Origin of the sequence: Agrobacterium sp. lyk4-40-TYG-31, from assembly GCF_030209855.1 — a bacterium.
In the GTDB taxonomy this organism is placed as follows: domain Bacteria; phylum Pseudomonadota; class Alphaproteobacteria; order Rhizobiales; family Rhizobiaceae; genus Agrobacterium; species Agrobacterium vaccinii.
Genome location: NZ_JARVRE010000008.1, coordinates 1 through 56511 on the forward strand (window position 1 = coordinate 1; position 56511 = coordinate 56511).

Here is a 56511-nt window from a genome sequence, read left to right on the forward strand (position 1 = left end):
CACCACCTCCGTGGCTACCACCACCTCCGTGGCTACCACCACCTCCGTGGCTACCGCCTCCGCCGTGGCTACCGCCTCCGCCGTGGTTGCCGCCGCCGCCGTGGTTGCCACCACCGCCATGGTGACCGCCGCCGCCATGATGACCGCCACCACCGGGATTGCCGCCGCCTGGGTTGCCACCACCGGGATTACCGCCGCCGGGGTTGCCACCACCAGGGTTGTTCGTGCCGGGATTTCCGTTGTTTCTGTCGTTGTCGCCCTGACTGTCTATAGAAGTTGGTATTGTGGCTGTGGGTCTGCAGAGCGCTGCCTCCAGAGTTCCTGGCGTTACTCGATCGCATCGTTGTGGACGCGTTTGAGCCGAGACCAGTGACGTACTGGACAGCAAGATTGCAATACACGAGAACACAGTTGTTATCTTACTGCTCATGGGATTCCTCCATTGATTGGCAGTTTTAGGACCGCACTGTGGAGGCTATATTAACGAAATATTATGCACAATATGACGGTATAGTGTGATTATTTCGTGCTAATGTCTTGACACTAACCATATTAAGCTATTGTAGGGCTATATTTAATCAAAGTAGTTATATGTTTCTGAGAATTGTATTCTCATTTTGGCACTTTTTTGCTGTGGCAGAGAACGGCGCTGTGGCTGTCAGAACATCTGTTCCGAAGGCCGACTTTCCCGAAATCGCACACATCAAAAAGTGGTACGTTAATATTTTTTTGATCTTTTAGGCTAATCATGCCATGAGGTGGCCTTAGGCGCGTTTTAAAGGTGTTTTGGTTAGAGTACGACGTCGTGTCGGTCACCTACAGTGTGCATGCCTACGTGTTGTTGCGTGAGTCGGGCAGCGGTCTTCCGAGCCCTTGGATCACCAGGCTACCTCAAAGGAACGGGCATATCATGAAATTTTCTGTTTTGAGCTACGCTCTTTTGGGCGCGGCCATGCTTTGCACACCCGTATGTGCCGGCCAGTTGCAGGCGACGCGCGCCATTGCCGCCCCGGAGGGCTTTTCATCCGCCTGTCAGCGTTACAGCTGGCTCTGCACCACAAAGGCTGGTGTGAAGATGAGCGACGCCGAGGCGCTGGAGCTTTTGACCAAGGTCAACCGACAGGTGAATGCGGCTATCCGCCCCGCCGAAGATAGTGTTGTCTATGGGCGTAGCAATTACTGGACATTGCCGAAAGACGGGCGTGGCGACTGCGAAGATTATGCCATGGCGAAGACTAAGGCGCTTCTGGATGCAGGTTTTCCCGCCAGCAAGATGGCCGTTTCGGTTGTGCTGGATCGCAGCGGCAACAATCACGCGGTACTGATGGTCCGTATCGCCGATGGAGACTACGTGCTGGACAATATGACCAGTTCGATCAAATCCTGGGATCGCACCGGCTACACCTTCCTTGCGCGCCAGAAATACGACCACAAAGCGGCCTGGGAAGTCATTCTGTCCGGTCCACGCGCGAAGCAGTTCAGCCAGATTTAATCGCTAGCAGACGCTAGCGGTCGCGCAGCTTCAACTCGTCCGTCTGCATTTGCAACGAGCCGAGGGTGGAGAGAAACGTCATGCCCAGCAGGCTCTGGTCAAGTTGCCCATCCTGCGCCACAAGGGCAGAGATATTGCGCCGGACAATCGGTCCTATCGCGACTTCCGACAGGCGTACCGGCGCCGCCGATGTGCGCCCGTTGGCCGTCATGACGGTCACCGTATAGGAGAGGTTATCGACATTGATCCCAACCGCCTCAGCATCGCTTCTCGACAGAACGACGGAACTGGCACCGGTGTCGACCAGCATGTGCACGGTGCCACCGTTGACCTCGGCATTCGTTTCGAAATGCCCGCTCATGGATTTGTTGAGGATGACTTCCTGATCGCCGTTCTGCGTGGTCATCACCACGGCGCGGCCCGGCATCAGGCCTGCCAGCAGCCTGTCTCCGAAACGCTGGAAGTCGTAGCGATAGAGATAAGCGGCGACGAGAGTGAGTATGATGACGAGCCAGATGGCAAGCTGTCGCACCGCAGTGGAAAACCCACCCCGATTGCCTGCCAGTATCCCTGCGGAGAGCAGTCCCGCGATGGGCACGAGGTAGACCAACTGCCCGAATTGCTCGTTGCTGATGCCGAATGTCTGGCCGCTATCGTGATTGATGACCAGCAATGCAAGGCCGATGCCCAGTACGAGGAGAACGAAGGTCAGCCTGTTCATGCGGTCGCTGTCTCCTGAAGGGTTTCATGGCGCTGTGCGGCGCGCTGCGGTAGTTCGGCCATGATGGCGAGGCGCTCTGCAGATGTGTAGCCCGCCCAGCCCATGATTTCCTCGATGCTGCGGTGGCAACCGGCACACAGCTCATCCACGGGGTCTAGCGAACAGATGTCGATACAAGGTGATTCCATCACTTCATATCCGCAATCTAGGCGATCAGGGCAAGGGCAACGAGCATCACGATCTCTGTGATCTGCTGGGTTGCGCCGATGGTGTCTCCCGTGTGGCCGCCTAACTTGCGGTCGCAGAGGCGGTTGAACAGATGGGTGAAACCAAAGACGGCGGCGACGGCGAAGACGAGGAGGTACGGTGAGAAAAAGGGCAGGCATATGAAAATCGCGATGCACGTGCCGTAGATGATCGCGCCCTTGCGCTCTCGCTCTCCCGGCTGGCCCGCCGTTGCTGCCACGCCGCCATCTCTGGCTGGGGCAAGCGTCTGCCAGTGCCAAACCATCAGCCCACGGCTGATTGTTGCGGCGGCAATGATGCTGGCGGCGATGGCTAGAGGTGAAAACTCGCGAAACAGGGCGGCAATGGCCGATGCTCTCAGCACAAAAGACACGATGAGCGCAATGGCTCCATAGGTGCCGATGCGGCTGTCCTTCATGATAAGCAGCGTCCGCTCTGGGCTACTGCCACCGCCGAAACCGTCGGCGGTATCGGCAAGGCCGTCTTCGTGCAACGCACCGGTGATGACTGTCGTAACGGTGAGAACCAGTGCTGCCGCCATCAGCGGATCGGCGTCCACATTTGCAAGAATCGCCGCAAGGCAGGCGGCGGGCAGGGCGATCAGCACGCCTGCAACCGGGAATGCGCGCACCATCTGCCCCAGCGGGCGCTGGTCGTCTTCAAAGAAGATGTCGTTTACGGGAATGCGGCTTAGAAAGCTCAGCGACTGCATCATATCCGTCATGAAATTCCCAGCCCGCAACCATCTCTCCTGTTGTTCAACAGCGGCATATCGCATTTGAGGTTGTTCCTCTGCGCATCCCCGATTATGAGAAGCGCAGCAAAGACCGATTTGCCGGAAAAGACAAGCGTCCGGCGTGAGCAGAAAGACCGATATCATGAGCATGAGCGGATTGCCCTTTGATGATTTTCGCACGTTGCTGCGCGACCTGCCGGGTCCCGATACCAATGCGCTGGTGGCCGCCAAGGAGCGTAATGCGCAACTGACCAAGCCAGCCGGTTCGCTCGGCCGTCTGGAGGAGATCGCCATGTGGCTGGCGGCATGGTCCGGACGCGCGCCTGCGGTCAACCGTCCACTGGTGGCGATTTTCGCTGGCAATCACGGCGTTACCCGTCATGGTGTCACCCCCTATCCATCGTCCGTTACGCAGCAGATGGTCGAAAACTTTGCCGCCGGTGGTGCTGCCATCAACCAGATTTGTGTCACGAATGATCTGGGTCTGAAGATATTCGATCTCGCGTTGGACTACCCGACCGGCGACATCACCACCGAACCGGCCCTTTCCGAGCGCGACTGTGCAGCCACCATGGCCTTCGGCATGGAAGCGATTGCTGGTGGCACGGATCTTCTGTGCATCGGCGAAATGGGCATCGGCAACACCACGATTGCCGCTGCGATCAATCTGGCGCTCTATGGCGGCACGGCAGAAGAGTGGACCGGTCCCGGCACCGGTTCGGAAGGCGACGTGATGGCGCGCAAGATCGCTGCCGTCAAAGCCGCTGTCGAATTTCATAGGGATCACCTGTCCGACCCGCTGGAAATCATGCGCCGTCTTGGTGGTCGTGAAATCGCTGCGATGGCCGGTGCCATTCTGGCTGCCCGTGTCGAGAAAATTCCGGTGCTGATCGATGGTTATGTGGCGACGGCTGCTGCGGCGCTTCTCAAGGCGGCCAACCCTGCCGCACTCGACCACTGCCTGATCGGCCATGTGTCCGGCGAGCCGGGTCATCTGGCTGCGGTCGAAAGGCTGGGCAAGACGCCGCTTCTGGCGCTGGGTATGCGGTTGGGCGAGGGAACCGGGGCAGCACTTGCTGCCGGTATCGTCAAATCCGCAGCGGCGTGCCATTCTGGTATGGCGACCTTTGCCGCAGCGGGTGTCGATACCCGTACCGACCACTGAGATCACCATGGACAACCCCAACGTCATGCCGCCACCAGAGCCGGTTTTCCGCAAGGAGACCGGGCTGAAGCACCTTTTCGCCGCTGCGCGCTACTCCGCGCAGGGACTGTCGCGGCTGTGGAAAGAGGCGGCGTTTCGCCATGAAGTTCTGGCGCTGGGCGCAGGACTTGCGGTGATGGGCGTCATCGGTGCGCCGCTGGCGCATTACCTGATCTTCGTGGTGCTGATGCTGCTGTTATTTTCTATCGAGGCGCTCAATACGGCCATCGAGGAAATCGTAGACCGGGTATCGCCGGAGTTCTCTTCCGCTGCCCGCAACGCCAAGGATCTCGGTTCTTTCGCGGTGTTCTGTCTACTAATGGCGAATGGTGGTTTTGTGCTCTACTCGCTGGTCAGCACGATCTTTTTTCCGGTCGCTGCGCTTTAAGCGAAAGACCGCTTGCGTGGCTGCACCACCTGCACGTCTTCGACGGCTGGAATGCTTTGCAGAACGCGCTTGGCGGGCAAAATGGCGATGACTTCGGTGCCTTCGCGCAAGCGTGATTTCAGCACGAACTGACCGTCATGCTTGGCAAGAATGGCCTGCACGATGGGCAGGCCAAGGCCCGTTCCCTGTTCGGCACTCTTGATAGCAATCGAGCCCTGGCCAAAGGCCGAGAGAACGACGGGAATTTCCTCTTCGGGAATACCCGGGCCGTTATCGCGAATGGCGACATATTGCCCGCCGCCTGCCGTCCAGCCCGCCTTGATGGTGATTTCGCCGCCCTGTGGGGTGAATTTCACGGCATTGGACAGAAGATTGAGAATGACCTGCCGGATCGATTTTTCATCCGCCCAGACATGGGGCAGGGTTGTTTCGAACTGCTGCGAAATACGGATGTTCTTTGCGCGCGCCCGGAGCTGGATCATGCCCACGCAATCATCGGCGATTTCCAGAAGCGCGATGGCTTCTTCATGCAGGTCGTATCGGCCCGCCTCGATGCGTGACAGATCGAGAATTTCGTTGATGAGGTCGAGAAGGTGCTGGCCCGAGCGGTGAATATCGCCGGAATACTCTTTATATAAGGGATTGTTCAGCGGCCCGAGAACTTCAGACGCCATGACCTCGGAGAAGCCCAGGATGGCGTTGAGCGGGGTGCGCAATTCGTGTGACATGGAGGCGAGGAAGCGCGACTTCGCCATGTTGGCCTCTTCAGCCCTCCGGCGCGCCTCGTCGGACATGGATTTTGCCACTTCCAGTTCTGCGATCAGATCGTCCTTTTCCGACTGGAAGGACAGGAGCTTGATGCTGGATTGGTAAAGACGTTTGGTGACGTGGTGGCAAAACAGCATGGCGAGTGCGAACATCAGCGCCAGACCGATCTCCATCGGGCTTCGCGACAGGGCCGCCGTCACACTCAGCGCGACGAGCACGGGCAGGAACGTCATCAACATGGCCCGCCGCAGCAACACGTTGGAAGTCGCCGTGATCGACAGGGCAATCAGCAGCGTGCCGCCCTTGTAGAACATGATCAGCGCCGGGTCGCCCGCCTCTATCTTCTGGATGGCAAACAGCACCCAGACAAGGCCGATGACGATCTGTGCAGCAAGGAATATGGTCTGCCACGTGGACAGATTGGCGGGTGTCAGTTCCTGACGCGATGCGCGACGGGCAAACAAAAGCGCAATGGCATGCGCGGTCAGTGCCAGCACCGCCCATGCGACGATTTGCGGATCGCGGCTGATATAGATGCCGACGCCGGTTGCCAGTATCGTGAACAGTGGCATGATCGTTGCGCTCTGCAACGTCTCGGCAATATGCATCTGCAGCATGTCACGCTCGAAAGCATTGCCGCTGACCGGGCCGTATTGCAAGCGTTCGCGCGTCGCCTTGACCGTATCGAACACCGCCTTGTTACGGCGGGTTTTGGAACGGTCGACGATGTTTTTGTCAGCGATGGTGCTGGCGCTTTTACTCATTGATACAACGCGAATGATCTAAAGACTTGCAGCCTAGTCGCAAAATCTTAAGAAGATGCTGCCGCTAAAGGATTTGTTTGCCATTTCTGAAAAGGGTTTGTTCTTACATGAGACGAAAGTCGGGCGGGCCATTCCGGCTGGTGAAGGACGGCATCATCGCCGTTCTGTTGCTGGTGATGGGCACGCTGATTGCAGCGCGGGTGGATGGTATCAATCAGGAGCGGTTTTCGGGCCGGTTCACGGCGGTGGATGGTGACACCATTGCCCGTGACGGCGAACGCTTCCGGCTGCTCGGCATCGATGCGCCGGAGCTTGGTCAGAGCTGCCAGCGCAGCGCAGATGAATGGCCCTGCGGCGGGCAGGCGAAAACCTATGTCCAGACGCTGCTGCAAAGCGGAGCCGTGGACTGTTCCGGCAACGAACGCGACCGCTACAAAAGGCTGCTCGTTCGTTGCACGATCGGAGATCACGATCTGGCAGGGTTGATCGTCGCAGCCGGTTATGCGGTGACCACGGAGTATTTCCTGTTCTCCCGCGAACAGGCGCAGGCACAGGACCGGCGCGCGGGCATATGGTCCGGCACCTTCGAGCAGCCACGGGATTGGCGACGGGAAAACAAGGCCGCCGACATGGATGTGCCGCTGGCCGGTATGCTCAGCTTGATCAGGCAAATCGTGGGATTGTAGGGACACGCATGGTGCCGGATCATCCAGACATCGCCGCGCTTCGGCTGCACATTGCGCAATGCAGGCTCTGTCGTGACGCGCCACTGAAAGGCGCCGAAGATCGCCTGCCGCACGAGCCGCGCCCGGTGGCGGTCATTTCCACCACAGCAAGGCTGCTGATCGCCGGACAGGCGCCGGGCCTGAAAGTGCATGAGAGCGGATTGCCGTTCAACGACGCCTCGGGCAACCGGCTAAGGGAGTGGCTCGGCGTTGACCGGGAGACGTTCTACGATCCAGACCGGTTTGCGATCGTGCCGATGGGTTTCTGTTTTCCCGGGTATGATGCCAAGGGCAGCGACCTGCCGCCGCGCCGGGAATGTGCGCCCCGCTGGCGCGAGACGGTGATACAGGCGATGCCGCAGATCGAGTTGGTGCTGGCAATCGGGCAATATGCGCAAGCCTGGCATCTGGGCCCGCGACGCATGAAAACAATGACGGAAACGGTGCAGAACTGGCGCAGCTATTTCCACACCAATGAGGGCATTCCGGTGCTGCCACTGCCGCATCCCAGTTGGCGCAATACGGCGTGGCTGCGGAAAAACCCTTGGTTCGAGAAAGAGTTGTTGCCCATACTTCGCCAGTCTGTGGAAAGGCTTATCGCCTGAAACAAAATTCTTTTTTTCTCTTTTTTTTAGTGTAAACAGAGGAAAATAATTCTGGAGGAGAGTAGATTGGACCGCCTCGACCGAAAAATACTACGAATTTTGCAGGAAGATTCCACACTTGCCGTCGCCGATCTTGCCAAAAAGGTCGGTCTTTCCACGACTCCATGCTGGCGCCGTATCCAGAAAATGGAAGAAGACGGCGTCATCCGTCGCCGCGTCGCCATTCTCGACGCTGGCAAGGTCAATACCAAGGTCACGGTCTTCGTTTCCATCCGCACGGCATCTCACTCCATCGAGTGGCTGAAGCGCTTCTCCGAAGTGGTTTCCGAATTCCCAGAAGTGGTGGAGTTTTACCGCATGAGCGGTGACGTGGATTACCTTCTGCGCGTCGTCGTACCCGATATTGCCGCTTACGACGCCTTCTACAAGCGCATGATCGCCAAGATCGAAATCCGGGACGTCTCCTCTGCCTTCGCCATGGAGCAGATCAAATACACGACCGAACTTCCGCTTGACTACATGCTGCTGGACAATCCGAAGTCCGGCGAGGAGTGAGGCGCTGAATATCTCGACCTGAGCCACCGCTGTTCGGGTCAACTTTCATGACTTTGGTTCTGTAAACCAAACAAAAGGCCCGGAAGCAGTTAGCTTCCGGGCCTTTCTCATTTCAAACATCAAGCCTTAGTTCTGGGCGACCGGGCGGACCAGTGGGGTGATGCGGCGGATGGTGACGCGGCGGTTTTCCTGGCTTGGGCCGAGAGTCTGGACCTTCAGGTAGCGCTCGCCATAGCCCTGTGTGGTCAGGTTTTCCGGCGGGATGCCGTAGACATCTGAGAGAACATTGGCGACGGAAGCGGCGCGCTGGTCTGACAGCACAAGGTTGCTTTCATCGTTACCAACCGCATCCGTGTGGCCTTCGATGAGGAAGGTTTCTGCCGGGTTGTTCTTCAGGACCTTGTTCATCGCGTCCGCAACCTTACGCAGCGACTGTGCCTGGCTCATCGGAATTTCCGCACTGCCTGTCGCGAAGGTGATGGTATCGAGGTCGATACGGCGCACCATGTCGCGGACGCGGGCAGAGTAGCGGACTTCATCCAGCGAGTAGACGCGCTGAACTGGTTCGACCGGCGGCTGTTCGAGGAAGCGGTAGTAGTCGCGATCCTCATCCGACGAGGTGTCGATGATGTACTCGTTGACGGGAATACGAAGACGCAGTGGCGGCAGGTCGAGACCCGGATCGCGATAGACGTATTCGCGGTCAGGCTGATCGACCAGCTCAGGTGCGTAGAACAGCACGTACTCACGGCCCCGTGCATCGATGCGCGAGCGCTGGACGACGTCACCATAACGGTTGCGGATCGTTACGACCTGAGTGCGGTCTGGACGCTCGATGGTTTCACGGTAACGGTCACCGGGCAGGCGCTCGTAGTAAGGTTTCGCGCCATCGCTGATGAAGCGGTCGTCGTCGTTGCCACGCACGACGACGCGGTCGCCGAATTGCAGGAAGACGCGGTCGCCCATGTCGCGATCACGCGGCATGTCACGGGGACGCCATTCCCGCACACCGTCTGGACGGTCGAAATCTGGACGGCGGTCGATACGCTCACCCTGGACGTTGGTGATGTTCTGGATGACGATTTTTGGAGCGGGTGCACCGTCACGGCGGGAAGAAGACTGTGCTTCGGCGTCGGATGTCGGGACCTTGAAGTCGCGACCCTGCTCACGTTCGAGACGACGTTGTTCACGCGTCTGCTCGTTGCCGCTGCGATAGGCTTCCTTGTCGCTGTCGAGAACGGCTGCACCCTTATCCACCGGCAGAAGCACGGTGTCCGAGGACTTGGATGGGTCCTTTGCAACGGCACGGGCTTTGTCGAGCTCTTCCTTCGTGGATGGAGGAGCTTCCTGCTGTGGCGTTGCGACCTGCGTAGGCGCTGGCTCGTTTGCCGGTGCCTGTCCGGTGGTTGCGCCATTTGGAACCGCTGGTTCCGTTGGAACAGGGGCTGGCTCACCGTTCTGGCCGCGCGGCGGGCGTGGCTGCTCGGATGGCTGCTGGCCGGGGGCAGGGTTCGGCTGATCGGTCGGGGCAGGGGCTTTGCCGGGTGTCGGTGGCTCTGCGGGGACGGGGGCCTTGCCAGCTTCAGGTTCTGGGGCAGGCTTTCTGCCGGGAACGGCTGGCTTTTCAGGCTTGGCTTCTTCAGCGCCTGCAGGTGCGGTGTCGGGAGCCGGGCGAGCGCGCTCACCCTGTGCCTTTGGCGGTTGCGTGCCTTCGGCTGCCGGCTGCTGCTCGCGCTGTGGACGGCGAGGAGTTTCCGATGGCTGCTCTGCCCTTGGCTCTGCGGGGGCGGCGTCTGGCTGCGCATTACGACGCGGACGCTCTGGTGTCTGCTCACCGTCGGCTGCTGGCTGCTGGTCGCGCTGAGGGCGGCGACGCTCCTGCTGCTGCTCTGGCTGAGCCTGTGCAGGAGCCGCATCCGGCTGGGCTTCGCGACGCGGACGCTGCTGTGGTTCCTTCTGCGGCTCGGCGGCACCTTCCGGTGCGGCTTCGCGGCGAGGGCGCTCCTGCTGCTTTTCCTGACGCTGCGGTTCGGGTGCCGCCTCAGGTGCGGCTTCACGACGTGGGCGCGCTGGTGCCTCTTCTTTTGGCTGCTCAGCGCGCGGCGCTTCGGCCTTAGGTTCAGGCGCCCGGGGCTTTTCTGCCTTGGGCTCTTCCTGCTGCTCTTGCTGCTGGCGCTTCTTGGGAAGCTCCTCGGCAGGCGGTTCGGCCTGCGCCATCAGCATCTCGCCGCTGGCAGGCGTCGAATGGCTGGCAGTATAGTATGGTACGCCGTTGCCCGTCGCTGCAAGCGCAGGCTCGGCGACCATGGCAATCGACATCAGGGGGAAGACCACCCCGGTCAGCAGCTTGTTTTTCTTCAGCATCAAAGTTCCTCACCTAGAAATCGTTTGTACCGCTTGTTTACGGATTTAGAAAAACGCGTCTGCACATGCGGGCGGTGAACAACGTCCGAATTGCAGTCTGGTTCCCATGATGACGGAGCGGGTCTGTACCGGAAATGAACAGATCAAGGCCATTTCATGGGCTGTTTGTGGCGTTCGTTGCGGTGCGAAACGATTAGGGTTGCATTTTCAAGACAAGGATAAGACTATCCGGCAAGCGCGGCGCTCACCCATAGGGATGAGTGCGCCACGCGAAACATTTACCGCCCGGAAAACACAAACAAGCCGGGGCGGATCTGCCGAAAGAGAGGATCGAAATGCGTATCTCCACCCGTCTGCTTGTTGCTGCATCGATTGCCGCGATGTCGCTATTCTCCGGTGCCGCCATGGCGCAGGACAAGCTGGTTATTGGCACGGAAGGCGCCTACCCACCCTTCAACGTTCTTGAAGCAGACGGCACCCTGACCGGCTTCGACATCGACATTGCCAAGGCGCTTTGCGTGGAGATGAAGACAGAGTGCACCTTCGTCACCAACGATTGGGACGGCATCATTCCGGCCCTTCAGGCCAAGAAGTTCGACGCCATCGTAGCGTCCATGTCGATCACACCAGAGCGTCTGGAAAAAGTCGATTTCTCGAAGAAATACTACAATACACCTCCAGCAATCGCCGTGCCGAAGGACAGCCCGGTTAAGACGGTCGAAGACCTGAAGGGCAAGACCATCGGCGCGCAGGGGTCCACCACCCACGCAAACTACGCCGAAAAGCACCTGGCTGATTCCGAGCTGAAGCTTTACCCGACAGCTGACGAGTACAAGCTCGACATCACCAATGGCCGTATCGATGGCGTGATCGACGATATCGTCGTTCTCTCGGAATGGGTCAAATCCGACGCAGGCGCTTGCTGCAAAATCCTTGCCCCAATGCCCGTCGATGAAGCCATCAATGGCCAGGGCGCCGGTATCGCAGTGCGCAAGGGCGACACGGCACTTGCCGACAAGCTGACTGCTGCCATCGCCGCCATCCGCGCCAACGGCGAATACAAGAAGATCAACGACAAGTACTTCGATTTCGATGTTTACGGCAAATAAGCTGCTTGCCTGTTGAATAGTGTGGCGGAAGGCTTGCCCTTCCGCCATTTTTGTTTGAGAACAGAAGACTAAAATAATACGAAACGCGCGGCAAAGTCCGCAGGGGAAATTGGCATGAGCGGAGCATTTTCCGCCATAGGTTCGTTCTGGACCTATCTGACGTATCTCTTCGATCCCTTTTGTGGACCGGTTGGCATCTTCTCTCTTTTCGGCAATGGAACCCTGCTGGCCTGCGGCGATGGCTGGGGCGACGAAATTGCCTTTGGCGTCAAGATCACCATTTCCGTGGCGCTGGCCACCTTGCCGATCGGTCTCACCGTCGGCTTTCTCATTGCGCTGGCGGCGCAATCGCAGGAAAAGTCGCTGCGACTGGCGGCGGGTATCTACACGACCATCTTTCGTGGCCTGCCGGAGTTGCTGACGCTGTTCATCGTCTATTACGGCATTCAGATGCTGCTGCAATCGGCGGGCAGCTATATCGGCATTTCCGGCCCCATCGAGATCAACGCCTTCGTTGCCGGCATGGTGGCGCTGTCCGTGGTGTTCTCGTCCTATGCGTCGGAAGTGCTGCTATCGGCCTTTCGCGCCATTCCCAAGGGACAGTTCGAAGCGGGTGACGCGCTGGGCCTTTCGCGCAACCGCACCATGGTACTGATCATCATTCCGCAACTGGTGCGTATCGCGCTTCCGGGCATGACGAACCTGTGGATGATTCTGCTGAAAGACACGTCCTACGTTTCGATCATCGGCCTCTCCGACATCCTGCGGCAGACCGGCATTGCCGCGCGCGTCAGCAAGGAAGCCTTCTTTTTCTACGGTATCGCTTGCCTTCTTTATCTCTTCCTCGCGCTCATCTCATCCTTTGGGCTCGGCTTCATTGACCGTTGGGCCCGCCGCTCGGAGGCAAGCCGATGAGCCATGTGGATCAGTTGATACCGGCACGCCCGGCACCGCCGGCCATCGCAAGGCCTCTGTCGACCGCCAAAATCGTCGGCGTTACGGTGACAGGTCTGTGGCTGCTTCTGGCACTGGGCCTGCTTTACAGCGTCGTCTCGGATTGGGACCCGGACAAGTTCATCCGCTACGGGCCGCGCTATCTCGACGGTCTGTTGACGACGATCACGCTTGTCGGCACCTCGATCATTCTCGGCGCGTTGCTATCCCTGCCGCTGGCCTTCGCCCGCATGTCGCGCAACCGCATCATCGGGTCGCTGGCCTTTGTCTACGTTTATGTCTTCCGCAGCACGCCGCTTCTGGCGCAGCTCTTCCTGATCTACTATGGCCTTGGCAGTTTTCGCCCGGAACTGGAATCCGTCCATCTCTGGTGGTTCTTCCGCGAGGCCTGGTATTGCGGACTGCTTTCGCTGACGCTCAACACCGCAGCCTATCAGGCGGAAATCCTGCGCGGTGCGATCCAGAGCGTGCCGAAGGGGCAGCATGAGGGCGCCAAGTCGCTGGGCATTTCCAAGCTCGTGACCTTCTGGAAGATCGTGCTTCCGCAAGCGTTGATCGTGGCGCTACGTCCATACGGCAACGAGATCATCCTGATGATCAAGGGATCGGCAGTCGTCTCCATCGTCACGGTCTTCGATCTGATGGGGCAGACGCGCTATGCCTTCTCCCGCACGTTCGATTACCAGACCTATCTCTGGGCGGCGATTTTCTACCTCTCCATGGTCGAGATACTGCGCCACACCTGGGCACGGATCGAGGCGCGGCTGACCCGCCATCTGACGCGATGAGCTCGCTGGCAGCACTCACTGCGAGTGAATGCTAACGATCTGAAATATATAACTATTTTGTGACAGATCGGCCAATTGGCAAGGTTCGGTTAACCATGTCATGTTCCCATGGTCATCGATACTAGATGGTATCGGCGACCAACAAAAACGGGAGCAGCCACCATGAACACAGACATGGAAATGATGCTGAAAGGCTACGGCCTGACCACTGCCGAAATTCTCTACCGAATGCCGGATCATCCGGTCGTCCTGCAAACCTATCTCTGGCAGAACTACGATCTCGCACCCGATTTTCCCGAAATGCACGGTTTTCTGAAATTCTGGCAAGAAAAGCTGGATGGTCCGCTGCACTCCGTGCGCTACATTCATCGTCAGCTGATTTCCGCGCAGGAATGGCGTTCGCTGAAGGGCGAGTTCATTCTTCACTGACGAAACACATATTGCACCATCGGGCTTTGGAGACTAAGCAGGCGTCAAAACCTGACATCAAGCCGGGATGCGCACTGTGACGAACAACCAGAAGATCGATGAAGAAGCTCTTGCCGAGGCCTATAACCGCGCCCTTGCGCTGGAAAAGGCTGGCGATATCGACGCCGCCGTGAAGGCGTACGAAGATGTCCTCGCCATCGACCCGGAAGATCACGGTGGTGCCTCCGTGCGCATCGCGTCCATGGGCCGCGGTGAGACACCGCCAAAGGCGCCGGACGCCTATGTCGAGACGCTGTTCGACCAGCAGGCCGAAGCCTTCGAGGATATTCTCGTCGAGCAACTCGGCTATGCCGTGCCGATGATCGTGCGCCAGCGCCTGCAAGCACTCGATCTCGGGCCCTTCAAGCGCATGCTGGATCTGGGCTGCGGCACCGGTCTGACGGGTGAAGCCTTGCGTGACATGGTCGATGACATCACCGGCATGGACCTGTCCGAAAACATGGTCGAGATCGCCCATGAGAAGGACATCTACGAGACGCTCTATGTCGCCGAAGTTGAGGACTTCCTGGAAGACAATGACGACGACGCCTTTGACCTGATCACCGCCACCGACGTGCTGCCCTATCTGGGTGCGCTGGAACCGATTTTCTTTGGTGCTGCGGAAAACATGGTCGAGGGTGGCCTGCTCATCTTCTCATCGGAAACCCTGGGCGACGACGTTCTGGCTGGTCGCCCCTTCATGGTCGGCCCGCACCAGCGCTTCGCCCACTCGGAAACCTACGTCCGCGAACGCCTCGCGGCGACAGGGTTCGAGGTCATCGAGGTGACCGATATCAACGTGCGCATGCAGGATGGCCACCCGACGCCGGGCCATCTGGTGATTGCGAAGTTCAAGGGATAAGAAAAAAGGCGCACCTGACGGGTGCGCCGTTACACATGTCCATGAGACGGGCGATGCCTTAAACCAGCGCCACCGCGATCTCAGCCGCAAGGCGTGCATTGTTGCGCACCAAGGCAATATTCGTATCGAGGCTGCGCCCCTCGGTGATCTCGAAAATCTTCGACAGTAGATATGGCGTGACCGCCTTGCCGGCGATCTCGTCTTCCTCGGCATGGGACAATGCGCGGGTGATGTAGACTTCCATCTCCTCGCGGGAGATTTCGTCCTCTTCCGGCACTGGGTTGGCGATCAGCATGCCGCCATCGATACCCAGCTGTTCGCGCGTAAACTGGAAATTGGCAATCGCCGCCGGGCTGTTGAGCGACAGCGGGCTCTGGATGCCCGACGCGCGGGACCAGAATGCCGGAAATTCCGTCGATCCGAAGGTCACGACAGGCACGCCGTTGGTTTCGAGCACTTCGAGTGTCTTGGGAATATCGAGAATGGCTTTTGCGCCTGCGCAAACCACGATCACGGCAGTTCTGGCCAGTTCGGTCAGGTCTGCAGAAATATCGAAGCTTTCCTCGGCACCGCGATGCACGCCGCCAATGCCGCCCGTCGCGAACACCTTGATGCCTGCGTGTTCTGCGGCAATCATGGTGGCGGCAACGGTGGTGGCGCCCGTGCGGCGCTCGGCAATCGCAAAGGCGATATCGGCGCGCGAAACCTTCATCGCGTCCTTGGTCTGGGCCAAGGCTTCCAGTTCATGCTTCTCCAGACCGATATGCAACGTACCATGAATGACGGCTATGGTTGCTGGCACGGCGCCCAGATCGCGGATGATCTGCTCGACGCTCTCCGCCATCTGGATGTTGCCCGGATAAGGCATGCCGTGGGTGATGATGGTTGATTCAAGCGCGACGATGGGCGCCCCGCGCTGCTTGGCGGCGGCGACTTCTTGCGAATAAGCGATAGGCAGCAGTGGGGGCAGGGGCTTTGTCATCATAGGTTTCCGGGTTTATTTCAGTGCTCTGTTCACACCATTTCGGCAGATGGCACAAGGGCCAGCATAGTGTCCAGCGTTTGCGGGTTCAATTCATGCGCCGTGGCGCTGGGTGACTGTACGGTGATGGCGGCAGCCGCCGCACCCCAGCGAAGCGCCTGCGATGGAGGCTCTTTGCGCAGTGTCGCGGCCAGATAGCCGGATGCCATGGCGTCGCCTGCGCCGGTCACGTCCCGTACGGCCTCGATCAATGGCGGGCGCAGAACAGCGGTTTCCCGCTCGGAAAATGCGACGACCTGCCGCGCACCGCTGGTGATAACGCCGCCGCGAAGGCCAAGCGCAGCCAGATGGCGCGGCCAATCGCTGGCATCCTCGACCGTCTGGCCGGTTAGTGCCCGCGCCTCGGCCTCGTTCATGAACAGCATGTCGATATCCGGCAAGGCCGCCTTCAGCCTCACGACCTTTGCCGGAGAGATGGCGATGGCCGCCAAAGGCTTGCCGCAGACCCGCGCCGCCACGCCAATGGCGCTCAGCGTGTCCTCTGGCAGATTGGCGTCGCACAGGATGACATCACAGCCCATGATCGCTTCGCGAACGGCGCGCACCCGCAGGCGGCGTGGGGTGAACAGGCGGTAGAGGTCCATATCGGCAATGGCGATGACGAGGTTGCCGTCACGCTCCATAATGGCGGTGTAGCTCGGCGTGCGCCGGTCGAGAAAGGTAAACGGTGTGTCCTCGACGCCTGCATCGTGGGCCGCCGCCGCCACGGCCGCGCCATTGGCATCGCCCCCGCGTGGCGCGATCAGCCTGACCTGAAAGCCGAGGCGCGAGAGATTGCGCGCCGCGTTGAACCCGCCGCCGCCTGCCTCTTCCATCCATGCGCCGGGATTGCTGGCACCCATGGCCGTTTCGGTCTCGATCATGCCTCGCCGGTCTATGTGCGCACCGCCCAGAACGAGTATTTTTTTCACTGCCAAATTTCCTGTTTCGATCGGTCAGACATGTGTCGATTCGTGCTGGATAGGTCATTTCGACCCTACCTCAAGTGCCTCTTTTTCCACAGCATGAAAACAAAAACAAAAGTAGAACAAAGGACTTATCCATATTTGTTTTCAATATGATGATCGCTCCTTGCGAAATGAGAACAAATAAAGTACAAACGGGAGATCGAGAGCTTCATTGCCTGTGCGGCTTCAATAACCTAAAGGTGGTTTCCAGATGGCACAAAATTCTTTGCGTCTTGTAGAGGACAAAGCAGTGGATAAAAGCAAGGCACTGGAAGCGGCGCTTTCCCAGATCGAACGTTCGTTCGGCAAGGGATCGATCATGAAGCTCGGTTCCAATGAAAGTATCGTCGAGGTCGAGACCATTTCTACGGGGTCGCTCAGCCTTGACGTCGCACTTGGTATTGGCGGTCTGCCCAAGGGCCGTATCATTGAAATTTACGGACCGGAAAGCTCGGGCAAGACAACGCTTGCCTTGCAGACGATTGCGGAAGCCCAGAAGAAGGGCGGCATTTGCGCCTTCGTGGATGCTGAACATGCGCTCGATCCGGTCTATGCCCGCAAGCTCGGCGTCGATCTCCATAATCTGCTGATCTCGCAGCCGGACACAGGCGAACAGGCGCTTGAAATCACTGACACGTTGGTGCGCTCCGGTGCCGTTGATGTTCTCGTCATCGACTCCGTTGCGGCTCTGACTCCGCGTGCGGAAATCGAAGGCGAAATGGGTGATAGTCTTCCGGGTCTTCAGGCCCGTCTGATGAGCCAGGCGCTGCGCAAGCTGACGGCTTCGATCTCCAAGTCGAAGACCATGGTGATCTTCATCAACCAGATCCGTATGAAGATCGGCATTTCCTACGGTTCGCCGGAAGTGACGACAGGCGGCAACGCGCTGAAGTTCTACGCTTCCGTTCGCCTCGACATCCGCCGTATCGGCGCCGTCAAGGATCGCGAAGAGGTCGTTGGAAACCAGACACGCGTCAAGGTCGTCAAGAACAAGATGGCACCTCCTTTCAAGCAGGTCGAATTCGACATCATGTATGGCGAAGGCGTTTCCAAGACCGGCGAATTGGTGGATCTGGGCGTGAAGGCCGGTCTGGTCGAAAAGGCCGGTGCATGGTTCTCCTACAAGAGCCAGCGTCTGGGGCAGGGCCGAGAGAACGCCAAAACGTTCCTCAAGGAAAACCCGGCTGTAGCCGAAGAGATCGAACTGGCGCTGCGCCAGAACGCCGGATTGATTGCCGAGAAGTTCCTCCAGAATGGTGGACCTGAAGCGGATGCGGATGGGGTCGATCCCGACGCATGATCAGACCTCACGAGGTTGAGGTCTTGATATATTCGAGCGTTTGAAGATCAAAGGTCGTGCGATTGTGTCGCGCGGCCTTTATTTGTGCTGTAACCCCGCCCTCTTTGGCTGGACAGGCAGGGTGGCGGACGATAAAAGCCAGTGTTTTTTATGCTATGGCCGCGGGATCGCGTGGAAATGAAGGACTTCTGATGAGCGGTGTAAATGAAATCCGGTCGACTTTCCTCGACTACTTCAAGAAGAACGGCCACGAGATCGTGCCCTCCAGCCCGCTCGTGCCGCGCAACGACCCGACATTGATGTTCACCAATGCGGGCATGGTGCAGTTCAAGAATGTCTTCACCGGACTGGAAAGCCGCCCTTATTCCACGGCAGCGTCGTCGCAGAAATGCGTACGCGCCGGTGGCAAGCATAACGACCTCGACAATGTCGGCTACACCGCTCGTCACCACACCTTCTTCGAAATGCTCGGCAACTTTTCCTTCGGCGATTACTTCAAGGAAGAGGCAATCAACCATGCCTGGAACCTGATCACCGGCGAATTCGGTATCGACAAGAACCGCCTGCTGGTGACGGTCTACCACACCGACGATGAAGCCTTTAACCTGTGGAAGAAGATCGCGGGTTTCTCCGACGACCGCATCATTCGCATTCCGACCAGCGACAATTTCTGGGCCATGGGCGATACCGGTCCTTGCGGCCCTTGCTCCGAAATCTTCTATGACCACGGCGATCACATCTGGGGCGGCCCTCCGGGTTCTGCCGATGAGGATGGTGACCGGTTCATCGAAATCTGGAACCTCGTCTTCATGCAGTATGAGCAGGTGACGAAGGAACAGCGCATCGATCTTCCGCGCCCTTCCATCGATACCGGCATGGGCCTTGAGCGTATTTCCGCTCTGCTTCAGGGCAAGCATGACAATTACGACACCGACCTGTTCCGTGCGCTGATTTCCGCTTCCGTAGAAGCCACCGGTGTTCCGGCGGAAGGTGAAAACCGCGCAAGTCACCGCATCATCGCCGACCACCTGCGCTCCACCGCGTTCCTCATTGCCGATGGCGTTCTGCCATCCAACGAAGGTCGCGGCTATGTTCTTCGCCGTATCATGCGCCGCGCCATGCGCCATGCCGAGTTGCTGGGTTCGCGCGAGCCGCTGATCTGGAAGCTGTTGCCAGCACTCATCCAGCAGATGGGCCGCGCCTATCCGGAACTGGTGCGTGCCGAAGCGCTGATTTCCGAAACGTTGAAGCTGGAAGAAACCCGTTTCCGCAAGACGCTGGCCCGTGGCCTGACGCTGCTGTCGGATGCGACATCCACGCTCCACAAGGGCGATATGCTGGATGGCGAAACCGCTTTCAAGCTTCACGACACCTATGGCTTCCCGCTCGATTTGACGCAGGATGCGTTGCGCGCCCGCGAAATCGGCGTTGACGTTGCTGGCTTCACCGACGCGATGGAGCGCCAGAAGGCCGAGGCCCGTTCGCACTGGACCGGCTCCGGCGACAAGGCGACCGAAACCGTCTGGTTCGAGCTCAAGGAAAAGCACGGCGCGACTGAGTTTCTGGGCTACGACACCGAGACCGCCGAAGGCGTGGTTCTTGCCATCGTCAAGGACGGCAAATCGGTAGAGAGTGCTGCTGACGGCGAGACCGTCCAGATTGTCGTCAACCAGACACCGTTCTACGGTGAATCAGGTGGACAGATGGGCGATACCGGGATCATCGCGTCCGACGAAGGCACCTTTACGGTCACCGATACGCACAAGAAGGGCGAGGGGCTTTTCGTCCACATCGGCTCCGTCTCCAAGGGCGGCATCAAGGTGGGCGACGAAGTGCAACTGACCGTCGATCATACCAGACGCTCGCGCCTGCGCGCCAACCATTCGGCCACGCATCTGCTGCATGAAGCGCTGCGCGAAGTGCTCGGCACCCATGTTGCCCAGAAGGGTTCGCTGGTCGCGCCCGAGCGTCTGCGCTTTGACGTCTCTCACCCCAAGCCCATGTCGGCGGAAGAGTTGAAGATCGTCGAGGATATGGCCAACGAAATCATCCTCCAAAACTCGCCCGTCGTCACACGCCTGATGAGCGTCGATGATGCCATTGCCGAAGGTGCGATGGCGCTGTTTGGTGAGAAATATGGCGATGAAGTGCGTGTCGTCTCCATGGGCACTGGTATTCACGGTGCCAAGGCCAACCGCCCTTACTCCGTCGAGCTTTGTGGCGGCACGCATGTTGCGGCAACCGGCCAGATCGGTCTTGTGCGCGTTCTTGGCGACAGCGCCGTGAGCTCAGGTGTGCGCCGTATCGAGGCTGTGACGGGCGCGGGGGCTCTGGCCTATCTGGCCGAGCAGGACGAACGCATCAAGGCGCTGGCATCGTCGCTGAAGGTTCAGCCCTCTGAGGTGCTGGGTCGCGTCGAAAGCCTTGTCGATGAGCGCAAGAAGCTGGAACGTGAACTGGCAGACGCCCGCCGCAAGCTGGCCATGGGTGGCGGTTCCGCGGAAGGTTCTGCTGGCGATGTGAAAGACATCGGCGGTGTGAAGTTCCTTGCCAAATCCATGTCTGGCATCGATGCAAAAGACCTCAAGGGACTGGCAGATGACGCCAAGACCAGCCTCGGCTCCGGTGTCGTGTTGCTGATTGCCGTCTCCGACGATGGCAAGGCCAGCGCCGTTGCTGCCGTGACCGAAGACCTGACAGCCCGCTTTAGCGCTGTCGATCTGGTGCGCACCGCATCCGCTGCTCTCGGCGGCAAGGGCGGCGGCGGACGCCCCGACATGGCGCAGGCCGGTGGCCCTGATGGGGACAAGGCGGATGCGGCGATTGAAGCGGTTGCGGCTGCTTTGGCTGGGTGAGCAAACAGACGGCGGGCGTTGTTTTAGAACGTCGCTCGTCGTCCTCGGGCTTGACCCGAGGATTTAACGAACCACGAGGTGAAATGTGGTTAGACCCTCGGGACAAGCCCGAGGGTGACGGAAGAGGGAAGTTCCGCTCTGGCTCCCACGCACCCTTCCTTTTTCCAATTTATTTAGCCGCCTGCTGCGCCTGCGCCGCCTCGTCATCCAACTGCGTCGCGCGTTTATAGGCCGGACGATCCTGGACATCGGCAAGATAGTCCACAAACCGCTGACGCTTTTCGATGGAGCCGAAACGCAGGCCCCAGGTGATTTGTGAGCCGATGTAGACGTCGGCGGCGGTGAACTGGTCTCCCGCAACATAACGGTTGGCGTTAAGTGCATGCTCCAGCGTGTCCATGACATCGGAATAGGCGCCGCAGCCTGCCATGCGCTGCTTGTCAGGGCCGATTTCAAAGCCCATGGCTTTGGTGGTCACAGCCATTTCGAGCGGGCCAGCGGCATAGAAAAACCAGCGATAATAGGTGCCGCGATCCGTGATGGGTCGGGCCAGATTGGCTTGCGGGAATGCGTCCGCAAGGTAAGCGCAGATGGCTGCGCATTCCGTTACCACTGTGTCGCCGTGTTTGATGGCCGGTACTTTGCCCATCGGGTTGATAGCCTTGTAGGCTGCCGACTTCATGCCGTCGCTGTCGTAGCCGAGATATTGCGTTTCGTAGGGCGCGCCCACTTCCTCCAACATCCAGCGCACGATGCGTCCGCGCGACATGGGGTTGGTGTAGAATGTCAGTTTACTCATGTTCTCTCTCTCCCTCTTGTTTTCTGATTTCGAGATTGCATTGCGGCTGCGACGTAATCAAGACAGAGGCCATCCGGCCAAAAGAAAACCCGGCACGAAGGCCGGGTTCTCATGGTCAGTTATGAATGTTGCCGATCAAGCAGCCATTGCCTTCTTGAGGTTTTCGTCGATCTTGTCGAGGAACGCCGTTGTGGAGAGCCAAGGCTGATCAGGGCCGATCAGCAGCGCGAGGTCCTTGGTCATGTAACCGGCTTCGACGGTGTCGACGCATACGGTTTCCAGCGTTGCTGCAAACTTCGCCAGTTCCGCGTTGTCGTCAAGCTTGGCGCGGTGAGCGAGGCCACGGCTCCAGGCGAAGATCGATGCGATGGAGTTGGTCGAGGTTTCCTGACCCTTCTGGTGCTGGCGGTAGTGACGTGTCACCGTGCCGTGGGCGGCTTCGGCTTCCACCGTGCGGCCATCGGGCGACAGAAGAACTGAAGTCATCAGGCCGAGCGAGCCGAAGCCCTGCGCAACCGTGTCAGACTGCACGTCGCCGTCGTAGTTCTTGCACGCCCAGACGTAACCGCCGGACCACTTGAGAGCAGACGCAACCATGTCGTCGATCAGGCGGTGCTCATAGGTGATGCCGACTTCGTCGAACTTCGCCTTGAATTCCGTCTGGTAGATTTCTTCGAACAGATCCTTGAAGCGACCGTCATAGGCCTTGAGGATGGTGTTCTTGGTGGACAGGTAAACCGGCCACTTGCGCATAAGGCCGTAGTTCATGGATGCGCGGGCGAATTCGCGGATCGACTCATCCAGGTTGTACATGGCCATGGCAACGCCAGCGCCGGGCGCGTCGAACACGTCCTTTTCGATGACCTGGCCGTCTTCACCAACGAACTTGATGGACAGCTTGCCCTTGCCGGGGAACTTGAAATCGGTTGCCTTGTACTGGTCGCCGAAAGCGTGACGACCGACAACGATCGGCTTCGTCCAGCCTGGAACGAGGCGCGGTACGTTCTTGCAGATGATCGGCTCGCGGAAAATCACGCCGCCGAGAATGTTGCGGATCGTGCCGTTCGGGCTCTTCCACATCTGCTTGAGGTTGAATTCCTTGACGCGATCTTCGTCTGGAGTGATCGTCGCGCACTTGATGCCAACGCCGTGCTTCTTGATGGCGTGGGCCGCATCGACCGTTACCTGGTCGTTGGTAGCATCGCGGTTTTCAACGGAAAGATCGTAATATTCGATATCGAGATCGAGGTATGGCAGGATCAGCTTGTCCTTGATGAGCTGCCAGATGATACGGGTCATTTCGTCGCCGTCGAGATCGACGACCGGATTGGCTACCTTGATCTTTGTCATGAATTCCTCACCTTCGAGAACGATTGCGCCGGGAGGGCGCGATATGCAAAAAATATCCCGTGGCGCTATAGCATCGCGAGCGCCGAAGGCAAAGCCATGCACGTTCTTTTTTGGACTTGCTAAAACATACTGTGACACATTGCCAAAATACATTGGGCTACTAAAGTCTGGTGAATCGCTTACGTAGGGTAAGCTTGCTACCAGGACATCATCATGCGGAAACTTCTACTCGCCTCTGTCGCCATTCTCTTTTCCTGCAACGCCTTTGCGGCAGACCCAACGGAGCCAGTCAAGAAGGTGATGGACATCACCGTCAAGAACTGGTCCGGCGAGGCGGATGACTGGAAATACATCTTCGACGAGGATTTGCTGAGCACGCTGTTCAGCAAGGAATTCATCAAACAATACCGCGAGGCCTCCAAGAAGCCCGCTTCGGAAGTCGAGAGCGGCGATAAGGGTGATCCGTTCGGCTACGACGTCGTGACGAATTCGCAGGATGGTTGCCCTTTGCAGGATGTCGCGATTACCGCAGCACCGCCGAAAGATGGCGTGAGCGATGTGACCGTGAAGTTCAAGCTATGGGCCTGCATGGATGAGGCGGAGATGAAGGCGAGCGTCGATCAGGTGAATTTCGACGTCGTTGAAGAGGATGGCAAGCCCGTCATCAACGATATCCACCGCGTGGGCGACGACGGCCGCGATTCCCTGCTTCAGGAGATGGCCAACATCATCAAGGGCGAATAAGCAGCACGTGCCTGTGCTGTGCCTTTGATTTGTCGCAAAAACTGTGCCAGTGAAGCCGAAAAATTGGAAGGCGAATATGGCAGGTACGAATAGCGAGCTCGAGCTTGTGGCTGAGGGTCCGGCGATCATTCTGGTCGAGCCCCAGCTGGGCGAAAACATCGGCATGGTGGCGCGGGCCATGGCCAATTTCGGTCTGGCCGAATTGCGCCTCGTCAATCCGCGCGATGGCTGGCCGAGCGAGAAGGCGCGCGCTGCGGCCTCCAAGGCCGATCACGTTATCGACCATACGCGTGTTTTCGATACGATCGAGGAAGCGACTGCCGACTTGCAATTCACCTATGCCACGACGGCGCGCGAACGATACGGCTTCAAGCCGGTACGTGCGCCCGTTGTGGCCGCACAGACATTGCGCCAGAAATTTACGTCAGGAGAAAAAACCGGCATCCTCTTCGGGCGCGAGCGCTGGGGCCTGACCAATGAAGAGGTGGCGCTGGCCGATGAAATCGTGACCTTTCCGGTCAATCCCGCCTTCGCATCGCTCAACATTGCGCAGGCCGTGCTGCTGATGTCCTATGAGTGGATGAATTCCGGCATGGAAGACCTGAGCCAGACGCTGTTCGTGCCGCTGGAGCAGAAACAGGCGACGAAGGAGCAGCTTTACGGGCTGTTCGAGCAGCTGGAAGAAGCGCTGGATGCGCGAGGCTATTTCCGCCCCGAAGGCAAGAAGCAGCGGATGATCGAAAATCTGCGGGCTGTCTTGTCGAGGCGCGCGCTGAGCTCGCAGGAAATCAGCGTGCTGCGCGGGGTGTTCGGCACCTTCGACAAATACGGTCGCCAGACACCGCGTGGCAGCAATGGCCCTTATGCTGACGGGAGCAATGCACAGGATGACATCGATAACGCGTGATCCCAGCGAGATACCACTGAAGCCGGTGCTGGTCCTCGACAGTGGCATTGGCGGACTGACAGTTCTGCGTGAGGCGAGGGTGCTGATGCCCGAGCGTAGCTTTGTCTATGTCGCCGATGATGCCGGTTTTCCCTATGGCGGCTGGGAAGAGAGCGCTTTGACCGAGCGGCTTTTGTTGCTGTTTAGGCAATTGATCGAGACCTACGATCCCGAAATCTGCATCGTTGCCTGCAACACGGCTTTCACGCTGGCAGGTGTGGCGCTGCGGGCAGAGTTTCCCGATATGACATTCGTTGGTACCGTTCCGGCGATCAAACCGGCGGCGGAACGCACCCGTTCCGGTCTTGTCTCGGTTCTGGCCACGCCCGGCACCGTCAAGCGCGCCTACACGCGCGATCTCATCCAGTCCTTCGCTTCGCAATGTCATGTTCGGCTGGTGGGGTCTGAAAACCTGGCGCGCATGGCGGAAGCGTGGATACGAGGGGAGGCGATTTCCGATGACGAGGTTAGAGCGGAAATAGCGCCCTGTTTCATCGAAGACAGCGGAAGGCGCACCGACATCGTCGTGCTGGCCTGTACGCATTATCCATTCATGGCCAATGTCTTCCGAAGACTGGCGCCATGGCCTGTGGACTGGTTAGACCCGGCGGAAGCCATTGCCCGGCAAGCGCGGCGCAAAGTGCCGTTGGTGGAGAGTGCGGAGCATCCCGAGGGTTTCGACGTTGCCATTTTCACCTCAGGTCAACCGGATTTCACGACCCGCAGACTGATGCAGGGCTTCGGCCTTCGCGTCGCGGGGTAGCGGAATGCTCATCTGTGACATTTTTGCACTGATTTTTGCTCTTTGATGCAATTCGGGATTGAGTGGCTTGAAATCGAATCAAAGCCATGTCACAAAATTCAAGCCCGCAACTCAAACAAGGAGGCTACAAATGAATACATTTAATTTGCACGGCCTTTTTGGCGTGGTTCGACTTATGGCAACGGTTCATACCGCCTATATGGTGCCATCAGTGCGACGTGGAACAGCGATTTAAAGCCGTTCCTATAGCCTTTATAGGCATTTTCAACTTGTCTCATAACGTGTCGGTCCTCGTTTAGTCGTCGCAGAGTCTATCTGCGTCTGTTGGTCCCCGCACGTCTTTTCCCATCACGAAAGGACCTGGTCGCCACAGTGCGCCGGGGCGGATTTCCTATGTCTCATGAACAATCTTTACGTGTAAATGATGTTTCGAAAGCAGTTGATGATCTGTTCAGGCATTTCGGTGTCTGGACGACGTTCAAAGCTGTACTGGTCGTTGCCTGGCAGCATCGGCAGACGAAAGTGTATGTCTCGCATCTGTCTGACCACATGTTGCGTGACATCGGTCTTCCCGTCAGCAAATATCGGTCTGAAATACCATTGTTACCACCTTGGACCCCACGCTTTTGAGGGTGGTGGCCTCCTCGGCAGTCATTCTGCCGGGGAGGTTTATTGTGATGCAGCTGAAATCTTGAGATAAGCCATGCAGACTTCCATACAAAAATTGTCGACCATTGACGCAGAGGCCTATCGCGACCTTCGTCTGGAGGGCTTGGCGGCTCATCCGGAAGCCTTCGGTGCTTCGTTTGAAGATGAGGCCGTGTTGTCAGTCGATGATTTCGCTCAACGCCTTGAACAAGGAAACGTTTTTGGCGCTCGTTGCACCGACACGAATGCTTTGGTGGGTGCCGTTGGCCTTCGCATCTCGACGGCCTCGAAGACCAGACATAAAGGCGCGATCTGGGGCATGTATGTGCGACCGCAGACGCGCGGCTCGGGCATCGGGGCTGCCCTCATCAAACACGCATTGGACTATGCCAAGCCGCTCGTTGAAGAGGTCACGATTATTGTCGGTGCGTCCAACATTGCTGCCCACAAACTGTATATCAAGATGGGGTTCGAGCAGTATGGGTTTGAACGGCGGGCGTTGAAAATCGGGCGAACCTATTACGATGAAGTGCTGATGGCGCTGGTTCTCAATCCGCCCACCGGGCAGTGACGGCCTAAGGTTGACCGCATTGGTCGACATGCTTTCGACTTGGTCGCTTGACCATATTATCATAACAAGGGGACATCATCATGCCGATAGAAAACTGGTTGGCCTTCGTGGCCGCATCCGCTGTCATGCTCGCCATTCCCGGGCCGACGATTTTGCTCGTTATTTCCTATGCGCTCGGTCACGGTCGCAAAGCCAGCTCGGCCACGGTAGCGGGCGTGGCGCTGGGGGATTTTACGGCAATGACCGCATCCATGCTAGGGCTGGGTGCGCTGCTGGCGACATCTGCCGCTCTATTTACCGTTTTGAAATGGGTGGGTGCCGCTTATCTTATCTATCTCGGCATCAAGCTGTGGCGTGCGCCGGTGGGCGGTGAGGGCGCGCAAGAAGCGGCAACCGGCAAGGAGCGTCCAGTTAAAATCTTCCTGCATACTTATATCGTGACGGCTCTGAACCCGAAAAGCATCATCTTCTTCGTAGCCTTCCTGCCCCAGTTTCTGACGCCATCGCTGCCGTTCTGGCCGCAGGTGATGATCTTCGAGGTCACGTTCCTTGTGCTTGCCACCTGCAATGCGGCTCTTTATGGATTGCTGGCAAGTGCGGCCCGCAATTCCATTCGCAAGCCAAAAGTCCAGCGCATCGTCAACCGTACAGGCGGAAGCCTGCTGATCGGGGCCGGCCTGCTGACCATGGGTTGGAAGCGCGCCGCCGGTTAAGAACGCCGCAATCTCGTGCGGCACCCGATTGGATAAAAACAAAATGGCCGTGCCGCATATCCTTCTTGCCCTGATCACCGTGTTTTTGTGGGGCTTCAACTTCGTTGTCATCAAGGTCGGCGTCATGGACATGCCGCCCTTGTTTCTGACAGCGTTGCGATACTTCTTCGCCGCAGTCCCGCTCGTCTTCTTTCTGTCGCGCCCGAAAGTGCCGTGGAAGCATATGGTCGTCTACGGCATGGTGATGGGCTGTGCGCAGTTCGGGCTTTTATACACCGCCATCAAATGGGGGCTTCCTGCCGGGCTTGCGTCGCTGGTCATGCAGTCTCAGGCGTTTTTCACCATGGCGCTGGCCGTTACGCTGCTGGGTGAGATACCACTGAAATCGCACATTGCGGGTGCCGCCGTTGCATTTGGCGGTCTGGCTGTGATCGGTCTTGAGCGTCTTGATATCGACGCGATGGTGCCACTCTTGATGTGCGTTGGTGCTGCCTTTAGCTGGGCCATCGGCAATATCGTCAATCGCAAGGTGGGCAGGGTCAATGCCGTGTCTTTCGTGGCGTGGACAAGCCTTGTGCCGGTGCTGCCGCTTATGGCTCTGTCTCTGGTTCTGGAAGGTCCACAGGCCATTTCGGCAGGTCTGGCGTCTGCTAATGTCATGACGGTGATGGTCGTCGTTTACATGGCTTATGGCGCAACGATTGTCGGTGCGGGTATCTGGAGTTTCCTGCTGCTGCGGTATCCGGCGGGCACGGTTGCACCCTTTTCGCTGCTGGTGCCGATCGTCGGTTTTCTCGGCGCTTACTTCGCTTTCGCAGAGGAAATCACACTCCTGGAGGTCATTGGTAGCACACTGGTTGTCGCAGGGCTGGCGCTGAATGTGTTCGGACGTCGCCTGTCGTGGGGCCGTGTTGCCTCCTGACGAGGGGTGATATTCCCTGTGCATTGTTGCGATAGGCAGGGGTATTCGGTTAAAACTTTGGTAAAGAGATGGTTCGCGTTGCGAGCCAGCGCATCATCCATTCTAAGTCGCAGGGACATTCACAGTGCAGGTCGGTATCGACATGGGAACCCTATCGGGCGGGCAGGCGGCCAAGCTCGATATCGAAGAATTGCTTGCCACACGTTTGCTGGTGCAGGGCAATTCTGGTTCCGGCAAATCGCATCTCCTGCGCCGTCTTCTGGAGCAGTCTGCGCCGTGGGTGCAGCAGGTCATCATTGATCCCGAAGGCGATTTCGTTACGCTGGCCGATAAATTCGGCCATGTGGTTGTCGATGGCGAGCGCACCGAGGGCGAGCTTGCTGGCATCGCCAACCGCATCAGGCAGCACCGCGTTTCCTGCGTTCTCACGCTGGAAGGTCTCGATATCGAGCAGCAGATGCGCGCTGCCGCAGCCTTCCTCAATGGCCTTTTCGATGCCGACCGCGAGTTCTGGTATCCCGTCCTCGTCGTCGTGGACGAGGCGCAGATGTTTGCGCCATCCGTTGCCGGTGAGGTGACGGAAGACGCGCGCAAGATGTCACTGGGTGCGATGACCAACCTGATGTGCCGTGGCCGAAAGCGCGGCCTGGCAGGCGTTATCGCCACGCAGCGTCTGGCAAAGCTGGCCAAGAACGTGGCCGCCGAAGCCTCCAACTTCCTGATGGGCCGTACCTTTCTGGATATTGACATGGCGCGCGCCGCCGATCTCTTGGGCATGGACCGTCGTCAGGCGGAAATGTTCCGCGATCTTCAGCGCGGCAATTTCGTGGCGCTTGGTCCAGCCTTGTCGCGTCGCCCTTTGCCAATCATTATCGGTGCAGTTGAAACATCGGCGCGTTCGTCATCTCCGAAGCTGATGCCGTTGCCGGATTCACCGCAGGATGTGGAAGACCTGATCTTCACGCCCGACCCGGAAGAATTCACGCGCTCTCCCGTACGCCGCGCACCGCCAGCACCACGCCCTACCACGGATATTCTGGCGGAGCTGTCGCGCTCCACGCCTGCCATTGGCGGGCCGGAACCGCAGCAACCACAGCGCAGCAGCCAGCCGGAACTTTCGCCGGAAGAGCGGACGGAAAAGATTTCGCTGGTGCTGACCGAAATCATGGACGATCCACAATCGGCCTATCGGACCGATGCCGTGCTTTATCAAGAGTTTCTGGTGCGCGCCCGCATGCGCCGCATTCCCGGCACGCCGATGACGCTCTCAGAGTTTCGCCGCCAAGTGGCCATTACCCGCTCCGGCGTGGATACGGAGATGGCGTCCACCGAGTCGTGGGAAACGGCGCTTGAGCTTTCAAAGAACGTCTCGGATGACTTGCAGGGTGTTTTCCTTCTGCTGGTCAAGGCGGCGTTGGCGCAAGAGCCTTGCCCATCAGATGCTCGGATCGCCCGCGCCTATGGCACGCATTCTGCGCGCCGCGCTCGCATGCTGCTCGGCTATTTCGAGGAGAAGGAACTTGTCGTCGTCCACGCGGATTTTTCCGGCAAGCGCATCGTGGCGTTTCCTGACCTAGACGCAAAAACCGCACCGGGTGATGCTGATGCGGCTGAGGATATCGCGAAGTTCGCGGCTGAGTAGGCTCATTTTAGTCTGAGGGATGCTCCAGATGCGAACAGCATGGGGACGGGTGCAAGCAAATCCTTAACGCTATCTTTGATTGTATTAATTTATAGTACTACCTTAAATTGACTCCCGGTGCCTGAGATGGAACAACCAGAGGCGGCAAGAGAGAAGCATTCTTGCTGTTCAAAAGTGGAAACCATTTGAGGAGAATGAGCTATGTCTGCTGCTCGTAGCACCATCTGGACGATCACCAACGCCACCGATTCCGATTGGTCGTTGACATCTTCAACTCTCAATCACGGTGTGTGGGCATCCAACCCGCCTCAGACGATCAAGGCGGGAGCAACCGCGTCTCTCACGGCTGAATCCAACGGTCTCGCGACAGGCGATGAAGGCACCGTCGTTTACTCCTTCAGCGGCGGGTCGGTCAGTTTCTATTTCGATAACCCGTTTTTGGGTTCCGATGATTACAAGGCGACGGTTCCGCCGGGTTATGACCAGACAAGCAACCAACAGACCGGCAACACGCAGGTTCTGACAACGCGCGTCTTCAAGACCAGCTAAAAATGGAACGGGCGCGGTGAAAACCGCGCCCGTGTCAGCATCTCGTTTCGGTTTAACCTTACTCGATCGCCTTCTTTTCATTCCGCGTCGCCAGTAGCGAGCCGACAACGCCTGTCACGAGGATCGCGACGGTTACGCCCAGCGACAGGGCAGGCGGGATCTTGGCGATACCCAGCATGTCGGCCACGAAGATCTTGGAGCCGACGAAGACCAGAACCGCAGCCAGCGCATATTTCAGATACGCAAAGCGGTGGATGAGGGCGGCCAGTGCGAAGTAGAGGGCACGCAGGCCAAGGATCGCGAAGATGTTCGATGTGTAGACGATGAACGGGTCTGTCGTGATCGCGAAGATCGCGGGGATCGAATCGACTGCAAAGATAAGGTCGGCGATTTCGACCATAATCAGCGCGAGGAACAGCGGCGTGACGAAGGTCTTCAGCTTGCCGGTCTTTGCATCGACTTCCTTGACGATGAATTTTTCACCGTGCAGCGCATTGGTCACCGGCAGGTGACGGCGCAAGAACTTCAATATCTTGTTGTTGCCGATATCGTTTTCATCATGGTCTGACGAAAACAGCATCTTGAGACCGGTAAAGACCAGAAACGCCGCGAAGATATAGAGAACCCAGTGGAAGTTATCGACGATCGCAGCACCCGCAGCAATCATGATGCCGCGCAGGACAATCACGCCCAGAATACCCCAGAGCAGCACGCGGTGCTGGTACTGGCGGGGAATGGCGAAGTAGGAGAAGATCATGGCGATGATGAAGATGTTGTCCATCGCCAGGCTTTTTTCGACCACGAAGCCGGTGACGTATTCCATCGCCGATTGCTGGCCGGACTGGTACCAGATCCAGCCGCCAAATGCCAAGCCGATGACGATGTAGAAACCTGACATCAGCAAGCTTTCGCGAATGCCGATTTCCTTGGAGTTCTTATGCAGCACGCCCAGATCGAGAGCGAGCAGGCCTAATACGAGAGAAATGAAGACACCCCACATCCATGTGGGCGTGCCGAGAAAATCAGAGAAGAGGAAGTCCATCAGTCAACCTTTGGCCGGACGAGGTTGGCTTTACGGATGGGGAACGTGTGATAGACATAGACGTGGCCCCAACCTTAAGAAACTCGACATCGCGTATTGTCCGGTAATACGCCAGAGGGGCCCGAGTTCTGATCACGACGATGAAATAATGTGGCGAAATCCTGTTTCAAGAGGATCGCCAAACTTTTTTCTCGTTGACAATTTTATGAAGGCCTCCTAGAAGCCGCACAACACCGGGCCGCAATGCTCGGTGTTATCTGTTGATTGCCTTGCAGCTTCTATGTTGTCTTTCGGCAATCGACATCACTGACATGTCCCGTGGCTTCTCCGTACGCAAATGTGAGAAACCTGTCAGAGGTTCTCAACAGAACCTCAGAGGAGGGCGTGTTTCCTTGATCCGGTTTGGCAACAAACCGGTGTAACGTTCTGAAAGGAAATACGATGAGCAAGCGCGAATCGTCCAAGTATAAAATTGACCGCCGTATGGGCGAAAACATCTGGGGTCGTCCTAAGTCCCCAGTAAACCGCCGCGAATACGGCCCAGGCCAGCACGGCCAGCGCCGCAAGGGCAAGATGAGCGACTTCGGCACGCAGCTGCGCGCCAAGCAGAAGCTCAAGGGCTACTACGGTGAAATCCGCGAGAAGCAGTTCCGCGCAACTTACGACGAAGCGAACCGTCGCAAGGGTGACACATCCGAGAACCTGATCGGTCTGCTCGAGTCCCGTCTGGACGCGATCGTGTACCGCGCAAAGTTCGTTCCGACCGTTTTCGCTGCTCGCCAGTTCGTAAACCATGGCCACGTCACGGTTAACGGCGTTCGCGTCAACATCGGTTCTTACCGTTGCAAGGTCGGCGACGTTATCGAAGTTCGCCAGAAGTCCAAGCAGCTCGTCACCGTTCTCGAAGCTGTTGCTCTCGCAGAACGCGACGTTCCTGACTACGTCGAAGTCGATCACAACAAGATGGTTGCGACATTTGCTCGCGTACCGGCTCTGTCTGACGTTCCATACCCAGTTGTCATGGAACCGCACCTCGTGGTCGAATTCTACTCGCGTTAATCTGCCAGTAGCAGAGATTGAAAAAGCCGCCTTTCAGGGCGGCTTTTTTGTTGCGCGGTTTTTCGTCTTTTACCCTGCATAACTGGCGTCATCCTAGGGCTTGTCCCTAGGATCTAACCAAGTTGAATGTTGGGGTTCGTTAGATCCTAGGGACAAGCCCTAGGATGACGGACGGGAGGTTCGCGGTATTTCCAACCTCATCAGGCCGCAGCGACCCGCTTGGCTATCAACTGTTCGATCAGTGCCGCATCCAACTCATCATAGCTATCAATCACCACATCCGGTCCAAGCTCGGCCATCGGCACATCCGTATAGCCGAAGGTCACGCCTACCGAGGGAATGTTGGCGTTCTTGGCTGAGGCGATGTCGTTGAAACTGTCGCCGACCATCACGCTACTTGCAGCATCGCCACCTGCTTTTTCGATGGTGCCGGTGATATGGCGGGCGTCCGGTTTGCGCCACTCGAAGGTGTCGCCACAGGTCGTCGCGGCGAAGTAATGGCTGAGGCCAAGTTTCTCCAGCAGCGGAATTGCAAGAGCGGTTGTCTTGTTCGTGCAGACAGCCAGCGTGAAACCCGCTGCGGTCAGTCTGTCGAGTGCTGAGACGATGCCAGGGTAGGGCACGCTCTGTCCGGGCATTTTTTCAAGATAATAGGATAGGAAGCGCTCATAGAGCGGCTCCAGCTCGGCGTCGGAAAGCTCTTTGTTACGTAGGGCAAAGGCCCGCTTGATCATGACACGTGCGCCGTGACCGACGAGGTGTTTGAGGTCACCGTAGGTCGTGGGTGCGAGACCGGCTGCGGCGATGGCGTAATTCAGGCTGTCGATGAGGTCGGGAGCGGTGTCGACCAATGTGCCGTCGAGATCGAAGATGACAAGGGGAGTAGTCAAGGAATGCCTCATGAATAACTGTCTATTTTCGGCAAGGCTAAGCAATGGCGCGGGCTTTTGCAACGAAACCTTTGGATCGTCATGCGTTGTGATCTGAAAGGGCTTTCGTTTGCTATTCTTCCCGTGTAAACACCACGCCAACGTTCTGGCCCTTTGAAAGGGCAGGGCGTGGACAGTCTAAACAGACCCGGAGTTTGCAGCCGAATGGATGCCCGCCAAATGAAGATCAAGGCCGCAGAAGCGGCGTTGTCCTACGTCGAAGACGGAATGCGTCTCGGTATTGGTACGGGCTCCACGGCAGAGGAATTCGTCAGGCTTCTGGCGGAAAAAGTCTCCAATGGCCTCAACGTTCAGGGCGTCCCCACATCGGAGCGCACCGCGCGCCTGTGCGTCGAACTCGGCGTTCCCTTGAAGTCGCTGGATGAACTGCCTGAGCTTGACCTGACCATCGATGGTGCTGACGAGGTCGATCACGGCCTGCGTTTGATCAAGGGCGGCGGCGGCGCGTTGCTACGTGAGAAAATCGTGGCTGCGGCCTCATCTCGCGTCATCGTGATCGCCGATCAGACCAAGGTCGTGGACACGCTGGGAGCGTTTCCACTTCCCATCGAAATCAATATTTTCGGCCAGGTCGCAACCTGCATCGCCATTGAAAAACTGGCGTCCAGGCTTGGTCTTTCGGGCGAATTGAAGCTGCGCGCGTTGGAGGACGGACCCTTCAAAACCGACGGCGGACACCTCATTTTCGACGCATCTTTTGGCCGTATTCCTGATGCAGAAGCACTGGCACGCGAGCTGAACACCATACCAGGTGTTGTCGAGCACGGACTTTTCATTAATCTGGCATCGCTTGCTATTATCGCCGGGCCGGATGGCGCCCGCGTAATGCAGGCGAAAATATAACAGGAGCGAGAGATTTCATGATCAAACTTGCGGGACTGGGCAACGCTGCCGCTGCTTCTATCCTCATTTCAGGCGTCATCTTCGGCACTGCCGTTCGCGCACAGGAAATCACGGAAGAGCATATTGCCGCTGCAAAGCAGGCTATTGGCACTCTCGGCGTTACCGACCGTTTTGACGACATTCTGCCGGGTCTTGCAGAGCGACTGAAGGCCGAGCTTATTCAGGCTTCGCCAAACGTGCAGGACGCCATCACCGAGACGGTCGATACCAAGGCGCTGGAACTCGCACCGCGCCGCGCCGATCTGGAACGTGAAGCCGCGCTCACCTATGCGCGCGCATTCTCGCTTGACGAGCTGAAGGCCATCTCCACGTTTTACGGCAGCGAAGCTGGCAAGAAACTGTTGAAGGACGGACCGATCGCCACGCGCGAACTGATGAAGGCTGCCGATATCTGGGCGGCTGGCATCAACCGTGACCTCAACACATCCAGCATGACGGAACTGCAGAAGGTTGCCGGTGCAGACCTGCAGCCACTGCCTGCAAACAGCGCCAACACCGGTGGTGCACCGGGCGCAGCAGCGCCGGCCACTGCTGCACCAGCGGCTAAGCCCAAGCCTTAATCTTCTGAGCGAGATTCAGAATTTTTCAAAGCCCGGATAACAGTCCGGGCTTTTCATTTATGGGGTGCGCCACCTATATGAGTGCATCAGGGATGGCTGCGACCGTCCTTCCTATCAGAGGCTCTTCCATGACAACTTATGACTACGACCTTTTCGTTATCGGCGGCGGCTCCGGCGGTGTGCGCAGCGCCCGTGTGGCAGCGTCGCTGGGCAGGCGTGTCGGCATTGCGGAAGAGTACCGCTATGGCGGAACCTGCGTCATAAGAGGTTGCGTGCCGAAGAAGCTGTTCGTCTACGCCTCGCAATATCAGGAGCATTTCGAAGATGCCGCGGGCTACGGCTGGACGGTGGGCGAGAGCACCTTCGACTGGAAAAAGCTGATTGCGGCAAAGGACAAGGAAATCGATCGCCTCGAGGGCCTTTATCGCAAGGGTCTAGAGAACGCCAAGGCCGACATTTTCGACAGCCGCGCCGAACTGGTGGATGCTCACACCGTAAAGCTGACGAAGTCAGGACAGGCGGTAACGGCGGAGCGCATCGTGATTGCGGTGGGTGGCACGCCCAACCCGCATGTGTCCTTACCCGGCTATGAATTGGCGATTTCGTCCAATGACGCGTTTCATCTGGATGCCTTGCCGAAATCCATTCTGATTGCGGGCGGCGGTTATATCGCGGTGGAGTTTGCCAATATCTTCCATGGTCTTGGCGTGGAAACGACGCTGATCTATCGCGGCAAGCAAATTCTGAATGGCTTCGACAACGATATGCGCGAAGGCCTGCATGCGGCGATGACCGAAAAAGGCATCCGCATCATTCTGGAAGACGTGATCCATGAGATCAGCAAGGACGGCGACGACGGCTTTGTGGCGCGCACCAAGCAGGGCGAGTCGCTGCATGTCGGGCTGGTGATGCTGGCGCTGGGCCGCGATCCCAACACGCAAGGCCTCGGTCTGGAAAATGCCGGTGTGGCGGTCAACGAAAAGGGCGCCATCATTGTCGATGGTTACTCCCGCACGAATGTGCCGGGTATCTTTGCGCTGGGTGATGTCACCGACCGGGTACAGTTGACGCCAGTCGCCATTCATGAAGCCATGTGCTTCATCGAAACCGAGTTCAAGAACAATCCGACGAAGCCGGATCATCACCTGATCGCAACGGCGGTTTTCTCCCAGCCGGAAATCGGCACGGTCGGTATTTCCGAAGAGGAGGCCGCTGGCAAGTTCGAGGAGATCGAGGTCTACCGCGCACAGTTCCGCCCGATGAAGGCAACGCTTTCCGGTCGTACGGAAAAGACCATCATGAAGCTGATCGTCAACGCCGCAGATCGCAAGGTCGTCGGCGCGCATATTCTTGGTCATGAGGCCGGTGAAATGGCGCAGCTTCTGGGTATCACGCTGAAGGCCGGATGCACCAAGGACGATTTCGATGCCACCATGGCCGTCCACCCGACCGCTGCGGAAGAGCTGGTGACCATGTATACGCCAAGCTACCGCATTAAAAACGGTCAGCGGGTGTAATTGCGATTATAGTGGCGAAGAAATTAAATCGTTTAGATTCTCTTTTCTTCGCTTTATCGGCACAAAAACGGCTGAAACGCTTAGGCTCCATAAGGATCGGCTTTGCAAAGCCTGTCCTTGAAGCTATAAGCCGCGCAACTTTCGAGATCGCCGCTCAAGACGGAGTTGGCGTGGAAACCAGGTGAAAAACATGGCACAGAATTGGACACCCGGTAGCTGGAGACACAAGCCGGTCCAGCAGGTTCCAGAATACCCAGATATGGCTGCTCTGGCGGCCACGGAAGCGACGCTGGCGACCTATCCGCCGCTGGTGTTTGCCGGTGAAGCGCGCCGCTTGAAGAAGCAGCTTGCCAATGTGGCGGAAGGCGAAGCCTTCCTGCTACAGGGTGGCGATTGCGCAGAAAGCTTTCTGGAACATGGCGCCGACAATATTCGCGACTTCTTCCGTGCCTTCCTGCAAATGGCCGTCGTTCTGACCTATGGCGCGCAGCTTCCTGTCGTGAAGGTTGGCCGCATCGCCGGTCAGTTTGCCAAGCCGCGTTCCTCGAACATCGAGTCGCAGAACGGTGTAGAGCTGCCATCCTACCGTGGTGACATCATCAACGGTATCGAGTTCAACGAGGGTGCACGCATTCCCAACCCGGAGCGTCAGCTCGACGCTTACCGCCAGTCGGCGGCGACGCTGAACCTGCTGCGCGCCTTTGCCATGGGTGGCTATGCCAACCTTGAAAACGTGCACCAGTGGATGCTCGGCTTCGTGAAGGATAGCCCGCAGGCTGATCGTTACCGCAAGCTGGCCAACCGCATCTCTGAAACGATGGACTTCATGAAGGCTATCGGCATTACGGCGGAAAACCAGCCAAGCCTGCGCGAAACGGACTTCTTCACCAGTCACGAAGCGCTGCTTTTGGGCTATGAAGAAGCGCTGACCCGCATCGACTCCACCTCCGGTGACTGGTACGCCACCTCGGGCCACATGCTGTGGATCGGCGACCGTACGCGTCAGTTGGACCATGCCCATGTGGAATATTTCCGTGGCATCAAGAACCCGATTGGTTTGAAGTGCGGCCCGTCCTTGCAGCCCGACAATCTGATCGAGTTGATCGATGCGCTTAACCCGGCCAACGAAGCCGGTCGCCTGACGCTGATCTGCCGCTTCGGGCACGACAAGGTTGCCGAAAGCCTGCCGAAGCTGATCCGTGCGGTTCAGAAGGAAGGCCGCAAGGTCGTGTGGTCCTGCGATCCGATGCATGGCAACACGATCACGCTCAACCATTACAAGACGCGTCCGTTCGAGCGCATTCTGTCGGAAGTCGAAAGCTTCTTCCAGATCCACCGCGCCGAAGGCACGCATCCGGGCGGCATCCACATCGAAATGACCGGCAAGGACGTGACGGAATGCACCGGCGGTGCGCGCACCGTGACAGCCGACTCGCTGTCCGATCGTTACCACACTCACTGCGACCCACGCCTCAATGCGGACCAGGCGCTGGAACTTGCGTTTCTGCTGTCCGAACGCATGAAGACCGGTCGCGACGAGAAGCGTCTGGCCGTCGTCAACGGCTGATCGGGTCTGAGAGACATGCGAAAGCCGCCGGGGTGACCCGGCGGCTTTTTTGTTGTTGTCATGTCTTCACTGCACCAGCGCCGGGTGGGCGCAACGGGCATCGGTGACGCGTACATCGGCTTCACCGATCTTGATGCCGAGCAGCATCAGCGTGTTGTAGAGCAAGGCGTCGATCGGCACCGTGGCGACCGAAAGTGTTTCGGCGAGAGCAGCCTGAACAACCGTCGGAGAGCCGATGGTGAGGAACAGGACGTTGATATCGACGTCGAGGTTTTTCAGCAGCGATTTCACCAGGGATGTCGTTGCGTCCTTTGTGGACACGCTTTTCACCGTCGCCTGGGTGATGTCGGATTGCTGGAAGGTCAGCTTCGTCTTCGTCATGTTGGCGGCATCGACATGGGCCATGCCGTTGATCTTGAGCACCAGTGCATCGACGATTGCGGCCTTGGTCACGCGAGGGTCACGCCCGAAATTGTTGAAGGCGGTGGTATCGACATTACCAAGCGATATCTCGGCGATCCCCGGCACCACGTCCACATCCACTGCCGCTGTGCCGTTTGCCGAGCACCTGATGTCGGTGAGTTTGGCCTCGGCATTGGCTACTTCCACATAGAGGGGAACGTTGACGGAGAGGCCGAGCAGGGCTTTCAGACCGTCTACCTTCGTATCGATGGAAAGACGCGTCTGCGACGTTCTGACGATGCTGCCGGTTGAGCCGAGCGCCAGCGACGGTGTGCCGACGGGTGGTTCGCCGATGGCAAGGGTGATTTTGGTCGAGGCAAGTCCCGGCACGGTGACACCGGCGTCGAGAGACAGCTGCTTGCCGCCATTTGCCGCTGTCGCCGCAGCCGTGATGAGATCGAAGATGCCTGCCTGGACATTTAGGTTCTCGGCATTGCCGATCTGTTTATCGAGAATGGGTTCCAGCGCCAGTACCTGTTCCAGCCGCAGCTTGACCGTGCTTTTGTTGAGAGCCTTTTCCAGCGATTTTAGCGCAGCCGTGACCGTTGGTCGTGTGCCGGTGACCTTCAGCAGCGCGCTGACAAATTTGCCGTAGGTAATCTCTGTTTTCAACACATCGCGATAGGTCCCAGCCGTGAGGTTGAGATCGAGTGCCAGCGCATCGATGATTTTCAGGGCGTTCACATCGGCGGCGACCAGCGCCTGATAATCCACCAGATTGAGCGAGATGGTCGTGCCCAGCAGGCCGCCCAGAAGATTGTTCAGCAAGCCGTTGTTGAGGCTGGCGACACGTGATCCAACGGAGACCGCGGCGAGGCGCTGGGCCGCTGCCGTGCCGACGGCGGAAATCGTCGGAGCGGTGGTAAAGGTGCTCGCGAAATAGATCTGGCCCTTTTCGTAGATATTGACCTTCACCGCATTGGAGGGCGTCGCGTTTTCCACGAAGCGTTTGCCGATGCCCACATTGGCATCCGGGACGTAGCGACCCTTGATCACCTCGGCATAGCCATCGCGGCTGGAGAATGCGGTGTTGGGGTCGAAGGGGGTGGTGCCCGTATCCGTCAAGATGCCGGACGCCGTCTTCACACCGATGTTCTTGTTGTTAAGCTGGAAATACTGAAAGACCGCGCGCTCCACATTGCTGGCAGAGGCTGCCGATATGGCGGCAAGATCTGCTGTGTTCTGCAACTGGCGCTTTTGCACGGTCAGCGAGCCATAATCGACACCCAATGCCAGTACACCCATCATCAGAGGTGCGGTGATGCCAGCCATGATAGCGACGTTGCCGGAGCGGTCGCGCAGCATTCTGGCGACTTTCGAAACGGAATTCTGCATCTCAAATCCCCCCGATGCGAATGGTCGAGAAACGTCTGATGGTCTTGTCGGGAAGCGCGAAGCTGTAGAGGCTCCAGATCGGCAGTCCAGTCGCGTCATATTCGACTGTCACGGTAAACTGGTTGACGTTACCGGGGTCGCTACCGACGCTGACGTTCACATTTCTCTTGTCGAGGAAGATGTAGTTCAGCGCTGTCCGATCGACGAAGTCCTTCGCCAGGGTTTCCCGCTCGGTTTTGTTGATCCCGGCGACTGCCGTGCGGGCCGCATCTGCAGCCACCTGCTGCACGGCATAGGCCGCCGTCAGGTAGATGCCGTAGGCGATCATCGTTAAAAGCACGAGGATGAAGACCGGGGCGACGATGGCAAACTCCACCGCAGCGGAGCCAGAACGATTACGGAGAATTCCTGCCACCTGTTTCATGGCGCACCCCTGATCCGAAGTATTATTATTTTCGAATAGGCTAAAATATAGAGATTGATTTTTTATTAATTCACGGTTGTGCCAAATGCGCACAACGGGACGGCTGGGTGCATAAAACCTAGATCAGCCGCAGACCCTTAAAGCTGACATGCCCATCCTTGCCGATGATGATGTGATCGTGCACGGCGATTCCCAGCGGTTTGGCGGTGTCTATGATGGTCTTCGTCATCTCGATATCCGCGCGGGACGGTGTCGGGTCGCCGCTTGGATGGTTGTGGACGAGAATGATGGCGGTTGAAGAAAGCTCTAGCGCGCGGCGCACCACTTCACGCGGATAGACCGGTGTGTGGTCCACCGTGCCTTGGCCCTGCACCTCATCCGCGATCAGCACGTTGCGCTTGTCGAGAAACAGGATGCGGAACTGCTCGCGCGCCTCATGGGCCATCACGGCATGGCAATAATCTATGACCGACGACCATGAGCCCAGCACCTGCTTGTTGCGGATTTCGCTTTTCAGCATGCGCTGGGAAACGGACGAGATGAGTTTCAGATCGAGTGCGACCGCTTCGCCGACGCCCTTGACCTCTTGCAACAGGGCGATGGGAGCGCCCATGACCCCACCGAAGGTGCCGAACCGCGCGATCAGCGCCTTGGCAATCGGTTTCGTATCCCGTCTTGGAATGAGCCGGAACAGCAGAAGCTCCAGCAATTCGTAATCGGCAAGCGCTGCGTCACCATTGTCGCGGTATTTGGCGCGAAGCCGCTCGCGATGGCCGAGATAATGCGCCGCGTCGCTGTCCGGCGCAGGGGTCGGCTCCGCTTTCATCTTGCGGGGCGCCTGTCGTTGTTCTGCGAAAAAGCCGCGCTCATCAGGTGCTTCGGCAAGGCCGTCGCTGCCGCCATCCTTGGCGCTGAACAATGTTTTCTGGTCGGCGGGGCGTTTGGCCATCGGCATCGTCTCGCGTGGTTTTCGTTACAGCGGTGGCAGACCGGGGCGGTGCAGGCCACCGGGCGAAAGCGTGAAAATTTCACATCCCGTCGCCGTCACGCCCACCGCATGCTCATACTGCGCAGACAGAGAACGGTCGCGGGTCACCGCCGTCCAGCCGTCGGACAGAACCTTCACATGCGGCTTGCCCAGATTGATCATCGGCTCGATGGTGAAAATCATGCCTTCGCGAATTTCCGGCCCATCGCTTTCCTTGCCATAGTGCAGGATGTTGGGCGTATCGTGAAACAGACGGCCCACGCCGTGGCCGCAGAAATCCGTGACCACGGAGCAGCGCTCGGATTCCGCATAGGCCTGAATGGCAGCGCCGATGGCGCCGGTGCGAGCACCCGGGCGCACTGCCGCAATGCCGCGCATCAGGCATTCATAAGTCACTTCCAGCAGCCGCTCGGACGCACGCTTTATCTGACCCACCGGATACATTCGGCTCGAATCGCCATACCAGCCATCCAGCACATAGGTGACGTCTATGTTGACGATATCGCCCTCACGCAACGGCTTGTCATCGGGAATGCCATGACACACGACGTGGTTGATGGAGGTGCAGACGGATTTGGTGTAGCCGCGATAATTCAGCGTGGCGGGCAGGGCGTTATTGTCCATGCCGAATTCGAACACGAAACGGTCGATGGCATTGGTCGTCACGCCGGGCTTGACGATATCGGCCAGCGCATCCAGGCAGCGCGCCGTCAACTGGCTCGCCTTGTGCATGCCCGCAAAGTCTTCCTGGTTATACAGGCGGATCACGCCCGTATTCTTCATGGGGGCCGTTGCCGCGTCGATGTAAGTAACCATTGTACCGCCTTCTGTGCTTTATGCTTTGTTTCATAATGCAGCAGGGTGCCAGTCGTCCATTGCAACCATCTCGTTTGCGCTAATTTCCAGTGAGGAGATGTGACATTTGATGGCGTAAGCCTCCACGCCACGAAGCATCGCACGCTGAAATGCCGCAAAATAGACCGGATCAAGGTCGTCGCAGATGCGCAACCGCTGGCAATCGATGCGCTGGATGAGGTAGAGCATCACCGCCCGGTAACCGGCCTCAGCCGCATCGCCCAATTCATCCAGATGTTTTGCGCCGCGTTTGGTCGGGCTGTCGGGAAATTCCGCCAGACCTTTTGCGCGGGTGAAATGCACATTCTTCACCTCCACATAGGCATCAGGCCTGCCGGGTGCAGAGAGCAGAAAATCGATGCGCGAATTGATGCCGTATTTCTGCTCTCGCTTCAGACCTGTGTAGTCGGTGAGTTGCGGTATTCGACCGTGGGTGATGGCTTCCTCAGCCAGCCGGTTGGGCATGCCGGTGTTGATGCCCACCACCGTTCCATCCGCTTCCACCAGTTCCAGCATATGGCGGTATTTGCGGGTAGGGCTGTCATGCTGGGAAAGCCAGATGCGGGAACCCGGCGTGGTCAGTCCGCGCATCGAGCCGGTGTTGGGGCAAAAACCCGTCACGGCCGTGCCGTCCTCCAGCACCGCATCGAACAGAAAACGCTTGTAGCGGGACACGAGCGTGGCGGGGATGAGCGGGGAATCAAACTGCATGGCGCAGTGTCGTGCCGGGCAATGGTTTATTCAAGCACATAGGTGCCCGGCGCATCGCAAAGCGGCGTCAGCGCGTCGCCGCCGGGCAGGCGGGCATCCACTTTTCGGCTGTCTTGGTTGGTAATCCACCGCTGCCAGTGCGGCCACCACGATCCCTTTTGAGCTCTCGCCGTCTGCTGCCACGTTTCGAAGTCACCCTCCGGTGATGTGCCTGTCCAGTATTGATACTTGTCCATCTCCGGCGGGTTGACCACGCCCGCGATGTGGCCGGACGCGCTAAGAACGAAGTCCACCGGCCCTCCGAAGAGGGCAGCACCCGTGAAAACCGACTTGGCAGGGGCAATGTGATCTTCGCGCGTGGCGAGATCGAAAACGGGAATGGTGATGTCCTTGAGATCGAGCAGCTTGCCCGCCACCTGCATGCGCCCCTCGGCCAGATTGTTTTCCAGATAGCAATTGCGCAGGTAAAACGAGTGGTTGGCCGCAGCCACGCGGGTCGAATCGGAATTCCAGTAGAGCAGGTCGAAGGGTGGCGGCTGCGCGCCGCGCAGGTAATTGTCCACGACATAGGGCCAGATCAGGTCGGATGCGCGCAGCATGTTGAACACGCTGGCCATGACAGCACCATCGAGATAGCCGACGGCCTTCATATGCGCATCGAGCGCTGCCAACTGCTGTTCATCTATGAACACTTTCAGGTCGCCCGCATGGGTGAAATCCGTCTGGGCGGCAAGCAGCGTGGCGGAACGGATGCGCTTGTTCTTTTCCTGCGCATGCAGCGCCAGCGTGGAGGCCAGCAGCGTGCCGCCGATGCAGTAACCCACGGCGTTGATCTTCTTTTCACCGGTCGCCTGTTCGATGGCGTCGAGTGCGAAATCTATCCCTTCACGGGTGTAGCTTTCCCAATTTTTCTCAGCATGGCGCGCATCGGGATTGACCCAGGAGATCATGAAAACCGTGTGGCCCTGGTCAACGCACCATTTGACGTAGGATTTGCGAGCATTGAGGTCGAGAATGTAAAACTTATTGATCCAAGGCGGGATGATCAGCAGGGGCCGTTTCAACACCTTTTCGGTGGAGGGTGCGTATTGAATGATTTCGCACAGGTCGCTTCTGGCGATGACCTTGCCGGGTGTGACGGCCACATTCTGACCGATGACGAATTTGCTGTAATCGGTCTGGCGCAGCTTGATGTTGCCATTGCCCGCCGCCATGTCCTCGGCCAGTTGAGCCATGCCCTTGACGAGGTTTGCACCGCTGGTCGCCACCGTCTCGCGAAAGACCTGCGGATTGGTGAAGGCGAAATTGGTGGGCGAAATCGCTTCCGTCACTTGGCGCATATAGAACCGGGCTTTCTGGCGCGTATGCTCGTCCAGACCTTCGGCCTCGTTCACCATCCTGTCCGCCCAGCTTGCGGTGGCGAAGTAGACTTTTTGCAAGAAATCGAAAAACGGGTTTTCCTGCCAGTCGGCATCGGCAAAGCGCTTGTCCTTGCGCCCGGTGTCGGCGTTCTCCCGTGCGGCGGAAGGCTCGCCGGAAAGCTCCGACATTGACTTCTGCCAGATGTCGAAATAGCTCGAGAGCAGATGTGTTTGCGCCTCCACGGAGCGCTGCGGCTCCGCCATCCAGTATTCCGCGACATCGGACAGTGTCTTAAACAGATCGCTGGTGGGGCTGGCGGTGGATTGCGGAATGTCGCCGCGCTCGCGCGGCGCAAGCCATTCGGAGGCTGCCTTGCCTAGATTTTCCAGTGCTCTTGCCACGTTCATGGCAAAGGCCTGGGGATCGCGCACGATATAGGCGTCGGCAGATTTAGGATCGAAGCCCGCAGGCTTTTCCTCCCTGTCGTCAACCCCACCTCTCGTACCCTTCATCCATTGTCCTCCGGTGCATTTTTGTGTTTGCACATTCTGCATGAAAACGAATACAAGTTCCAGCAACACAGACGCCAGCGAAATGGCGTCCGGCATTTGAATAATTCGTATAGGCGGGACATCGAGATGGGCAAGCATATGGATAGCGTAAGAGCGGCAACCGTGCTGTCCGTTTGTGGCCTTCTTTTGCCGCTGGTTGTTTCCTGCAGAACCCTGCCGCCGGTGGTCGCCCCGGAAAACATGCCGCGCCCCACGGCGCAGGTGGTTGGTCCGCAGCGGGTCGACGCATCTCCCGTCTCCCAAAAGCGCGATACGGGCACCTATCCGACTTTCGCAAAGCCGATGACGGCCGCTCTGCCGCAGATGGAAAACGAAGAAGCCGGTACCATGGAAACGACCATGACCCGGCTGGGTGCCGCACGCCGCAAGGGTCAGATTTCAGAATCTGAATACAAGCGCAAGGTTGCAGAACTGCGTGCCTTGTCCGAACAGCAGAAGCCTGTCGCGACACCCGCAGCTTCCCAGTAAATCAGCGTTGGAATGGATTTTGGCGGGCTGTTAGCTGCTTGATCCGTTGATAGTTTTCTGGATCGCGTCAACGGCTAAAGCCCTGCACATTCTGGCTCAACCCATCCTTCTTCAGAAACAGGAATGTTGGGTTATTCGCTTGCCAACGGTGTAAACCTTTCCGCTGCGCACGTCGGCATTGAAAACGACGTATCGTCGTTGTGGGCAAACCAGATCAAGGGATGTCTTGTGACATTCCAGAATATCCGTTTTTCGTTGGATATTGTCGCCCGAAACCACCGTGCGGTTTCGATCTATGGTTTGGTTGCACTTAAATCCATTTCGCGTGGCCATGACCCTGCTGGCTTCAAGGGTAGAGCCCACGGCATCTAACCTGCCAACATCGCTATTGTGAACAAATTCTGGGACCTTCGTTAGTCCACAACCGCTGATACTGAGGCATGCGGCCAATAGAATTAAATTACGAGACACGTTCTCTCCTCGATGAGGTCTGGTCATTCACCCTTAACAACTCCCTACCCACATCCATCAACTCTTACGCTTGCCGACAAGACCCGGCTTACTGCGTTCCTTAAGCGGATGGATGCAACTCATGCGTTATACATATGTCCAGGGAGGCCACTGGCCGATATGCGCTGGGGAGCGTTGAAAATGAAATGCTTTTTCGCTTGTTTGATCGTTGCGACCGCGTTGTTTCACCCGGCTCAGGCCAAGGCACCGGCTGCAAGCGGGTACGCGGGTTCATACTCGATAACGGGTTATCGTTGAGGCCTGATTCGGCCTGACGGAAGGTGGGGCTTTCGCCCCACAATGCTCAAGAGCAGGTTGCCTTGCCACAAGTGCGCATATTCGCGATTTTTTCCTTCAGGGGAGTGGCCCCGACTGCGCCGAAGATGGCTTCGTTGCCGATGACGTAGGAAGGTGTTCCGGTTATACCGAGGCTGGTGGCGAGCTGGTAGGCTTCCTTGACCTGCGCATCGTTGGGATTGGCGGCCATGGACTTGCGGATGTCGGCTTCCTTCACGCCCAGCGATTCTGCGACTTCGATGGCGCTGGCCTCATTGGCGCGACCCGTGCTGCCCAGCAGGGTGCGCTGAAATTCGGGGTATTTTTCCGGTGCGATGAGTTTGAAGGCGTTGGAAACCTTGTGCGCTTCCAGTGATTCCGGTCCCAGAATTGGGAATTCCTTCAGCACGAAGCGAACCTTCTTGTCGGTCTTGAGGATGGTATCGACATCGCTCATGGCGCGTTTGCAATAGCCGCAATTGTAATCGAAGAACTCGACCAGCGTCACATCACCATTGGGATTGCCGAGCGACAAGTCATATTTGGATTCGAACAAAGCCTTCTGGTTTTCAGCAACGGCTTCTGCGGCCTTGGCGTTGCGCGAATCGTATTGCTTGCGCTCAAGAGCTTCCTGAACCTCCAGCATGATCTCTGGGTTTTCGATCAGATATTCCTTGATGAAGGCGCCGAATTCTTTTTTCTGCTGATCATCAAGCGCGTGGGCGGGCAGGGAGACGAACAGTGTCGACAGGGCCGTCAGGCTGGCGATAGCAGTGGATTTGATCGAAAGTGCCATGTCGGTCCTCTAAGGTCGTTATTGGATGGTGATTCCGTTATCCAACGCAATTACCGTAATTTAATTTAAATGCCATATCGCAGATTAAATCTGCCCGTTGCGTTCTCGTCATTGTGAAGACAGCAATAATACGGCAAATGTCCGACAGTTTTCCAAGAAAGAACATGCCCTTGATTACCTTGTCGAAGCGCAGCGCGGTTGAGCCCTTCCATGCCATGGATATTCTGGCGGAAGCCAACCGTCTCAGACAGGCGGGGCGGCCCGTTATTTCCATGGCGGTGGGGCAGCCATCGCACGCCGCACCGCGCGCATCTCTCGAAGCGGCCGAGGCGGCGCTAAAGCATGGACGCGTCGGTTACACGGATGCGCTGGGACTTCGCGATCTGCGCGAGGCCATCGCCTGCAGCTACCGGCTGCGCCACGGCGCAATCGTGGACCCGGCCCGCATTGCTGTGACGACGGGCTCGTCTGCGGCGTTCAATCTGGCATTTCTGGCGCTTTTCGATGCGGGCGATGCCGTCGCCATCGCGCGACCCGGTTATCCCGCCTACCGCAATATTCTGAAGGCTCTGGGGCTGAACGTTGTCGAGGTGCCCGTGACCGCCGAGACCGGATATACGCTGACGCCTGCGAGCCTTGAGCGGGCAGAGACGAAGGCCGGATGCAAGTTGAAGGGCGTGCTGCTGGCAAGCCCCGCCAACCCGACCGGAACCGTGACAGGACGCGACGCGCTCAAGCGTCTGATCGCCTATTGCGACAGCCGCGACATCGCCTTCATCTCGGATGAAATCTACCACGGCCTGACATTCGTGGGTGAAGAGACGAGCGCCGTCGAGATCAGCGAGAACGCCGTCGTCATCAACTCTTTCTCCAAATATTACTGCATGACCGGATGGCGCATTGGTTGGATGGTGCTGCCGGAGAAGCTGATCCGCCCGGTCGAATGTCTTGCGCAGAGCCTGTATATTTCAGCGCCAGAGCTTTCCCAGCTAGCCGCCACCGCTGCATTTTCCGCGGAAGAGGAGCTGGATGTCTACAAGGAAAGCTACCGCACCAACCGCGACTTTCTGACAACGCGCCTGCCGGAACTCGGCCTGCCGCTGGCGTCGCCCATGGACGGGGCTTTCTACGCCTATGTCGATACCAGCCGTTACTCCAATGACAGCATGGATTTTGCGAAGCGCATGCTGGCGGAAATCGATGTCGCCGCGACACCGGGACTGGATTTCGATCCGCTGGAAGGACACCGTGCCCTGCGTTTTTCCTATGCGGGATCTGTCTCCGATATCGCAGAGGCGGTGGGGCGCATTGCTGGCTGGCTGAAATGAACGGCTTCGCGAGCCGCAATTTTTCGTAACCGACCTATCAGGGATTTTGGTTCGAAGTCTGCCGAAAATCACGCTAAGCTTTCTATTTGGATTAAAGGGAGCGTGATGATGTCTGTAGAAAAAGTGGCGGTGGTGACAGCGGGTGGTAGTGGCATGGGAGCGGCGGTTGCGCGGCGTCTCGCTGCTGATGGCTACAAGGTCGCCATCCTCTCATCCTCCGGCAAAGGCGAGGCGCTGGCGAATGAGCTTGGCGGTATCGGCGTGACAGGGTCCAACCAGTCCAATGACGATATCAAGAGGCTTGCCGATCTCACATTGCAAACATTCGGTCGCATCGATGTGCTGGTCAACAGCGCCGGTCACGGCCCACGCGCACCCATTCTCGATATCACCGACGAACAATGGCACGCTGGGCTCGACGTCTACCTTCTCAACGTCATCAGGCCGACCCGCATCATCGCACCCGTCATGGTGCAACAGAAGGCGGGTGCCATCGTCAATATCTCCACCGCATGGGCGTTCGAACCGAGCGAGATGTTTCCGACATCGGCGGTCTTTCGCGCCGGCCTCGCCGCTTACACGAAGATTTTTTCAGACACCTATGCGTCAGACAATGTGCGCATGAACAATGTGCTGCCCGGCTGGATCGACAGTCTGCCAGCTACCGAACAGCGGCGTGAAATGGTGCCCATGCAGCGTTATGGCAAGAGCGAGGAGATCGCGGCGACAGTGGCTTTTCTAGCCTCCGAAGGGGCTGGATACATCACCGGCCAGAACCTGCGGGTAGATGGCGGACTAACCCGCTCCGTCTAACCTGATCCAAATTAAGTTTCCTATGCTTTTCAAGTTTTTGCCTTGTCGAGGGCTTGATTCGACAGGCGACGAAGGAACCTGCGTCTATTGGAGACGTTGTTCAATCTGAGGTCAAAAGTTTTCACAAACACGACGCTTGGATGTAGAAGCAGGTAAATTGAAGTCATGGGACAGCGAAACGCATACGCCAAACAAGTGGTGCTGGTCGTTGAAGACGATCCGCTTTTACGAATGATGGCTGTCGATCTGGTGGAGGATGCCGGGTTCGACGCTATCGAGGCGTCGGGTGCCGACGAGGCCATGGAAATCATGGAAAGCCGCTCCGACATCGACGTGCTGTTCACGGATGTCGATATGCCGGGCAGCATGAATGGCGTCGGTCTCGCAAACTGGGCACGGCGTTCTAACACACCGCTTGGCATCATGCTGACATCTGGACATCACAACCCGTCCGACGAAGCATTGCCGGAGCGCAGTGTGTTCTTTCCCAAGCCATATGACTTCAAGAAAGTCGTCGATACTTTGAAACTGATGACTGTCTAAGTCTTCGGGATGGTGAGAGACGCGATAGGCTTTGCGAATAAGTAACCATAGTCGAAAAGCCGTTTCGCGATTAATTATTCTGAAAATATCAGCCGTTATATTGGCTTCCAAAGCTTGAAGGGTTTTGGGGGCATAATGAATTTTCTGGGTATTACGGGCATGCAGTATTCTGGCGTGCCATTTCGCGACACAAGAATATTGCTGGCGGAAGACTCCAATGTCTTCACCCAGATGATTGGCGCCAGACTGAAAGAACTTCTGGGTCTGTCGGTCGAAGTCTGCCGTAACTTCGAAGAATTGCAGGAATGCTATGAGCGTTCTTCCGAAGAAGTGACGCTGGCGATCTCCAACATCAATCTGCCAGGCGCTGAGAATGGCGAGGCGCTGGAGTATCTCGTAGATCTCTCCATTCCGACCATCGTGTTCACCAGCACGTTCCACGAGGATACGCGCGAGAAGCTGATCACCAAGGAAGTGGTCGACTACATTCTGAAAGACAATGTCTTTGCCGTGGATATGCTGACGGAATCGGTCTGCCGCTTCCTTACCAACCATCGCCACCACGTGCTGATCGTGGATGACAGTCCGACCGCACGCGCTCTGCTGTCCAGCCGTTTGAAACGTTACAACTTCCGTGTCAGCCTTGCCGAGAGCGGCGCAAAGGCGCTGGAAATCCTGCGCAACAACCCGGACATCGGTCTTGTCGTCACCGACTACAACATGCCTGACATCGATGGTTTCGAACTGACGCGCCGTATTCGCACCATGCGTGGCTCGCACGAACTGCGGATCATCGGCGTATCGTCGTCCACCAACCGTCTCTTGTCTGCGCGCTTCCTGAAGGCTGGCGGCAATGACTTCATGCTGCGCCCCTTCATCGATGAAGAGTTCTATTGCCGCGTGAACCAGAACCTCGACACGCTGGTGCAGATCCAAGCGGCAAAGCAAAGCAACAAGAAAGCCGCGGCTTAAGCCACGCTATCGGCCTCGGTCTGCTCGATGGGACGTCCGAGAGCCAGTTTTTGCGCCAAATCCGGGCCGAGCTTATCGACATAGGCCTGGTCCGGCGAGGTGCCCAGCGCATCCAGCGTCTTGGAAAAGAAGCAGCGAGCCGATGCGGCGGCGACGATGTCGAAGATTTCGGCATCCGTCAGCGCGTGGGTTTTCAGCGCGTCGATATCGGCTTGTGTGACCGACGTTGCATCACGCACCACTTTCGAGACAAAAATCATGATGGCGCGCTCCTGTTCATCCAGCGGCGCGTCTTCTGCGTTGGTGATGATGCCGGTGAGTTCGTCTGCGTCGAGCCCCTCTCGCGCCAGCACCGAAGCGTGCGCCAGCATGCAATAGGACGACCTCAGTTCTCGCGCCGCTGCCAGCGTCACCAGTTCATACCGCCGCGGCTCTATGTTGCCACGCAGAGCGACCAGCAATGCGCTCCAGCTTTCCATCACCTCGGGGCGGTGCCCAAAGGTGCGGTACATGTTGGGCAGATAGCCATAGGTGCTTTCCGCGTTCCGATACATTTCCGCGATCTTGATGCTGGTTTTCGGCTCCGGGGGCGTGATGAACATGGACGTCTCCTGTATTTCAATTATGCCTAAAATGCCTGAGCGCGGAATTCGATCAGCCCCTCGCAGATTTTTTTCATCAAAGTTGAGATTCGAGCGGCAAAATGCCCATGATGCTAACCAGTGCGCGGCGGCTGAAAGTAGCGTAGGGTTCGCGGCGGTAGTGCCTTGGCTCGCCTCTGACCAAGCCGGTCCATGTCAGGTTTCGACGCTCGTTCAGTGCCAGTTCGAAGCTCATCTCCCGGCTGGTTTCTTCCTGAAAGATGTCGTCCATCTCCTTCACCAGTCCGGCGGAGGAAAACAGGACGCCCATTTCCGTATTGAGAGACATGGAGCGCGGATCGAAGTTAAGCGAACCGATAAAGCCTGTGTCGCCATCGCGGGTGAAGGCCTTGGTGTGCAGGCTTGCCTGACCTGAACCGCGCAATGAGAAGGATTTGTGCTGATCCGCGAGAGACCGCAATTCGTGGATTTTGATACCGTTGAGCAGCAATGGCCTGCGATATCGAGAGTATCCGGCGTGAACGGCAGCGACATCGGTGGCGGCCAAAGAGTTGGTGAGGACACTGACGGACGCGCCATCGGCAGAGAGACGCGACAATGTCTCCAGACCTTTTTGACCGGGAATGAAGTAAGGCGAGGTTATCTTCAGGCGGTCGTTTGTCTCCTCCATGACGGGCAACAGCGTTTCCATTAGGTAGTTGTGGCCACTGCGACGTTTGCCGGCAGCTTTCTCCGGCGGGTCGGCAACGACCGTGGCGCTTTCCACCCAATGGAGCGTATCTGACAGGAGGAAGTTGCCGGAATGATGCTGACTTTCGACCTGCACCAGATAGGGGCGGGCGGCATTGCCGGAGGCGAGAACATCCATTCTGCGGCGCAGCTTCGCCAACTTGCTGGGGCGGCGGGCCAGAAGCGAGCGTACGGGAACGGCGACGGCACTGTTCCAGTAATCGTCGAAAATCTCTTCGGCCTGCGCCACGCAGGCACCATGTGCAGTGATATCGAAATCACGGAAATTCGCCTGTTCCGCAGCGTCGAAATAGGCGTCACCGATATTGCGGCCACCGACGATCAATGTGCGGCCATCGGCAATCCAGGCCTTGTTGTGCATGCGCCTGTTGACGCTGCGAAACCGCAGCACCATTTCCAGCCCACGGCGAAAGACGTTTTCACGCGCCTTCGTCGGGTTGAACAGCCGAAGCTCGATATTGGGGTGACTGTCTATAGCCTGAAAAGCGCGGTCCGAGATCGACACACCCAGATCGTCCAGCAGCAGGCGCACCCGGACGCCACGGTCGGCTGCGGCGATAACCTCGCGCATCATTAACTGCCCGGTGAGGTCAGCATTCCACATATAATACATGAGATCGAGGCTGCGACCGGCGGCGCGGGCAGTGCCGACACGCGCGGCAAACGCGCCGAGGTTGGACTGTATCAGCGACAGCGCGCTCTGACATTCACGACCGTTACTGATGTCCGTCCAATGGCGGTCGAGCGGCGTGGCGTCCTTTTCAAGCGGCAGTGCTGCCGACGCGATCTTGATGATGATTTTGTCACGATGACGGGACGCAAAAACGAGGCCCGCGATAATGGCGAGGACAATGAGGGCACAAATGGCGACAGTGACATTCACAGCGATGATATTACCCGCATCTTTCCCTTAAAGCCTCTTGTGCATTCAATGAATGTCAATATTCCGCTTATCCGCTTCTTCCTTGATGATGTCCTCAATGACCTGCCGCTTCAATGCAGCGTCGGTCGTCAGGTAATCATCTGCGAGTTCAAAGATAGATTTTGGACTTTCGCTGGCCTTGAGTGTGTCGAGGTCCTGACCGATCTGCTGGCGAAGTTCGGAATACTGATCCATCTTTGTTCTCCTTTATGCGTAGAATGCGGGAGGCGGCCAGGCGGTTCCGGTCGACGCGGTTAAAACGCTTGCGTGCTTGCAACGCGCAGCACGAAGCGACATAAGAAGCGCCATCAGGTGCCTGCTTCACGCAGGAGAATCGGGAACGCGGTGAGACTCCGCGACGTGCCCAACGCTGTGAGGCCGATGCGACTGCCAAATGCCACTGAGAGATCGGGAAGGCTGCATATCGCGATGAAGCCCAGTCAGAAGACCGGCCTGATACCATAGACCGCACCGCATGGACGGCGGCAGGTTGTTGACAGGCGGGCCCGTGTGGTCTGCCCGTGCATTGTTGGGGAATGACGATGCGACCTGATGAGTTGGAAGATACGCTTCACCCTGCGCAGGCGTTCAGCGACACCGAGAAGGCTGCGGTGTATCGCGCCATCGAGACGAGGCGTGACGTTCGCGACCAGTTTTTGCCGGATGCGCTGCCGGACGAACTGGTGGCGCGATTGCTGGCTGCGGCGCATGCCGCGCCATCAGTTGGCTTCATGCAGCCGTGGAATTTCACGCTTGTTACGGATGCGTTGGTGAGGCAGCAGGCGTGGGAGGCGTTTTCGCGCGCCAATGCGGAAGCTGCCGAGATGTTTGCGCAGGAAAGCCAGACGCTCTATCGCAGCTTGAAGCTGGAGGGCATTCGCAAGGCACCGCTTTCGATCTGTGTCACCTGCGACCCAACCCGTGGCGGCGATGTCGTGCTGGGGCGCACGCACAATCCGCGCATGGATGTCTATTCAACCGTCTGCGCCATCCAGAACCTGTGGCTGGCAGCCCGTGCCGAAGGTGTCGGCGTCGGCTGGGTAAGCATTTTTCACGATGCCGATATCCGCAAAATCCTCGAAATACCCCAGCACATCGAAATCGTCGCCTGGCTCTGCCTTGGCCGCGTCAATAGGCTCTACAGCGAACCGGAGCTGGCTATCAAAGGCTGGCGGCAGCGACTGCCGCTGGAGGAGCTTGTGTTTCGCGACAAGTGGGGCGCAGCTTAAGTCTCGTCCCTGATCTCACTGCTGTTGTGGCTGAGCGCCTTGCAGGGCAGGGTTTTTGAGGTCGATTCGGCTGGTTTCTTCCTGCATGAAGCGGGGACCGACGATGCGGACTTTGCTGTTGGCTGGATCATAGTCGCGCTCGGGGATCGGTTCGGCTTTCTCGACGGGTTTGGTTTCCGGCTTCGTTTCAGCAAGGGCGGGTTTCGTGTCGCTCTTCGGTGACGTCAGCGTTGTCACGCTCGGCGAGCTTTGCAGTGCGGTGGATTGCGGTGCCTGCTTGTTTTCCTGCGGCTTCGTCGTTGGATCGGAAGAGGCCGTCATTTTGCAGCTGCATGAGGGTGCGCGGCTGGACGCGGGGTTGTTGCGGTAGGCGAAAGCGGTTGGCATCGAGGCGTAGGGCTGGCCGGTTTTTGCCGAGACCATGTCCTCGCTCTCCTGACCTTCCATGGCGTGATAGAACAGCTCGGTCTGGGTGCCGGGACACATGCGCTCGCATTGGGCTGCCTGCTCACGGAAATCGAGCGGCGTCGCGTCCGAAGAAATGGGGAAGAACGCACCATCGCAGGTGCGCACGCAAAGTGTTCTAAGCCCACCCTGCATCGGCATATCGGGCGAAGGCGCGTAATCGTTGTTCGGCTCACCAAAGCCGTCATTCGGGTCGCGCATGTCGGGATAGGGCGAGGGGTCTGTGGAGGTGAACGAGGGCGGCTGCTCGTCGTAACAGCCTTGCGCATCCAGCGCGGCCAGAATGCGCTCGCGCGACCCTTGGGCATTATCATTGCGCTGGGCGGCCAGCATGCGGTCGCGGTCGTCAGCGATCATGTCGCGCTCGGCCTGCGCCTGCTCCAGTGCATCGCCGATTTCGCCGCAAAGCTGCGCATTGGGGTTGCCGTAGACGATAACGCTGCCGGAGGAGCAGCCATAGCCGCGCATGTCGTTCTTGATACGCCGTATGAGAATGTTCTGCTGGGCAAGAGCGCTCGCAAAGCGGCGTACCTCTGCGGTATTGCCGTAAACCTGCACGGGCTGGTTCAGCTGCGAGCGCAACGAATCACAGACAGCGCTTGCCTGCGCCGAAAACGGAGCGGCCAGCATGAGGATCGCAAATGTGCCAACCAGTCGGCTTCGGCGCGGGATCAATGGTCCGTCCGTTCCGCCTGCCATTTGGGCAGGCAATATCCTGAGGGCGTCACCCGCGAAATGCGGATGCCGTATTTTCGATCAGGATAACATAGGCGCGCGCAGCAAAGCGGCAACAGTCAGTTCAAAATTGCGTTAACCCGTGCTTACACCGAAGGGTGCGATGCCTGCACGGCGGCTAGTGCTGCCATGTTGACCACGCCGCGCGACGTGACGGTTGGCGACAGAATGTGCACGGGCAGGGCGGAACCGAGCAGGATCGGCCCGACATGCAGACCTTCCGTCATGGTGCGCACGACGCCAAGCGTGATGTTGGCCGAATCGAGATTCGGGAAGACCAGCAGGTTCGCTTCGCCAGATAGCGAGCTGTTGGGCATGGCGCGTTTGCGCAGCACTTCCGACAGTGCCGAACCGCCCTGCATTTCACCATCGATTTCCAGTTCCGGTGCCGTTGCGCGCACGAGCTGCAACGCGCGGCGCATCTTGCGGGCACTTTCGGAATCACGCGAGCCGAAGTTGGAGTGGCTGGCGAGTGCGATTTTCGGAACGATGCCGAAGCGCTTGATTTCCTTAGCCGCAAGAATGGCCAGTTCTGCAATATCTTCAGAAGTCGGCTCGTAATTGACGAAGGTGTCCGTCAAAAACAGCGCGCCCTGCTGCGTGATCAGCAGGCTGAGGCCGCCGAACGTATGCGCACCCTCGCGCTTGCCGATGATCTGGTTGATGTCGCGCAGATGCCGGTCGAAACGACCTTCCAGACCGCAGATCAGGGCGTCCGCTTCACCACGCTTCACAGAGAGTGCGCCGATGACGGTGCTGTTGGTACGAACGATGGTACGCGCAGCCTCCGGGTTGATACCGGCGCGGCCCACGAGCGCGAAATAGTCATCGACGTATTCACGGTAGCGTGGATCGTCTTCCGGATTGACCACGGCAAAGTCCATATTCGGACGAATGCGTAGCCCGAAGCGCTTCAGGCGGGTCTCGATGATCTGCGGACGACCGATGAGGATGGGCACGCCGGTGCCTTCTTCCAGCAGAACCTGTGCAGCGCGCAGCGAGCGCTCGTCTTCGCCTTCGGCAAAAATGATCCGCTTTTTTTCCGCTGTTTTTGCCAGGTTGAAGATCGGCTTCATGATGAAGCCGGAACGCCAGACGAAGCGGTTCAACTGATCGAGATAGGCGTCGAAATCGGTAATCGGTCGCGCGGCGACACCGCTTGCGGCAGCGGCACGGGCAACGGCAGGCGCGATGCGCAGGATGAGGCGCGGGTCGAACGGCGAGGGAATGAGATAGTTGGGGCCGAAGATCGGCG

The 56511-nt window shown here is 58.0% G+C and carries 57 protein-coding genes and 1 riboswitch (1 of these 58 only partly in view); of the genes, 33 read left to right on the forward strand and 24 right to left on the reverse strand.

The window, feature by feature from the left end; genetic code table 11:
* Positions 1-213: hypothetical protein (locus QRN55_RS15775; protein ID WP_284777435.1), on the reverse strand; the 213-nt coding region annotated here is incomplete at its 3' end.
* 697 nt (positions 214-910) lie between these two features.
* On the opposite strand from QRN55_RS15775, the gene QRN55_RS15780 reads away from it, so the two are divergent.
* A complete protein-coding gene (locus tag QRN55_RS15780) occupies positions 911-1492 on the forward strand; it encodes a transglutaminase-like cysteine peptidase (RefSeq protein ID WP_233121150.1) in 582 nt (193 codons plus the stop codon).
* A gap of 13 nt (positions 1493-1505) precedes the next feature.
* Here the strand turns inward: QRN55_RS15780 and QRN55_RS15785 are convergent, their stop codons facing one another.
* From QRN55_RS15785 to QRN55_RS15795, 3 genes are read right to left on the reverse strand one after another with little or no spacing between them, the layout of a single operon-like run.
* Positions 1506-2213, reverse strand: coding sequence for a TIGR02281 family clan AA aspartic protease (locus QRN55_RS15785; protein ID WP_111838182.1), 708 nt, complete (start codon positions 2211-2213; stop codon positions 1506-1508).
* Positions 2210-2401: a DUF1289 domain-containing protein gene (locus QRN55_RS15790; RefSeq protein ID WP_284777436.1), complete on the reverse strand. Its 192-nt coding sequence runs from the start codon at positions 2399-2401 to the stop codon at positions 2210-2212. Before QRN55_RS15790 ends, QRN55_RS15785 begins: the two co-directional genes overlap by 4 nt.
* A 17-nt stretch (positions 2402-2418) precedes the next feature.
* Entirely contained in the window at positions 2419-3201 is a 783-nt protein-coding gene (locus QRN55_RS15795) for an adenosylcobinamide-GDP ribazoletransferase (protein ID WP_502871335.1), read from the reverse strand.
* 136 nt (positions 3202-3337) lie between these two features.
* Between QRN55_RS15795 and cobT the strand changes: the two genes are divergently transcribed.
* Complete coding sequence (gene cobT, locus QRN55_RS15800) at positions 3338-4360, forward strand: nicotinate-nucleotide--dimethylbenzimidazole phosphoribosyltransferase (protein WP_111838460.1); 1023 nt, start codon at positions 3338-3340, stop codon at positions 4358-4360.
* Positions 4361-4367: 7 nt separating this feature from the next.
* On the forward strand, positions 4368-4787 hold the full coding sequence (locus QRN55_RS15805; RefSeq protein WP_284777438.1) for a diacylglycerol kinase: 420 nt from the start codon (positions 4368-4370) through the stop codon (positions 4785-4787).
* Here the strand turns inward: QRN55_RS15805 and QRN55_RS15810 are convergent.
* On the reverse strand, positions 4784-6319 hold the full coding sequence (locus QRN55_RS15810; protein ID WP_284777439.1) for a sensor histidine kinase: 1536 nt from the start codon (positions 6317-6319) through the stop codon (positions 4784-4786). The genes QRN55_RS15805 and QRN55_RS15810 overlap by 4 nt on opposite strands.
* A 107-nt stretch (positions 6320-6426) precedes the next feature.
* On the opposite strand from QRN55_RS15810, the gene QRN55_RS15815 reads away from it, so the two are divergent.
* The 3 genes from QRN55_RS15815 (at position 6427) to QRN55_RS15825 (ending at position 8204) form a co-directional block, all read left to right on the forward strand.
* Positions 6427-7005, forward strand: a complete 579-nt coding sequence (locus tag QRN55_RS15815) for a thermonuclease family protein (protein WP_284777440.1) — start codon at positions 6427-6429, stop codon at positions 7003-7005.
* A gap of 8 nt (positions 7006-7013) precedes the next feature.
* Positions 7014-7649, forward strand: a complete 636-nt coding sequence (locus QRN55_RS15820; protein ID WP_284777441.1) for a uracil-DNA glycosylase family protein — start codon at positions 7014-7016, stop codon at positions 7647-7649.
* A 66-nt stretch (positions 7650-7715) separates the two neighbouring features.
* Positions 7716-8204 (forward strand): Lrp/AsnC family transcriptional regulator, encoded by a 489-nt coding sequence (locus tag QRN55_RS15825; RefSeq protein WP_111838188.1) that lies wholly within the window; start codon positions 7716-7718, stop codon positions 8202-8204.
* Positions 8205-8330: 126 nt separating this feature from the next.
* Here QRN55_RS15825 and QRN55_RS15830 read toward each other — a convergent pair whose 3' ends face one another.
* A complete protein-coding gene (locus tag QRN55_RS15830) occupies positions 8331-10568 on the reverse strand; it encodes an OmpA family protein (RefSeq protein ID WP_284777442.1) in 2238 nt (745 codons plus the stop codon).
* A gap of 335 nt (positions 10569-10903) precedes the next feature.
* Between QRN55_RS15830 and QRN55_RS15835 the strand changes: the two genes are divergently transcribed.
* The 5 genes from QRN55_RS15835 (at position 10904) to QRN55_RS15855 (ending at position 14749) form a co-directional block, all read left to right on the forward strand.
* Positions 10904-11677 carry an ABC transporter substrate-binding protein gene (locus QRN55_RS15835; protein WP_284777443.1) on the forward strand — a complete coding sequence of 258 codons (774 nt, stop codon included), beginning with the start codon at positions 10904-10906 and terminating at the stop codon, positions 11675-11677.
* Positions 11678-11791: 114 nt separating this feature from the next.
* Positions 11792-12592 carry an ABC transporter permease gene (locus tag QRN55_RS15840; RefSeq protein WP_284777444.1) on the forward strand — a complete coding sequence of 267 codons (801 nt, stop codon included), beginning with the start codon at positions 11792-11794 and terminating at the stop codon, positions 12590-12592.
* Positions 12589-13419, forward strand: coding sequence for an ABC transporter permease (locus QRN55_RS15845; RefSeq protein ID WP_284777445.1), 831 nt, complete (start codon positions 12589-12591; stop codon positions 13417-13419). The genes QRN55_RS15840 and QRN55_RS15845 overlap by 4 nt, the downstream gene beginning before the upstream one ends.
* 162 nt (positions 13420-13581) lie before the next feature.
* Positions 13582-13848 (forward strand): usg protein, encoded by a 267-nt coding sequence (locus tag QRN55_RS15850; RefSeq protein ID WP_112499839.1) that lies wholly within the window; start codon positions 13582-13584, stop codon positions 13846-13848.
* A gap of 76 nt (positions 13849-13924) precedes the next feature.
* Entirely contained in the window at positions 13925-14749 is an 825-nt protein-coding gene (locus QRN55_RS15855) for a class I SAM-dependent methyltransferase (protein ID WP_284777446.1), read from the forward strand.
* A gap of 58 nt (positions 14750-14807) precedes the next feature.
* Here the strand turns inward: QRN55_RS15855 and QRN55_RS15860 are convergent, their stop codons facing one another.
* On the reverse strand, positions 14808-15731 hold the full coding sequence (locus QRN55_RS15860) for a pseudouridine-5'-phosphate glycosidase (protein WP_284777447.1): 924 nt from the start codon (positions 15729-15731) through the stop codon (positions 14808-14810).
* A gap of 32 nt (positions 15732-15763) precedes the next feature.
* Entirely contained in the window at positions 15764-16702 is a 939-nt protein-coding gene (locus QRN55_RS15865) for a carbohydrate kinase family protein (RefSeq protein WP_284777448.1), read from the reverse strand.
* A gap of 247 nt (positions 16703-16949) precedes the next feature.
* On the opposite strand from QRN55_RS15865, the gene recA reads away from it, so the two are divergent.
* On the forward strand, positions 16950-18038 hold the full coding sequence (gene recA, locus QRN55_RS15870) for a recombinase RecA (RefSeq protein ID WP_045230325.1): 1089 nt from the start codon (positions 16950-16952) through the stop codon (positions 18036-18038).
* Positions 18039-18229: 191 nt separating this feature from the next.
* Positions 18230-20893: an alanine--tRNA ligase gene (gene alaS, locus QRN55_RS15875; protein ID WP_284777449.1), complete on the forward strand. Its 2664-nt coding sequence runs from the start codon at positions 18230-18232 to the stop codon at positions 20891-20893.
* Positions 20894-21062: 169 nt separating this feature from the next.
* On the opposite strand, the gene QRN55_RS15880 is transcribed toward alaS, so the two are convergent.
* Positions 21063-21692 carry a glutathione S-transferase family protein gene (locus QRN55_RS15880; protein ID WP_284777450.1) on the reverse strand — a complete coding sequence of 210 codons (630 nt, stop codon included), beginning with the start codon at positions 21690-21692 and terminating at the stop codon, positions 21063-21065.
* A 135-nt stretch (positions 21693-21827) separates the two neighbouring features.
* On the reverse strand, positions 21828-23042 hold the full coding sequence (locus tag QRN55_RS15885; protein ID WP_045230361.1) for an NADP-dependent isocitrate dehydrogenase: 1215 nt from the start codon (positions 23040-23042) through the stop codon (positions 21828-21830).
* Between the two features lie 213 nt (positions 23043-23255).
* On the opposite strand from QRN55_RS15885, the gene QRN55_RS15890 reads away from it, so the two are divergent.
* The 8 genes from QRN55_RS15890 (at position 23256) to QRN55_RS15925 (ending at position 30540) form a co-directional block, all read left to right on the forward strand.
* Positions 23256-23786 carry a hypothetical protein gene (locus QRN55_RS15890; protein WP_162694390.1) on the forward strand — a complete coding sequence of 177 codons (531 nt, stop codon included), beginning with the start codon at positions 23256-23258 and terminating at the stop codon, positions 23784-23786.
* Positions 23787-23862: 76 nt separating this feature from the next.
* A complete protein-coding gene (locus QRN55_RS15895) occupies positions 23863-24693 on the forward strand; it encodes an RNA methyltransferase (RefSeq protein WP_045230362.1) in 831 nt (276 codons plus the stop codon).
* Positions 24674-25495, forward strand: coding sequence for a glutamate racemase (gene murI, locus QRN55_RS15900; RefSeq protein ID WP_284777451.1), 822 nt, complete (start codon positions 24674-24676; stop codon positions 25493-25495). The genes QRN55_RS15895 and murI overlap by 20 nt, the downstream gene beginning before the upstream one ends.
* 703 nt (positions 25496-26198) lie before the next feature.
* A complete protein-coding gene (locus tag QRN55_RS15905; RefSeq protein WP_284777452.1) occupies positions 26199-26714 on the forward strand; it encodes a GNAT family N-acetyltransferase in 516 nt (171 codons plus the stop codon).
* Positions 26715-26794: 80 nt separating this feature from the next.
* Positions 26795-27427, forward strand: coding sequence for a LysE family translocator (locus QRN55_RS15910; protein WP_284777453.1), 633 nt, complete (start codon positions 26795-26797; stop codon positions 27425-27427).
* 43 nt (positions 27428-27470) lie between these two features.
* Positions 27471-28349, forward strand: a complete 879-nt coding sequence (locus tag QRN55_RS15915; protein ID WP_284777454.1) for an EamA family transporter — start codon at positions 27471-27473, stop codon at positions 28347-28349.
* A gap of 124 nt (positions 28350-28473) precedes the next feature.
* The gene (locus QRN55_RS15920) at positions 28474-29991 is read left to right on the forward strand and encodes an ATP-binding protein (RefSeq protein WP_284777455.1); all 1518 of its coding nucleotides are present in this window, start codon (positions 28474-28476) and stop codon (positions 29989-29991) included.
* Positions 29992-30192: 201 nt separating this feature from the next.
* Complete coding sequence (locus tag QRN55_RS15925; protein WP_233121122.1) at positions 30193-30540, forward strand: hypothetical protein; 348 nt, start codon at positions 30193-30195, stop codon at positions 30538-30540.
* Positions 30541-30598: 58 nt separating this feature from the next.
* On the opposite strand, the gene QRN55_RS15930 is transcribed toward QRN55_RS15925, so the two are convergent.
* Positions 30599-31582: a TerC family protein gene (locus QRN55_RS15930; RefSeq protein ID WP_284777456.1), complete on the reverse strand. Its 984-nt coding sequence runs from the start codon at positions 31580-31582 to the stop codon at positions 30599-30601.
* Between the two features lie 441 nt (positions 31583-32023).
* Between QRN55_RS15930 and rpsD the strand changes: the two genes are divergently transcribed.
* On the forward strand, positions 32024-32641 hold the full coding sequence (rpsD, locus tag QRN55_RS15935; RefSeq protein WP_062449685.1) for a 30S ribosomal protein S4: 618 nt from the start codon (positions 32024-32026) through the stop codon (positions 32639-32641).
* Positions 32642-32841: 200 nt separating this feature from the next.
* On the opposite strand, the gene gph is transcribed toward rpsD, so the two are convergent.
* A complete protein-coding gene (gene gph / locus QRN55_RS15940; protein ID WP_502871336.1) occupies positions 32842-33531 on the reverse strand; it encodes a phosphoglycolate phosphatase in 690 nt (229 codons plus the stop codon).
* A 204-nt stretch (positions 33532-33735) separates the two neighbouring features.
* Between gph and rpiA the strand changes: the two genes are divergently transcribed.
* The 4 genes from rpiA to QRN55_RS15960 all read left to right on the forward strand — a co-directional run bounded on the left by rpiA (position 33736) and on the right by QRN55_RS15960 (position 38138).
* Positions 33736-34434 (forward strand): ribose-5-phosphate isomerase RpiA, encoded by a 699-nt coding sequence (gene rpiA, locus QRN55_RS15945; RefSeq protein ID WP_284777458.1) that lies wholly within the window; start codon positions 33736-33738, stop codon positions 34432-34434.
* A gap of 17 nt (positions 34435-34451) precedes the next feature.
* Positions 34452-35054 carry a DUF2059 domain-containing protein gene (locus QRN55_RS15950; protein WP_284777459.1) on the forward strand — a complete coding sequence of 201 codons (603 nt, stop codon included), beginning with the start codon at positions 34452-34454 and terminating at the stop codon, positions 35052-35054.
* Positions 35055-35182: 128 nt separating this feature from the next.
* Positions 35183-36571, forward strand: coding sequence for a glutathione-disulfide reductase (gor, locus tag QRN55_RS15955; protein ID WP_284777460.1), 1389 nt, complete (start codon positions 35183-35185; stop codon positions 36569-36571).
* Between the two features lie 190 nt (positions 36572-36761).
* A complete protein-coding gene (locus tag QRN55_RS15960) occupies positions 36762-38138 on the forward strand; it encodes a class II 3-deoxy-7-phosphoheptulonate synthase (RefSeq protein WP_284777461.1) in 1377 nt (458 codons plus the stop codon).
* Between the two features lie 66 nt (positions 38139-38204).
* Here the strand turns inward: QRN55_RS15960 and QRN55_RS15965 are convergent, their stop codons facing one another.
* From QRN55_RS15965 to QRN55_RS15990, 6 genes are all read right to left on the reverse strand, one after another.
* Positions 38205-39935: a pilus assembly protein TadG-related protein gene (locus QRN55_RS15965; protein ID WP_284777462.1), complete on the reverse strand. Its 1731-nt coding sequence runs from the start codon at positions 39933-39935 to the stop codon at positions 38205-38207.
* A gap of 1 nt (position 39936) precedes the next feature.
* Positions 39937-40359, reverse strand: coding sequence for a TadE family protein (locus QRN55_RS15970; protein WP_111838211.1), 423 nt, complete (start codon positions 40357-40359; stop codon positions 39937-39939).
* 118 nt (positions 40360-40477) lie between these two features.
* Positions 40478-41308: a RadC family protein gene (gene radC / locus QRN55_RS15975; protein ID WP_284777463.1), complete on the reverse strand. Its 831-nt coding sequence runs from the start codon at positions 41306-41308 to the stop codon at positions 40478-40480.
* Between the two features lie 24 nt (positions 41309-41332).
* Complete coding sequence (map, locus tag QRN55_RS15980; RefSeq protein WP_111838213.1) at positions 41333-42163, reverse strand: type I methionyl aminopeptidase; 831 nt, start codon at positions 42161-42163, stop codon at positions 41333-41335.
* 30 nt (positions 42164-42193) lie between these two features.
* Complete coding sequence (gene sfsA / locus QRN55_RS15985) at positions 42194-42913, reverse strand: DNA/RNA nuclease SfsA (RefSeq protein ID WP_284777464.1); 720 nt, start codon at positions 42911-42913, stop codon at positions 42194-42196.
* 26 nt (positions 42914-42939) lie between these two features.
* Positions 42940-44787, reverse strand: coding sequence for a PHA/PHB synthase family protein (locus QRN55_RS15990; protein ID WP_284777465.1), 1848 nt, complete (start codon positions 44785-44787; stop codon positions 42940-42942).
* Positions 44788-44913: 126 nt separating this feature from the next.
* Here QRN55_RS15990 and QRN55_RS15995 point away from each other — a divergent pair, with 126 nt between their 5' ends.
* Positions 44914-45315 (forward strand): hypothetical protein, encoded by a 402-nt coding sequence (locus QRN55_RS15995; protein WP_284777466.1) that lies wholly within the window; start codon positions 44914-44916, stop codon positions 45313-45315.
* 123 nt (positions 45316-45438) lie between these two features.
* The gene (locus QRN55_RS16000) at positions 45439-45687 is read left to right on the forward strand and encodes a hypothetical protein (protein ID WP_233134498.1); all 249 of its coding nucleotides are present in this window, start codon (positions 45439-45441) and stop codon (positions 45685-45687) included.
* 442 nt (positions 45688-46129) lie between these two features.
* On the opposite strand, the gene QRN55_RS16005 is transcribed toward QRN55_RS16000, so the two are convergent.
* Complete coding sequence (locus QRN55_RS16005) at positions 46130-46897, reverse strand: DsbA family protein (protein ID WP_233134497.1); 768 nt, start codon at positions 46895-46897, stop codon at positions 46130-46132.
* A gap of 170 nt (positions 46898-47067) precedes the next feature.
* Here QRN55_RS16005 and QRN55_RS16010 point away from each other — a divergent pair, with 170 nt between their 5' ends.
* The 4 genes from QRN55_RS16010 (at position 47068) to QRN55_RS16025 (ending at position 50553) form a co-directional block, all read left to right on the forward strand.
* Positions 47068-48225: a pyridoxal phosphate-dependent aminotransferase gene (locus QRN55_RS16010; RefSeq protein ID WP_284777558.1), complete on the forward strand. Its 1158-nt coding sequence runs from the start codon at positions 47068-47070 to the stop codon at positions 48223-48225.
* A gap of 108 nt (positions 48226-48333) precedes the next feature.
* Positions 48334-49038, forward strand: coding sequence for an SDR family oxidoreductase (locus QRN55_RS16015; RefSeq protein WP_284777467.1), 705 nt, complete (start codon positions 48334-48336; stop codon positions 49036-49038).
* Positions 49039-49203: 165 nt separating this feature from the next.
* Positions 49204-49581 (forward strand): response regulator, encoded by a 378-nt coding sequence (locus QRN55_RS16020; RefSeq protein ID WP_111838219.1) that lies wholly within the window; start codon positions 49204-49206, stop codon positions 49579-49581.
* Positions 49582-49716: 135 nt separating this feature from the next.
* Complete coding sequence (locus QRN55_RS16025; RefSeq protein ID WP_111838220.1) at positions 49717-50553, forward strand: response regulator; 837 nt, start codon at positions 49717-49719, stop codon at positions 50551-50553.
* Here the strand turns inward: QRN55_RS16025 and QRN55_RS16030 are convergent.
* The 3 genes from QRN55_RS16030 to QRN55_RS16040 all read right to left on the reverse strand — a co-directional run bounded on the left by QRN55_RS16030 (position 50550) and on the right by QRN55_RS16040 (position 53022).
* The gene (locus tag QRN55_RS16030; RefSeq protein WP_111838221.1) at positions 50550-51155 is read right to left on the reverse strand and encodes a carboxymuconolactone decarboxylase family protein; all 606 of its coding nucleotides are present in this window, start codon (positions 51153-51155) and stop codon (positions 50550-50552) included. The genes QRN55_RS16025 and QRN55_RS16030 overlap by 4 nt on opposite strands.
* Before the next feature lie 76 nt (positions 51156-51231).
* Positions 51232-52788: a phospholipase D family protein gene (locus QRN55_RS16035; RefSeq protein ID WP_502871337.1), complete on the reverse strand. Its 1557-nt coding sequence runs from the start codon at positions 52786-52788 to the stop codon at positions 51232-51234.
* A gap of 45 nt (positions 52789-52833) precedes the next feature.
* On the reverse strand, positions 52834-53022 hold the full coding sequence (locus tag QRN55_RS16040; protein WP_233134495.1) for a hypothetical protein: 189 nt from the start codon (positions 53020-53022) through the stop codon (positions 52834-52836).
* A 98-nt stretch (positions 53023-53120) separates the two neighbouring features.
* Positions 53121-53298, forward strand: a riboswitch (cobalamin riboswitch).
* A 71-nt stretch (positions 53299-53369) separates the two neighbouring features.
* On the opposite strand from QRN55_RS16040, the gene bluB reads away from it, so the two are divergent.
* A complete protein-coding gene (gene bluB / locus QRN55_RS16045) occupies positions 53370-54056 on the forward strand; it encodes a 5,6-dimethylbenzimidazole synthase (RefSeq protein WP_284777468.1) in 687 nt (228 codons plus the stop codon).
* A 15-nt stretch (positions 54057-54071) separates the two neighbouring features.
* Here bluB and QRN55_RS16050 read toward each other — a convergent pair whose 3' ends face one another.
* A complete protein-coding gene (locus QRN55_RS16050) occupies positions 54072-55220 on the reverse strand; it encodes a DUF2865 domain-containing protein (RefSeq protein ID WP_284777469.1) in 1149 nt (382 codons plus the stop codon).
* Positions 55221-55342: 122 nt separating this feature from the next.
* Positions 55343-56511, reverse strand: the 3' portion of a protein-coding gene (locus QRN55_RS16055) for an NADP-dependent malic enzyme (protein WP_284777470.1). Its footprint extends 1147 nt past the window's final position; the window shows 1169 of its 2316 coding nt (coding positions 1148-2316); its start codon lies beyond the right edge, outside the window — the gene reads right to left on this strand; its stop codon occupies positions 55343-55345.

Bases quoted from the DNA above. Each gene is read 5' to 3' on its own strand.
- QRN55_RS15960 (WP_284777461.1), top strand. From the start codon at position 36,762: ATGGCACAGAATTGGACACCCGGTAGCTGGAGACACAAGCCGGTCCAG.
- QRN55_RS15815 (WP_284777440.1), top strand. From the start codon at position 6,427: ATGAGACGAAAGTCGGGCGGGCCATTCCGGCTGGTGAAGGACGGCATC.
- QRN55_RS16005 (WP_233134497.1), bottom strand. From the start codon at position 46,897: ATGGCACTTTCGATCAAATCCACTGCTATCGCCAGCCTGACGGCCCTG.
- QRN55_RS15830 (WP_284777442.1), bottom strand. From the start codon at position 10,568: ATGCTGAAGAAAAACAAGCTGCTGACCGGGGTGGTCTTCCCCCTGATG.
- QRN55_RS15785 (WP_111838182.1), bottom strand. From the start codon at position 2,213: ATGAACAGGCTGACCTTCGTTCTCCTCGTACTGGGCATCGGCCTTGCA.
- rpsD (WP_062449685.1), top strand. From the start codon at position 32,024: ATGAGCAAGCGCGAATCGTCCAAGTATAAAATTGACCGCCGTATGGGC.
- QRN55_RS16020 (WP_111838219.1), top strand. From the start codon at position 49,204: ATGGGACAGCGAAACGCATACGCCAAACAAGTGGTGCTGGTCGTTGAA.
- QRN55_RS15890 (WP_162694390.1), top strand. From the start codon at position 23,256: ATGCGGAAACTTCTACTCGCCTCTGTCGCCATTCTCTTTTCCTGCAAC.
- QRN55_RS15790 (WP_284777436.1), bottom strand. From the start codon at position 2,401: ATGGAATCACCTTGTATCGACATCTGTTCGCTAGACCCCGTGGATGAG.
- QRN55_RS15885 (WP_045230361.1), bottom strand. From the start codon at position 23,042: ATGACAAAGATCAAGGTAGCCAATCCGGTCGTCGATCTCGACGGCGAC.
- QRN55_RS15930 (WP_284777456.1), bottom strand. From the start codon at position 31,582: ATGGACTTCCTCTTCTCTGATTTTCTCGGCACGCCCACATGGATGTGG.
- QRN55_RS16015 (WP_284777467.1), top strand. From the start codon at position 48,334: ATGTCTGTAGAAAAAGTGGCGGTGGTGACAGCGGGTGGTAGTGGCATG.
- QRN55_RS16030 (WP_111838221.1), bottom strand. From the start codon at position 51,155: ATGTTCATCACGCCCCCGGAGCCGAAAACCAGCATCAAGATCGCGGAA.
- QRN55_RS15925 (WP_233121122.1), top strand. From the start codon at position 30,193: ATGTCTGCTGCTCGTAGCACCATCTGGACGATCACCAACGCCACCGAT.
- QRN55_RS15835 (WP_284777443.1), top strand. From the start codon at position 10,904: ATGCGTATCTCCACCCGTCTGCTTGTTGCTGCATCGATTGCCGCGATG.
- QRN55_RS15880 (WP_284777450.1), bottom strand. From the start codon at position 21,692: ATGAGTAAACTGACATTCTACACCAACCCCATGTCGCGCGGACGCATC.
- QRN55_RS15845 (WP_284777445.1), top strand. From the start codon at position 12,589: ATGAGCCATGTGGATCAGTTGATACCGGCACGCCCGGCACCGCCGGCC.
- murI (WP_284777451.1), top strand. From the start codon at position 24,674: ATGACATCGATAACGCGTGATCCCAGCGAGATACCACTGAAGCCGGTG.
- map (WP_111838213.1), bottom strand. From the start codon at position 42,163: ATGGTTACTTACATCGACGCGGCAACGGCCCCCATGAAGAATACGGGC.
- QRN55_RS16000 (WP_233134498.1), top strand. From the start codon at position 45,439: ATGTTGGGTTATTCGCTTGCCAACGGTGTAAACCTTTCCGCTGCGCAC.
- QRN55_RS16025 (WP_111838220.1), top strand. From the start codon at position 49,717: ATGAATTTTCTGGGTATTACGGGCATGCAGTATTCTGGCGTGCCATTT.
- gor (WP_284777460.1), top strand. From the start codon at position 35,183: ATGACAACTTATGACTACGACCTTTTCGTTATCGGCGGCGGCTCCGGC.
- QRN55_RS15820 (WP_284777441.1), top strand. From the start codon at position 7,014: ATGGTGCCGGATCATCCAGACATCGCCGCGCTTCGGCTGCACATTGCG.
- recA (WP_045230325.1), top strand. From the start codon at position 16,950: ATGGCACAAAATTCTTTGCGTCTTGTAGAGGACAAAGCAGTGGATAAA.
- QRN55_RS15895 (WP_045230362.1), top strand. From the start codon at position 23,863: ATGGCAGGTACGAATAGCGAGCTCGAGCTTGTGGCTGAGGGTCCGGCG.
- QRN55_RS15910 (WP_284777453.1), top strand. From the start codon at position 26,795: ATGCCGATAGAAAACTGGTTGGCCTTCGTGGCCGCATCCGCTGTCATG.
- QRN55_RS15995 (WP_284777466.1), top strand. From the start codon at position 44,914: ATGGGCAAGCATATGGATAGCGTAAGAGCGGCAACCGTGCTGTCCGTT.
- rpiA (WP_284777458.1), top strand. From the start codon at position 33,736: ATGGATGCCCGCCAAATGAAGATCAAGGCCGCAGAAGCGGCGTTGTCC.
- QRN55_RS15840 (WP_284777444.1), top strand. From the start codon at position 11,792: ATGAGCGGAGCATTTTCCGCCATAGGTTCGTTCTGGACCTATCTGACG.
- bluB (WP_284777468.1), top strand. From the start codon at position 53,370: ATGCGACCTGATGAGTTGGAAGATACGCTTCACCCTGCGCAGGCGTTC.
- QRN55_RS15990 (WP_284777465.1), bottom strand. From the start codon at position 44,787: ATGAAGGGTACGAGAGGTGGGGTTGACGACAGGGAGGAAAAGCCTGCG.
- QRN55_RS15950 (WP_284777459.1), top strand. From the start codon at position 34,452: ATGATCAAACTTGCGGGACTGGGCAACGCTGCCGCTGCTTCTATCCTC.
- QRN55_RS15805 (WP_284777438.1), top strand. From the start codon at position 4,368: ATGGACAACCCCAACGTCATGCCGCCACCAGAGCCGGTTTTCCGCAAG.
- cobT (WP_111838460.1), top strand. From the start codon at position 3,338: ATGAGCATGAGCGGATTGCCCTTTGATGATTTTCGCACGTTGCTGCGC.
- QRN55_RS15860 (WP_284777447.1), bottom strand. From the start codon at position 15,731: ATGACAAAGCCCCTGCCCCCACTGCTGCCTATCGCTTATTCGCAAGAA.
- QRN55_RS15810 (WP_284777439.1), bottom strand. From the start codon at position 6,319: ATGAGTAAAAGCGCCAGCACCATCGCTGACAAAAACATCGTCGACCGT.
- QRN55_RS16040 (WP_233134495.1), bottom strand. From the start codon at position 53,022: ATGGATCAGTATTCCGAACTTCGCCAGCAGATCGGTCAGGACCTCGAC.
- radC (WP_284777463.1), bottom strand. From the start codon at position 41,308: ATGGCCAAACGCCCCGCCGACCAGAAAACATTGTTCAGCGCCAAGGAT.
- alaS (WP_284777449.1), top strand. From the start codon at position 18,230: ATGAGCGGTGTAAATGAAATCCGGTCGACTTTCCTCGACTACTTCAAG.
- QRN55_RS15965 (WP_284777462.1), bottom strand. From the start codon at position 39,935: ATGCAGAATTCCGTTTCGAAAGTCGCCAGAATGCTGCGCGACCGCTCC.
- QRN55_RS15850 (WP_112499839.1), top strand. From the start codon at position 13,582: ATGAACACAGACATGGAAATGATGCTGAAAGGCTACGGCCTGACCACT.
- QRN55_RS15905 (WP_284777452.1), top strand. From the start codon at position 26,199: ATGCAGACTTCCATACAAAAATTGTCGACCATTGACGCAGAGGCCTAT.
- QRN55_RS16050 (WP_284777469.1), bottom strand. From the start codon at position 55,220: ATGGCAGGCGGAACGGACGGACCATTGATCCCGCGCCGAAGCCGACTG.
- QRN55_RS15970 (WP_111838211.1), bottom strand. From the start codon at position 40,359: ATGAAACAGGTGGCAGGAATTCTCCGTAATCGTTCTGGCTCCGCTGCG.
- QRN55_RS15915 (WP_284777454.1), top strand. From the start codon at position 27,471: ATGGCCGTGCCGCATATCCTTCTTGCCCTGATCACCGTGTTTTTGTGG.
- QRN55_RS15780 (WP_233121150.1), top strand. From the start codon at position 911: ATGAAATTTTCTGTTTTGAGCTACGCTCTTTTGGGCGCGGCCATGCTT.
- sfsA (WP_284777464.1), bottom strand. From the start codon at position 42,913: ATGCAGTTTGATTCCCCGCTCATCCCCGCCACGCTCGTGTCCCGCTAC.